This window comes from Pseudomonas sp. NGC7, assembly GCF_047159675.1.
GTDB classification, from domain to species: Bacteria; Pseudomonadota; Gammaproteobacteria; order Pseudomonadales; family Pseudomonadaceae; genus Aquipseudomonas; species Aquipseudomonas kermanshahensis.
Window position 1 is genome coordinate 1,861,452 of sequence record NZ_BAAFZY010000001.1, and the last position, 55,976, is coordinate 1,917,427.

General features: G+C 63.6%; 51 protein-coding genes and 2 tRNA genes (2 of these 53 cut by a window edge). 22 read left to right on the top strand and 31 right to left on the bottom strand.

Translation table 11 applies throughout. From position 1 onward, the window contains the following. A protein-coding gene (locus ACMCNM_RS08560; RefSeq protein WP_027595887.1) for an MFS transporter crosses the window boundary here: on the top strand, positions 1 to 1,624 show its 3' portion. It extends 254 nt beyond the left edge of the window; only the last 1,624 of its 1,878 coding nucleotides appear in the window; its start codon lies off the left edge, out of view; it ends in the stop codon at positions 1,622 to 1,624. Between the two features lie 10 nt (positions 1,625 to 1,634). On the opposite strand, the gene sugE is transcribed toward ACMCNM_RS08560, so the two are convergent. The 3 genes from sugE to rdgC form a co-directional block, all read right to left on the bottom strand. Beyond that, positions 1,635 to 1,952, bottom strand: coding sequence for a quaternary ammonium compound efflux SMR transporter SugE (gene sugE / locus ACMCNM_RS08565; RefSeq protein WP_019470182.1), 318 nt, complete (start codon positions 1,950 to 1,952; stop codon positions 1,635 to 1,637). A 219-nt stretch (positions 1,953 to 2,171) separates the two neighbouring features. Next, a complete protein-coding gene (locus tag ACMCNM_RS08570; protein WP_027595888.1) occupies positions 2,172 to 3,137 on the bottom strand; it encodes a bile acid:sodium symporter family protein in 966 nt (321 codons plus the stop codon). A 165-nt stretch (positions 3,138 to 3,302) separates the two neighbouring features. Continuing rightward, the gene (gene rdgC, locus ACMCNM_RS08575; protein WP_085272776.1) at positions 3,303 to 4,223 is read right to left on the bottom strand and encodes a recombination-associated protein RdgC; all 921 of its coding nucleotides are present in this window, start codon (positions 4,221 to 4,223) and stop codon (positions 3,303 to 3,305) included. A 217-nt stretch (positions 4,224 to 4,440) separates the two neighbouring features. On the opposite strand from rdgC, the gene ACMCNM_RS08580 reads away from it, so the two are divergent. After that, positions 4,441 to 4,516: transfer RNA gene (locus ACMCNM_RS08580), tRNA-Val, on the top strand. A 13-nt stretch (positions 4,517 to 4,529) separates the two neighbouring features. Continuing rightward, positions 4,530 to 4,606 (top strand) — tRNA-Asp (locus ACMCNM_RS08585). 229 nt (positions 4,607 to 4,835) lie between these two features. Here ACMCNM_RS08585 and map read toward each other — a convergent pair. After that, entirely contained in the window at positions 4,836 to 5,612 is a 777-nt protein-coding gene (gene map / locus ACMCNM_RS08590; RefSeq protein ID WP_412764211.1) for a type I methionyl aminopeptidase, read from the bottom strand. Between the two features lie 292 nt (positions 5,613 to 5,904). Between map and ACMCNM_RS08595 the strand changes: the two genes are divergently transcribed. The 3 genes from ACMCNM_RS08595 to nirD all read left to right on the top strand — a co-directional run bounded on the left by ACMCNM_RS08595 (position 5,905) and on the right by nirD (position 13,137). Beyond that, on the top strand, positions 5,905 to 9,936 hold the full coding sequence (locus ACMCNM_RS08595; protein ID WP_412764212.1) for a molybdopterin-dependent oxidoreductase: 4,032 nt from the start codon (positions 5,905 to 5,907) through the stop codon (positions 9,934 to 9,936). 286 nt (positions 9,937 to 10,222) lie between these two features. Further along, positions 10,223 to 12,775, top strand: coding sequence for a nitrite reductase large subunit NirB (gene nirB, locus ACMCNM_RS08600; RefSeq protein ID WP_412764213.1), 2,553 nt, complete (start codon positions 10,223 to 10,225; stop codon positions 12,773 to 12,775). After that, positions 12,775 to 13,137, top strand: coding sequence for a nitrite reductase small subunit NirD (gene nirD, locus ACMCNM_RS08605; protein ID WP_099453195.1), 363 nt, complete (start codon positions 12,775 to 12,777; stop codon positions 13,135 to 13,137). Before nirB ends, nirD begins: the two co-directional genes overlap by 1 nt. 49 nt (positions 13,138 to 13,186) lie before the next feature. Here nirD and ACMCNM_RS08610 read toward each other — a convergent pair whose 3' ends face one another. From ACMCNM_RS08610 to ACMCNM_RS08625, 4 genes are all read right to left on the bottom strand, one after another. Next, positions 13,187 to 14,137: a 2-hydroxyacid dehydrogenase gene (locus ACMCNM_RS08610; RefSeq protein WP_186676169.1), complete on the bottom strand. Its 951-nt coding sequence runs from the start codon at positions 14,135 to 14,137 to the stop codon at positions 13,187 to 13,189. A gap of 25 nt (positions 14,138 to 14,162) precedes the next feature. Next, positions 14,163 to 14,927 (bottom strand): SDR family oxidoreductase, encoded by a 765-nt coding sequence (locus ACMCNM_RS08615; RefSeq protein WP_085272779.1) that lies wholly within the window; start codon positions 14,925 to 14,927, stop codon positions 14,163 to 14,165. A gap of 17 nt (positions 14,928 to 14,944) precedes the next feature. After that, positions 14,945 to 15,655, bottom strand: coding sequence for a fumarylacetoacetate hydrolase family protein (locus tag ACMCNM_RS08620; RefSeq protein ID WP_412764214.1), 711 nt, complete (start codon positions 15,653 to 15,655; stop codon positions 14,945 to 14,947). Between the two features lie 127 nt (positions 15,656 to 15,782). Next, a complete protein-coding gene (locus tag ACMCNM_RS08625) occupies positions 15,783 to 17,126 on the bottom strand; it encodes an MFS transporter (protein WP_027595897.1) in 1,344 nt (447 codons plus the stop codon). A gap of 348 nt (positions 17,127 to 17,474) precedes the next feature. On the opposite strand from ACMCNM_RS08625, the gene ACMCNM_RS08630 reads away from it, so the two are divergent. The 6 genes from ACMCNM_RS08630 (at position 17,475) to ACMCNM_RS08655 (ending at position 21,844) form a co-directional block, all read left to right on the top strand. Further along, positions 17,475 to 18,404, top strand: a complete 930-nt coding sequence (locus ACMCNM_RS08630; RefSeq protein ID WP_027595898.1) for a helix-turn-helix transcriptional regulator — start codon at positions 17,475 to 17,477, stop codon at positions 18,402 to 18,404. Positions 18,405 to 18,414: 10 nt separating this feature from the next. After that, the gene (pcaQ, locus tag ACMCNM_RS08635; protein ID WP_099428531.1) at positions 18,415 to 19,347 is read left to right on the top strand and encodes a pca operon transcription factor PcaQ; all 933 of its coding nucleotides are present in this window, start codon (positions 18,415 to 18,417) and stop codon (positions 19,345 to 19,347) included. Between the two features lie 222 nt (positions 19,348 to 19,569). Continuing rightward, on the top strand, positions 19,570 to 20,316 hold the full coding sequence (locus ACMCNM_RS08640; RefSeq protein WP_027595900.1) for an FKBP-type peptidyl-prolyl cis-trans isomerase: 747 nt from the start codon (positions 19,570 to 19,572) through the stop codon (positions 20,314 to 20,316). A 280-nt stretch (positions 20,317 to 20,596) separates the two neighbouring features. Continuing rightward, positions 20,597 to 21,037 (top strand): YkvA family protein, encoded by a 441-nt coding sequence (locus tag ACMCNM_RS08645; RefSeq protein ID WP_027595901.1) that lies wholly within the window; start codon positions 20,597 to 20,599, stop codon positions 21,035 to 21,037. 100 nt (positions 21,038 to 21,137) lie between these two features. Further along, on the top strand, positions 21,138 to 21,479 hold the full coding sequence (locus ACMCNM_RS08650) for a helix-turn-helix domain-containing protein (protein ID WP_186676171.1): 342 nt from the start codon (positions 21,138 to 21,140) through the stop codon (positions 21,477 to 21,479). Further along, on the top strand, positions 21,476 to 21,844 hold the full coding sequence (locus ACMCNM_RS08655; RefSeq protein WP_027595903.1) for a hypothetical protein: 369 nt from the start codon (positions 21,476 to 21,478) through the stop codon (positions 21,842 to 21,844). The genes ACMCNM_RS08650 and ACMCNM_RS08655 overlap by 4 nt, the downstream gene beginning before the upstream one ends. A 175-nt stretch (positions 21,845 to 22,019) precedes the next feature. On the opposite strand, the gene ACMCNM_RS08660 is transcribed toward ACMCNM_RS08655, so the two are convergent. Continuing rightward, a complete protein-coding gene (locus ACMCNM_RS08660; RefSeq protein ID WP_027595904.1) occupies positions 22,020 to 24,101 on the bottom strand; it encodes a carboxy terminal-processing peptidase in 2,082 nt (693 codons plus the stop codon). 140 nt (positions 24,102 to 24,241) lie between these two features. Between ACMCNM_RS08660 and ACMCNM_RS08665 the strand changes: the two genes are divergently transcribed. After that, on the top strand, positions 24,242 to 25,204 hold the full coding sequence (locus ACMCNM_RS08665) for an NAD(P)H-quinone oxidoreductase (RefSeq protein WP_412764215.1): 963 nt from the start codon (positions 24,242 to 24,244) through the stop codon (positions 25,202 to 25,204). A 110-nt stretch (positions 25,205 to 25,314) separates the two neighbouring features. On the opposite strand, the gene ACMCNM_RS08670 is transcribed toward ACMCNM_RS08665, so the two are convergent. From ACMCNM_RS08670 to ACMCNM_RS08695, 6 genes are all read right to left on the bottom strand, one after another. Continuing rightward, positions 25,315 to 25,968 (bottom strand): HAD family hydrolase, encoded by a 654-nt coding sequence (locus ACMCNM_RS08670; protein ID WP_186683349.1) that lies wholly within the window; start codon positions 25,966 to 25,968, stop codon positions 25,315 to 25,317. Positions 25,969 to 25,982: 14 nt separating this feature from the next. Next, complete coding sequence (locus ACMCNM_RS08675) at positions 25,983 to 26,972, bottom strand: ABC transporter ATP-binding protein (RefSeq protein WP_412764216.1); 990 nt, start codon at positions 26,970 to 26,972, stop codon at positions 25,983 to 25,985. Position 26,973: 1 nt separating this feature from the next. Then, positions 26,974 to 27,768, bottom strand: coding sequence for an ABC transporter permease (locus ACMCNM_RS08680; RefSeq protein WP_412764217.1), 795 nt, complete (start codon positions 27,766 to 27,768; stop codon positions 26,974 to 26,976). Then, a complete protein-coding gene (locus ACMCNM_RS08685) occupies positions 27,758 to 28,597 on the bottom strand; it encodes an ABC transporter permease (protein ID WP_275749621.1) in 840 nt (279 codons plus the stop codon). Before ACMCNM_RS08685 ends, ACMCNM_RS08680 begins: the two co-directional genes overlap by 11 nt. Beyond that, on the bottom strand, positions 28,594 to 29,400 hold the full coding sequence (locus tag ACMCNM_RS08690; protein ID WP_027595910.1) for an alkaline phosphatase family protein: 807 nt from the start codon (positions 29,398 to 29,400) through the stop codon (positions 28,594 to 28,596). The genes ACMCNM_RS08685 and ACMCNM_RS08690 overlap by 4 nt, the downstream gene beginning before the upstream one ends. Before the next feature lie 157 nt (positions 29,401 to 29,557). Then, the gene (locus ACMCNM_RS08695; protein WP_412764218.1) at positions 29,558 to 30,622 is read right to left on the bottom strand and encodes an ABC transporter substrate-binding protein; all 1,065 of its coding nucleotides are present in this window, start codon (positions 30,620 to 30,622) and stop codon (positions 29,558 to 29,560) included. Between the two features lie 328 nt (positions 30,623 to 30,950). Here ACMCNM_RS08695 and ACMCNM_RS08700 point away from each other — a divergent pair, with 328 nt between their 5' ends. Further along, a complete protein-coding gene (locus tag ACMCNM_RS08700) occupies positions 30,951 to 31,664 on the top strand; it encodes a UTRA domain-containing protein (RefSeq protein ID WP_412764219.1) in 714 nt (237 codons plus the stop codon). A 99-nt stretch (positions 31,665 to 31,763) separates the two neighbouring features. Here the strand turns inward: ACMCNM_RS08700 and ACMCNM_RS08705 are convergent, their stop codons facing one another. The 7 genes from ACMCNM_RS08705 to minC form a co-directional block, all read right to left on the bottom strand. Further along, a complete protein-coding gene (locus ACMCNM_RS08705; RefSeq protein ID WP_027595913.1) occupies positions 31,764 to 33,917 on the bottom strand; it encodes a mechanosensitive ion channel family protein in 2,154 nt (717 codons plus the stop codon). Positions 33,918 to 33,961: 44 nt separating this feature from the next. Next, positions 33,962 to 34,129, bottom strand: a complete 168-nt coding sequence (locus ACMCNM_RS08710; RefSeq protein ID WP_167334464.1) for a hypothetical protein — start codon at positions 34,127 to 34,129, stop codon at positions 33,962 to 33,964. Between the two features lie 194 nt (positions 34,130 to 34,323). After that, positions 34,324 to 35,613 (bottom strand): M18 family aminopeptidase, encoded by a 1,290-nt coding sequence (locus ACMCNM_RS08715; RefSeq protein ID WP_027595914.1) that lies wholly within the window; start codon positions 35,611 to 35,613, stop codon positions 34,324 to 34,326. 151 nt (positions 35,614 to 35,764) lie between these two features. Next, entirely contained in the window at positions 35,765 to 36,400 is a 636-nt protein-coding gene (locus tag ACMCNM_RS08720; protein WP_027595915.1) for an RluA family pseudouridine synthase, read from the bottom strand. A 156-nt stretch (positions 36,401 to 36,556) separates the two neighbouring features. After that, the gene (gene minE, locus ACMCNM_RS08725) at positions 36,557 to 36,811 is read right to left on the bottom strand and encodes a cell division topological specificity factor MinE (protein WP_003252572.1); all 255 of its coding nucleotides are present in this window, start codon (positions 36,809 to 36,811) and stop codon (positions 36,557 to 36,559) included. A gap of 3 nt (positions 36,812 to 36,814) precedes the next feature. Continuing rightward, positions 36,815 to 37,627, bottom strand: a complete 813-nt coding sequence (minD, locus tag ACMCNM_RS08730; protein ID WP_027595916.1) for a septum site-determining protein MinD — start codon at positions 37,625 to 37,627, stop codon at positions 36,815 to 36,817. 99 nt (positions 37,628 to 37,726) lie between these two features. Beyond that, on the bottom strand, positions 37,727 to 38,479 hold the full coding sequence (gene minC / locus ACMCNM_RS08735; protein ID WP_027595917.1) for a septum site-determining protein MinC: 753 nt from the start codon (positions 38,477 to 38,479) through the stop codon (positions 37,727 to 37,729). A 111-nt stretch (positions 38,480 to 38,590) separates the two neighbouring features. Between minC and ACMCNM_RS08740 the strand changes: the two genes are divergently transcribed. Beyond that, positions 38,591 to 39,526, top strand: a complete 936-nt coding sequence (locus ACMCNM_RS08740; protein ID WP_027595918.1) for a lipid A biosynthesis lauroyl acyltransferase — start codon at positions 38,591 to 38,593, stop codon at positions 39,524 to 39,526. Positions 39,527 to 39,674: 148 nt separating this feature from the next. After that, positions 39,675 to 40,823, top strand: a complete 1,149-nt coding sequence (locus tag ACMCNM_RS08745) for a patatin-like phospholipase family protein (protein WP_186682262.1) — start codon at positions 39,675 to 39,677, stop codon at positions 40,821 to 40,823. 115 nt (positions 40,824 to 40,938) lie between these two features. Here the strand turns inward: ACMCNM_RS08745 and ACMCNM_RS08750 are convergent, their stop codons facing one another. Both ACMCNM_RS08750 and ACMCNM_RS08755 read right to left on the bottom strand, forming a co-directional pair. Next, entirely contained in the window at positions 40,939 to 41,682 is a 744-nt protein-coding gene (locus ACMCNM_RS08750) for a VacJ family lipoprotein (protein WP_374707410.1), read from the bottom strand. 73 nt (positions 41,683 to 41,755) lie between these two features. Next, positions 41,756 to 43,054, bottom strand: a complete 1,299-nt coding sequence (locus ACMCNM_RS08755; protein WP_099453207.1) for a serine/threonine protein kinase — start codon at positions 43,052 to 43,054, stop codon at positions 41,756 to 41,758. 191 nt (positions 43,055 to 43,245) lie between these two features. Here ACMCNM_RS08755 and ACMCNM_RS08760 point away from each other — a divergent pair, with 191 nt between their 5' ends. Beyond that, complete coding sequence (locus tag ACMCNM_RS08760; RefSeq protein ID WP_412764220.1) at positions 43,246 to 43,614, top strand: hypothetical protein; 369 nt, start codon at positions 43,246 to 43,248, stop codon at positions 43,612 to 43,614. A 127-nt stretch (positions 43,615 to 43,741) separates the two neighbouring features. Here ACMCNM_RS08760 and ACMCNM_RS08765 read toward each other — a convergent pair whose 3' ends face one another. Next, positions 43,742 to 45,307, bottom strand: coding sequence for a beta (1-6) glucans synthase (locus ACMCNM_RS08765; RefSeq protein WP_412764221.1), 1,566 nt, complete (start codon positions 45,305 to 45,307; stop codon positions 43,742 to 43,744). Between the two features lie 196 nt (positions 45,308 to 45,503). On the opposite strand from ACMCNM_RS08765, the gene ACMCNM_RS08770 reads away from it, so the two are divergent. The 3 genes from ACMCNM_RS08770 to ACMCNM_RS08780 all read left to right on the top strand — a co-directional run bounded on the left by ACMCNM_RS08770 (position 45,504) and on the right by ACMCNM_RS08780 (position 48,588). Next, positions 45,504 to 46,364 (top strand): glycine betaine ABC transporter substrate-binding protein, encoded by an 861-nt coding sequence (locus ACMCNM_RS08770; protein WP_099428543.1) that lies wholly within the window; start codon positions 45,504 to 45,506, stop codon positions 46,362 to 46,364. Between the two features lie 251 nt (positions 46,365 to 46,615). Continuing rightward, positions 46,616 to 46,927 (top strand): DUF485 domain-containing protein, encoded by a 312-nt coding sequence (locus tag ACMCNM_RS08775; RefSeq protein ID WP_027595925.1) that lies wholly within the window; start codon positions 46,616 to 46,618, stop codon positions 46,925 to 46,927. Next, a complete protein-coding gene (locus tag ACMCNM_RS08780; protein WP_027595926.1) occupies positions 46,924 to 48,588 on the top strand; it encodes a cation acetate symporter in 1,665 nt (554 codons plus the stop codon). The genes ACMCNM_RS08775 and ACMCNM_RS08780 overlap by 4 nt, the downstream gene beginning before the upstream one ends. A gap of 68 nt (positions 48,589 to 48,656) precedes the next feature. Here ACMCNM_RS08780 and ACMCNM_RS08785 read toward each other — a convergent pair whose 3' ends face one another. After that, positions 48,657 to 48,809, bottom strand: coding sequence for a DUF3309 family protein (locus tag ACMCNM_RS08785; protein WP_003252624.1), 153 nt, complete (start codon positions 48,807 to 48,809; stop codon positions 48,657 to 48,659). Between the two features lie 206 nt (positions 48,810 to 49,015). Here ACMCNM_RS08785 and ACMCNM_RS08790 point away from each other — a divergent pair, with 206 nt between their 5' ends. Beyond that, positions 49,016 to 49,825 (top strand): SDR family oxidoreductase, encoded by an 810-nt coding sequence (locus ACMCNM_RS08790; protein ID WP_412764222.1) that lies wholly within the window; start codon positions 49,016 to 49,018, stop codon positions 49,823 to 49,825. A 120-nt stretch (positions 49,826 to 49,945) separates the two neighbouring features. Further along, positions 49,946 to 50,134 carry a carbon storage regulator CsrA gene (csrA, locus tag ACMCNM_RS08795; RefSeq protein WP_186682270.1) on the top strand — a complete coding sequence of 63 codons (189 nt, stop codon included), beginning with the start codon at positions 49,946 to 49,948 and terminating at the stop codon, positions 50,132 to 50,134. 5 nt (positions 50,135 to 50,139) lie between these two features. Here the strand turns inward: csrA and ACMCNM_RS08800 are convergent, their stop codons facing one another. The 5 genes from ACMCNM_RS08800 to mnmC all read right to left on the bottom strand — a co-directional run. Next, on the bottom strand, positions 50,140 to 50,367 hold the full coding sequence (locus tag ACMCNM_RS08800; protein ID WP_027595929.1) for a YheU family protein: 228 nt from the start codon (positions 50,365 to 50,367) through the stop codon (positions 50,140 to 50,142). 155 nt (positions 50,368 to 50,522) lie between these two features. Then, positions 50,523 to 51,707, bottom strand: coding sequence for an osmoprotectant NAGGN system M42 family peptidase (locus ACMCNM_RS08805; protein ID WP_085272792.1), 1,185 nt, complete (start codon positions 51,705 to 51,707; stop codon positions 50,523 to 50,525). Between the two features lie 117 nt (positions 51,708 to 51,824). Next, on the bottom strand, positions 51,825 to 53,570 hold the full coding sequence (gene ngg / locus ACMCNM_RS08810) for an N-acetylglutaminylglutamine synthetase (protein WP_027595931.1): 1,746 nt from the start codon (positions 53,568 to 53,570) through the stop codon (positions 51,825 to 51,827). Positions 53,571 to 53,573: 3 nt separating this feature from the next. Then, positions 53,574 to 55,361 (bottom strand): N-acetylglutaminylglutamine amidotransferase, encoded by a 1,788-nt coding sequence (locus ACMCNM_RS08815; RefSeq protein ID WP_186682276.1) that lies wholly within the window; start codon positions 55,359 to 55,361, stop codon positions 53,574 to 53,576. 414 nt (positions 55,362 to 55,775) lie between these two features. Then, positions 55,776 to 55,976 carry the end of a bifunctional tRNA (5-methylaminomethyl-2-thiouridine)(34)-methyltransferase MnmD/FAD-dependent 5-carboxymethylaminomethyl-2-thiouridine(34) oxidoreductase MnmC gene (gene mnmC, locus ACMCNM_RS08820; protein ID WP_412764223.1) on the bottom strand. Its footprint extends 1,767 nt past the window's final position, so the window shows 201 of its 1,968 coding nt (coding positions 1,768-1,968); its start codon lies beyond the right edge, outside the window; the stop codon is at positions 55,776 to 55,778.

The window sequence follows — 55,976 nt, forward strand, 5'->3', positions numbered from 1 at the left end:
GATCCGTGCGATCAAGCTGGCCGAGATCGGCATCATGGCCATCGGTGCCTTGGGCTTTATCACCAATCACCTTGCGTTGATGCTGGTGGCGTTGTTCGGCATGGGTACCCATTCGGCGCTGTTCGGGCCGGTGAAGTATTCGATCCTGCCCCAAGCCCTGCGTGAAGAAGAGCTGGTGGGCGGTAACGGGCTGGTCGAAATGGGCACCTTTTTGGCGATCCTCGCCGGCACCATCGGCGCCGGGGTGATGATGTCGTCGGCCAGCTATGCCACGGTGGTGGCCGGGGGCGTGGTGGGCACTGCGGTGCTGGGTTATTTGGCCAGTCGCTGGATCCCGCGCGCCGCCGCGGTGTCGCCGCAGATGCGCCTGGACTGGAACATCTTCAAGCAGTCCTGGGCGATCCTGCGCATGGGCCTGGGGCAGACGCCTGCGGTGTCGCGCTCGATCGTCGGCAACTCGTGGTTCTGGTTCGTCGGCGCCATCTACCTGACCCAGATCCCGGCGTACGCCAAGGACTGGCTGCATGGCGACGGCACTGTAGTGACCCTGGTGCTGACCCTGTTCTCGGTGGGCATCGCCCTCGGCTCGCTGCTGTGCGAGCGGCTTAGCGGGCGCAAGGTGGAAATCGGCCTGGTGCCGTTCGGCTCGTTCGGCCTGACCCTGTTCGGCCTGCTCTGGTGGTGGCATTCCGGCGATGTGCCGGCGGCGGCGCTGCCGCACGACTGGCTGGCGCTGCTGGGCATGAGCCAGGCCTGGTGGATCCTGGTGTCGATTGTCGGGCTCGGGGTGTTCGGCGGCTTTTATATCGTGCCGCTGTATGCCTTGATCCAGGCGCGCACGGCCGAAGATCAGCGGGCCCGGGTGATCGCCGCCAACAACATCCTCAATGCGTTGTTCATGGTGGTTTCGGCAATCCTCACCATCGTCCTGCTGGGGTTGGCCGAACTGACCATCCCGCAGTTGTTCCTGGTGGTGTCGTTGCTCAACATTGCGGTCAACGCCTACATCTTCAGGATCGTGCCCGAGTTCACCATGCGCTTCCTGATCTGGCTGCTCAGCCACTCGATGTACCGCGTGGAGCACCGCGACCTGGAGCGCATCCCGGATGAAGGGGCGGCGCTGCTGGTGTGCAATCACGTTTCGTTCGTTGACGCGCTGCTGCTCGGCGGTGCGATTCGCCGGCCGATCCGCTTTGTCATGTACTACAAGATCTACAACCTGCCGGTGCTCAACTTCGTGTTCCGCACCGCAGGTGCCATCCCGATTGCCGGGCGCGGTGAGGACGAGGCCATTTACGAGCGTGCCTTCGCGCGTATCGCCGAGTACCTGGCGGCGGGTGAGTTGGTGTGTATCTTCCCGGAGGGTAAGTTGACCGGTGATGGCGAGATCGATGTGTTCAAAGGCGGGGTCAACCGCATTCTCAGCGAAACCCCGGTGCCGGTGATTCCCTTGGCGTTGCAGGGGCTGTGGGGCAGCTTCTTCAGCCGAGACCCGGGCAAGGGGTTTTTCAAGCGCTTGTGGTCGCGGGTGACCATCGTGGCTGGCACCGCCATCCCGGTGGAGGCGGCGCAGCCGGATGCGTTGCGTGAGCAGGTCAGCCGCTTGCGCGGCGACCTGCGTTAGCGCGCGGGCGTCAGCTGGCGCTGACTTTCAGGCCGATCAGGCCACAGACGATCAGCGCCACACTGACCAGCCGCACCAAGGCCATGGATTCGCCAAACAGGATGATCCCGGCGATTACCGTGCCCACAGCACCGACGCCCGTCCAGATGGCATAGGCGGTGCCCAGCGGCAGCTCCTTCATGGCCAGGCCCAGCAGGCCGAGACTGATGACCATGGCGCCGACGGTGAGTACGGTGGGGATTGGCTTGCTGAAACCGTCGGTGTATTTCAGGCCGACGGCCCAGCCGACCTCGAACAGGCCGGCGAAGAAAAGAATGATCCAGGACATGCTGTGTCTCCATCGTTGTAAAGGATGGGGCCGTCCCCGGAATGGTCACGCGGTGCGTCGTGAGGTCGTCCTCACAGTGGGCAATAGGGTGCACATTTTCTGAATACTGGGCAAGCCTGTGCCGGCCTCTTCAGGTCCCACAAGTACTCCACAGCTCTCAGGGAATGTGGGGTACCTGTGGGAGCGGGCTTGCCCGCGAAGAGGCCGGGCCAGGCAGCATCAATCCCTGGCTGGCTCGCCATTCTCAACGGCTGACGAAGGCGCTTCCAGGCGACGGAACCAGGTCGACAGCAACGCCCCGGAAATATTGTGCCAAACGCTGAACAACGCACTCGGCACCGCGGCCAATGGCGAGAAGTGCGCCGCCGCCAGTGCTGCCCCCAGCCCGGAGTTCTGCATGCCCACCTCCAGCGCCAGCGACTTGCGCTGGGCCAGCGGCAACTTGCACAGCTTGCCGGTCAGGTACCCCAGCAAATAGCCAAAGCTGTTGTGCAGCATCACCACCGCCATGATCAGCAGCCCCGACTCGGCGATCTTCGCCTGGCTGGCCGCCACCACCGCGCAGACGATCATGACGATGCTCACCACCGACACCAGCGGCAACACCTGCACGGCGGCCTGCACCCGAGCGCCCAACAGGCGCTGGGCCAGCACGCCGAGCACGATCGGCAGCATGACCAGCTGCAGGATCGACCAGAACATGTCCATGAACGAGACCGGCAGCCAGGCCGAGGCCAGGAACCAGATCAGCGCTGGGGTCAGCAGCGGGGCGAGCAGGGTGGTGACCGCGGCGATCGCCACCGCCAGCGCCAGGTCGCCCTTGGACAGCCAGACCATCACGTTCGAGGCGGTGCCGCTCGGGCAGCAGCCGACCAGAATCACCCCGACGGCGATCTCGGCGGGCAAGTGGAACAGCTGGCAGAGCAGCCAGGCCATGCCCGGCATGATCACGAAATGCGCCACCACCCCCAGCATCACGCGCCAGGGTTGGCGGGCGAGGGCAGCGAAGTCGTCGAGCTTGAGGGTCAGGCCCATGCCGAACATCACCAGCCCCAGCAGCGGCACGATGGCCACTTTCAAGGCGATGAACCACTGCGGTTGCAGGAAGGCCAGCACGGCGAACACCAACACCCAGAGGGCGAAGGTGTTGCCGACGAAGCGGCTGAGGGCGGCGAGGGCGCGCATGGGAAAGTCCTTGTACTTATATAAAGAGGTGAGTTTCCAGGGCCCTTACGCGGGCAAGCCCGCTGCCACTGGGTGAGCAAGCACCTGTGGCAGCGGGCTCGCCCGCGAAAGGGCCGGTACTGGTCAATGATTAACGATCAGGCCAGCACCGGCAAAGCATGAAGGTTAGACCCCTTGCGGAATCTCCTCCCCACCCAAGGCCTCGAACAGCACCGGGAGGAATTCGGTAAAGGTCATCATCATCAGCAGGAAGCTGGCATCGAACTGCTGTTGGGCCTCATCACCGCCATCCTGTTCGGCCTGCTCTTGCAGCAGCTCCTCGAACTTCAGGCGCTTGATGACCATCTTGTCGTCGAGCACGAACGACAGTTTGTCTTGCCAGGCCAGGGCCAGTTGGGTAACCACCTTGCCGGTGCTCAGGTGCAGCTGGATTTCTTCGCTGGTCAGGTCCTGGCGCTTGCAGCGCACGATGCCACCGTCTTCGGCGGTGTCGCGCAGCTCGCACTCGTCCAGTACATAGAAGCCTTCGGCCGCTTGCTGCGACTTGACCCAGTCGGTCATGGTGGCCGCTGGCGCGATCTTCACGGTAGCGGGGCGTACCGGCAGCGAGCCCATCACTTCACGCAGGGTCGACAGCAGGTCTTCGGCACGCTTGGCGCTGGCCGAGTTGACCAGGATCACGCCCAGGCGCGGGGCGATGGCGGCGAAGATCATCGAGCGACGAATGAAGGCGCGCGGCAGGAAGGCCTGGATGATCTCGTCCTTGATCTGGTCGCGTTCCTTTTTATAGACCTTGCGCATCTGCTCGGTCTCGATCTCTTCGACCTTCTCCTTGACGGCGTCATTCACCACGCTGCTTGGGAGGATACGTTCTTCCTTGCGCGCGGCGATCAGCAGGAACTCGCCGCTGACGTGCACCAGGGGAGCGTCTTCGCCCTTGCCGAATGGCGCGACGAAGCCATAGGTGGTCAGCTCCTGGCTGGCGCAGGGACGGGCCGGCTTGCTGGCCAGGGCGGTTTCCAGTGCTTCGGCTTCGAATGGAACATCCTGGGTCAGGCGGTAGGTCAGCAGGTTCTTGAACCACATGAGGGGCAATCTCTCCTTAATGCATAAGGCGGGCATTATTCTCCGAGCGGTGGTTCCCGTCCAACCCTGTCAGAGGGCCAGCACCCTTATATAAAGGAAGAAAAGCCCAGCGTTGCTAGGTCTTTGAAAGGCTTCGAAAAAATTTTTAAAAAAGTCGAAAAAAGTGCTTGCCAGGGTAGGGGCTCATCCGTAGAATGCGCGCCACACCGAGACGAAAGGGTGATTAGCTCAGCCGGGAGAGCATCTGCCTTACAAGCAGAGGGTCGGCGGTTCGATCCCGTCATCACCCACCACTCGATGTATAGCGCAGCGGTAGTTCAGTCGGTTAGAATACCGGCCTGTCACGCCGGGGGTCGCGGGTTCGAGTCCCGTCCGCTGCGCCATATTCAACTTCCAGGGCCCACTGAACACCCGGAAGTTACAGAAAAAGCGACCTTAGGGTCGCTTTTTTTGTTTGTGCTGAATTTTGCTGCGCCAAGCCTATCGTATTAAGTTAGCAGGGACCTGTGGGAGCGGGTTTACCCGCGAAGAAGGCGACGCGGTGTAGGGCACCGGCTTCGCCGGTGTTCGCGGGTGAACCCGCTCCCACAGGGTCTGTGCCGCGCTTCGGTATCAACGCTTGCGTTCTTCCTCCCGCAACGTCAGCACCTCAACCCCCGCCTCAGTCACCGCCACCGTATGTTCCCACTGCGCAGAAAGCGTATGGTCGCGGGTGATCACCGTCCACCCGTCCTTCAACGTCCGTGTCCCACGCCCGCCCTGGTTGATCATCGGCTCGATGGTAAACACCATGCCAGGCTTGAGCGCCATGCCCATGCCGCGCTGCCCGTAATGCAGCACCTCCGGCTTTTCATGCATCTGCTGGCCAATGCCATGGCCACAATATTCGCGCACCACGCTGTAGCCCGCAGCTTCGGCATGGGCCTGGATAGCATGGCCAATGTCACCCAGCGTCGCCCCCGGGCGCACCTGCTCGATGCCTTTCCATAGCGCGTCATAGGTGGTGTCGACCAACCGCCGGGCCTCATCGCTGATCACCCCAAGGCAATACATCTTCGACGAATCGGCGATATAGCCGCCTTGTTCGAGGGTGATGTCGACATTGATGATCGACCCTTCCTTCAGCACTTCATCAGCCTTCGGCATGCCGTGGCAGACCACATGGTCCACTGACGTATTGAGCGCGTAGGGGAACCCATACTGGCCCTTGCTCGCCGGGCGTGCCTTCAGGCTGTCGACGATGAACGCCTCGGCAAGGTCGTTGATCTGCATCGTGGTTACGCCAGGGCGTATGAAACGGTCGAGCTCTGCAAATACCTGGGCCAGTAGCTGGCCGGCGTTGCGCATCAGGTCGAGTTGGGCGGGGTTTTTGAGGATCACCTGGGACATGGGGGGAGGGCAGTAACTCTGGCTGAAATGTGCCCCAGCATAGCGCTGCGAGCCTGCGAGATGCCACCGCATGGTGCGCCAAACCGGCCCAGCAAGCGCAGACCGATTTGGGCGCGGGCTTGCCCGTGGATGAGGCGAGTACAGCTGGCCCGGTAATTGCTGACTTACCACTACCCAGGGCAATCAATGCCGATTGCCCGCACATTTTCACGACAAAGGCGCCGTGTTGCCCCGCTTGCCATGCAAGCCGGGGCAGCCGGCGCCTTTTGTGTTTTTACCAGGAGACCGGCCCATGAGCAGCAGCGAAGTACGCAGTGTCTGCCCGTATTGCGGCGTCGGCTGCGGCATTGTCATGAGCGTGGCCGATGGCAAAGTCAGCAAGATCAGCGGCGACAAGCAGCACCCCAGCAATTTTGGCCGTCTGTGCACCAAGGGCCTGACCGCGCACGTACCGCTGAGCGCGGCCGGGCGCATGGAAGACGCCTACCTGCGCCAGCAACGCAGCCAGCAACCGGCGCGCACAGGCCTGGACCAGGCCATCGCCCAGGCCGCCGAGCGCCTGCGCGGCATTATCGACCAGCACGGCCCCGATGCCGTGGCCTTGTATGTGTCGGGGCAGATGTCGCTGGAGGCGCAGTACCTGGCCAACAAACTGGCCAAGGGTTTTATCCGCACCCGCCATATCGAGTCCAACTCACGGCTGTGCATGGCCAGCGCTGGCAGCGGCTACAAGCTGTCATTGGGCGCCGATGGCCCGCCTGGCAGCTACCAGGACTTCGAGCACGCGGAGGTGTTTCTGGTGATCGGCGCCAACATGGCCGACTGTCACCCAATCCTGTTCCTGCGCCTGCTCGACCGCCTGAAAGCCGGCGCCAGGTTGATCGTCGTCGACCCCCGGCGCACGGCCACCGCAGACAAGGCCGACCTGTTCTTGCAGGTACGCCCGGGCACCGACATGGCCCTGCTCAATGGCTTGCTGCACCTGCTGCACCAGAACGGCCATACAAACGCTGACTTCATCTCCCGTCACACCGAGGGCTGGGAAGACCTGCCTGCATTCCTGGAGGACTACAGCCCCGCCCGCGTCGCCGCCATCACCGGCCTGAGCGAAGCCGACATCCGCACCGCCGCCGAGTGGCTCGGCGGTGCCAAGGACTGGATGAGCTGCTGGACCATGGGCCTTAACCAGAGCATCCATGGCACCTGGCACAGCAACGCGATCTGCAACCTGCACCTGGCCACCGGCGCCATTTGCCGCCCTGGCAGCGGGCCGTTCTCCCTCACCGGGCAACCGAATGCCATGGGCGGGCGCGAGATGGGCTACATGGGGCCGGGCCTGCCGGGGCAGCGATCGGCGTTGGTGGCGGCCGACCGCGCCTTTGTCGAAAACCAGTGGCAGCTGGCCCCAGGCAGCCTGCGCAGCGAAGGCGGCGAGGGCACCGTGGCGCTGTTCGAGCAGATGAAGCGCGGCGAGGTAAAGGCGTGCTGGATCATCTGCAGCAACCCCGTGGCCAGCGTCGCCAACCGCCAGCAGGTGATCGACGGCCTGCGCCAGGCTGAACTGGTGATCACCCAGGATGCGTTTCTCGACACCGAGACCAACCGCTACGCCGACATCCTGCTGCCGGCCGCGCTGTGGGCCGAAGGCGAGGGCGTGATGATCAACAGTGAACGCAACCTGACCTTGATGCCCCGCGCCGTGGCACCCCCAGGCCAAAGCCTGCCGGACTGGCAGATCATCGCCCGCATCGCCTGCGCCATGGGTTATGCCGAAGCCTTCGACTACCCCGATGCCGAAGCGGTGTACGAAGAAATCCGCCGTTTCCACAACCCGGCAACCGGCTACGACCTGCGCGGTATCGGCTACACCGACCTGCGCGCGCAGCCGCGCCAGTGGCCCTGCGCGCCAGGCCATGAGGCCCCGCGCAGCCCGCTGCGTTACCAGAACGACGGCAGCAGCCAGCCGCTGTTGCTCGACGCCCAGGGCAAGCGCCCGGCGCTGGCGTTTCCGACGGCCAGTGGCAAAGCGCGCTTCTTCGCCCGCCCTTGGCTGCCTGCGCCCGAGCTGCCCGACGCGGATTACCCGATGGTGCTCAACACCGGCCGTGTGCAGCACCAATGGCACACCCTGACCAAGACCGGCAAGGTGCCTGCGCTGAACAAACTCGAGCCCGGCCCCTTTGTCGAGCTGCACCCTGACGATGCCGCGCGCCTGGGTATTCGCGACAAGGACCAGGTGGCCGTCCGCTCGCGGCGGGGGCAGGCGCTGTTGCCGGCGCGGGTCAGTGATCGGGTCATGCCGGGCAACTGTTTCGCCCCTTTCCACTGGAACGATGTGATGGGCGAGCAGCTGGCGATCAATGCCGTGACCTGCGATGCCGTCGACCCGCTGTCGCTGCAGCCGGCCTTCAAACACTGCGCCGTGGCCCTGCAGCGGGTTGCCGGCGAACGTATCGACGCCGTTGACCTGAGCGCCGCCACTGCCATCCCGGAGCCTGCCCACATGCCGACCGCCACCCTGTCCCGTCTGCTTGGCCTGGACACCCTGCCAGCCCCGGTGCTGGCCGAGGAGGAGCGTCATTACTTGCAGGGTTTTTTGCTCGGCCTGGACCAGGCCCGCGCTGAGGGGGTGCCCAGCCTGCCGGCCAGTGCGCCGCTGGCCGCAAGCCGGCGGCTGTTCGTCGATGGGCTATTGGCGGGGTTGTTCGCCCAGCCTTCGGTACTGCCTAGCCCGGCGCTTGCGGCGCCCCAGCATCAGGTGCTGTGGGCCTCGCAAACCGGTAACGGTGAGGCACTGGCCGAACGCTGTGCCGAACGCCTGCGTGGCGCCGGCCTCGCCGTGCAGCTCAGTTGCATGGCAGCGGTCAGCCCGCAGCAGTTGCACGGCGCGGCCAGTGTCGTACTGATCGCCAGTACCTGCGGCGATGGCGATGCGCCCGACAGTGCGACGGCGTTCTGGCAAGCCCTGCAAGGCGAGGAGGGCGCCCATTGTGCCGACGTGCCTTACGCCGTGTTGGCCTTGGGTGACTCCAGCTACGACCAGTTTTGTGGGTTTGGCCGCAAGCTCGATCAGCGCCTGGCCGAGCTGGGCGGGCGAAGGTTGTTGCCACGGGTGGACTGCGAGCCGGACTTCGATGAGGCATTCGCCACCTGGCTCGACGCCTTGTCATCACAGTTGGGCAGAGCCGCCGCGCCCCAGGCGAGCAGCGCACCCGCGCCCGTGGAGGGCTACAGCAAGCAGCAACCTTGGTCGGCCACCTTGCTGGAAAACCGCGTGCTCAACGCCCCAGGTGCCAGCAAGGAGACCCGCCAACTGGTGTTCGACCTGTCGGGCAGCACGTTTACCTACCAGCCGGGCGATGCCTTGGGCGTATGGCCGCGCAATTGCCCGGCGTTGGTCGAGGAGTTGCTGGCACTGATGCGCCTCGATGGCCAGGCTCTGGTTGAGATCAAAGGCCAGCCTGCGCTGCCGTTGGCCGTTGCCATGCAAGCCCACCTGGAAATCGCCAAGGTCACCCCTGCGCAGTTACAGGTATTCAGCCAGACGGCGGCGGACCTGCGCCGGCTGCTTCAGCCTGAGCACAAGGCCGAGCTGCAGAGCTGGTTGTGGGGGCGGCAGTTGGCGGACGTACTGCGCGAGTTCCCGCAAGACCTGCCATTGGCCACCTGGCTTGACCTGCTCAAGCCGTTGCAGCCGCGCTTGTACTCGATCAGTTCCAGCCCGTTGGCGCACCCCGGGCAGGTTCACCTGACGGTCTCGACGGTGCGTTACGGGCAGCGCAAAGGGGCCTGCTCGACCTTTCTGGCCGACCGTGCGCAAGGCATCAAGGTGGCGATCTTCCCGCAGGCATCGAAGCATTTTCGCCTGCCTGAGGACGACAATGTGCCGGTGATCATGGTCGGCCCAGGCACGGGTATCGCGCCGTTTCGGGCGTTTCTGGAAGAACGCGAAGCGCGTGGGGCCCGTGGGCAGAACTGGCTGTTTTTCGGTGAGCAGTCTGCCGCCAGCGATTTCTATTACCAAGCGCAGTTGCAAGCGTGGCAGGCGACCGGCCATGTGCGCCTGGATACCGCTTTCTCGCGCGACCAGCCCGAGAAAATCTATGTGCAGCAGCGCATGCACGAGCAGGGCGCTGACCTCTGGCGGTGGCTGGAAGCGGGCGCGTTCTTTTATGTGTGCGGCGATGCCCAGCGCATGGCCAAGGATGTGGACAGCGCCTTGCGTGTCATCGTCGCGGAGCATGGCGGTATGAGCGAGGCTGCGGCGGATGCGTATGTAGAGGCATTGAGCAAGGCCAAGCGCTATCGGCGCGATGTGTATTGAGTGCACCGGGATGGGGAGGGGTGCACCTTGGCTGTGCGGTTTGGGGTGCCTGTACCGGCCTCTTCGCAGCACAAGGCTGCTCCTACCGGTTCTGCACACTCCCTGTAGGAGCAGCCTTGTGCTGCGAAGAGGCCCAACAGGCAGTCTTTGGCACACTCCCTGCTTTACCAGCTTCACAACACGCCCCACTGATCAACGGCGATCAACCAGGGGCACACCCTGATGAGTACAGGCAAAGGCGCCTGGAGCTTCGGCTCCAGGCGTTTTTTTTGATCGAGGATCGGCTATGAAGGCAACAGCGAACGGCGGACAGCGCGAGAAACTGGTCATTGTCGGCAACGGCATGGTCGGCCACCACTGCGTCGAGCAACTGATCGAGCGGGGCGCCTTGGAGCGGTTCGAGGTGCGGGTGTTCGGCGAAGAACGCCAACGTGCCTACGACCGTGTGCACCTGTCCGAGTACTTCGGCGGCAGCTGTGCCGAAACCCTGGCCCTGTGCGAGCAAGGCTTCTATACCCGCCAAGGCGTGCACCTGCACCTGGGCGAGCCTGTGCTGGAGATCGACCGCGCGCGCCGCGAAGTGGTCACCGCCGAAGGCCGCTATGGCTACGACCAGTTGATCCTGGCCACCGGCTCATACCCCTTCGTACCCCCGATCGAAGGCTCCAGCGGCAATGCCCGCCTGGTCTACCGCACCCTCGACGACCTCGACGCCATCCGCGCCGCCGCCCAGGGTGCCCGCCGAGGCGTGGTGGTCGGCGGGGGCTTGTTGGGCCTTGAAGCAGCCAATGCGCTGAAGTCGCTGGGCCTGGAAGCCCATGTGGTGGAGTTCGCCCCTCGGCTGATGCCGGTGCAGTTGGACGGCGAGGGCGGCGCGGCGCTCAAGGCGCAGATCGAGGCCTTGGGCGTAGGCGTGCACCTGTCCCGCGCCACCCAGTCGATCAGCGCCGGTGAGGCGTATCGCTACCGCATGAACTTCGACGGCGGCGAGCACCTGGAAACCGACCTGATCGTGTTCTCTGCCGGTATCCGCCCGCAGGATGCGCTGGGCCGCGGGTGCGGGCTGGAGATTGCCGCCCGCGGCGGGGTGGTGATCGACAATCACTGCCGCACCCATGACGCCCGCATCTTCGCCATCGGCGAGTGCGCTTCATGGAATGGCAGCGTGTTCGGCTTGGTCGCGCCGGGCTACAGCATGGCGCGCAACCTGGCGGCGCTGCTGGTGGGCGATGAAGCGGTGCCGTTCACCGGCGCCGACATGTCGACCAAGCTCAAGCTGCTGGGCGTGGATGTCGGCTCGATCGGCGATGCCCATGGCGCTACGCCGGGCTCGCGCAGCTACCGCTTCATCGACGAAGCCAATGCGGCCTATCGCCGGCTGGTGGTGGATGCCAGTGGCAAGCATGTGCTCGGCGCGGTGCTGGTCGGTGACAACAGCTACTACGATACCCTGCTGCAGTACGCGCAAAACGGCATCGCCCTGCCTGCCGACCCGGTCGCCCTGATTTTGCCGCAAACGGGCGGCGCGCCGGCCTTGGGCGCCGATGCGCTGCCCGACAGCGCGACCATCTGCTCGTGCCACAACGTCAGCAAGGGCGCAGTCTGCGCCGCTATCGACAGCGGCTGCAGCGACCTCGCTGCGGTCAAGGGCTGCACCAAAGCGGCCAGCGGTTGCGGCGGCTGTGCGGCCCTGCTCAAGCAGGTGTTCGAGCACGAACTGACCGCCCGCGGCGTGACCGTCGACAAAAGCCTGTGCGAACACTTTGCCTACACCCGCCAGGAGCTTTACGGGCTGGTGCGGGTTGGCGGCATCCGCACCTTCAATGACCTGCTCGCGCGCCATGGCAAAGGCCATGTCGGCTGCGATATCTGCAAGCCGGCGGTGGGCAATATCCTCGCCTCGTGCTGGAACCAGCCGATCATGGACCCGGCGCTGGTACCGCTGCAGGACACCAACGACACCTTCATGGCCAACATGCAGAAAAACGGTACCTACTCGGTGGTGCCGCGCATCCCTGGGGGCGAAATCACCCCGGACAAGCTGATCGTGATCGGCCAAGTGGCAAAAAAGTACGACCTCTACACCAAGATCACCGGTGGCCAACGCATCGACCTGTTCGGCGCCCAGCTGCACGAGTTGCCGCTGATCTGGGGCGAGTTGATCGAAGCCGGTTTCGAGACGGGCCATGCCTACGGCAAGTCGACCCGCACGGTGAAGTCGTGCGTGGGCAGCACCTGGTGCCGTTACGGTGTGCAGGACAGCGTCGCCATGGCCCTGCGCCTGGAAGACCGCTACAAGGGCCTGCGCAGTCCGCACAAGCTCAAGTTCGCGGTGTCTGGCTGCACCCGCGAATGCGCCGAGGCGCAGAGCAAGGACATCGGCGTGATCGCCACCGACAAGGGCTGGAACCTGTACGTGTGCGGCAACGGCGGCATGCGCCCGCGCCACGCCGAGCTGTTTGCCACCGACCTGGACGACGAGACCCTGGTGCGCCTGATCGACCGTGTGCTGATGTTCTACATCCGCACTGCCGACAAACTGCAGCGCACCTCGGTCTGGCGCGAAAGCCTGGAGGGCGGGCTGGACTACCTCAAGCAGGTAATTCTCGACGACAGCCTGGGGCTGGCCGCCGAGCTTGAGGCGCAGATGCAGCATGTGGTCGACCACTATGAATGCGAATGGGCCAATGCCCTCAACGACCCGGAGAAGCTCAAGCGCTTCCGCACCTTCGTCAACGACCACCGCGCCGACCCGGACGTGCACTTCGTCCGCGAGCGCGAGCAGCGCCGCCCAGCGGCACCGCTGCACCTGATCCCCACTGCCGAGGAGGCTGTCTGATGAACCTGACCAATACTGCTGTAGCCCACCAGACGAACTGGCAGACAGTCTGCCAAGCGCGCGACCTGGTAGCCGATTCCGGCGTGGTGGTGTGGCACGAGGGGGCCCAGGTGGCGCTGTTCTACTTGCCGGGTCAGGAACAGCCACTGTATGCGCTGGACAACCGCGACCCGCGCTCGGGTGCCAACATCATTGGCCGCGGGTTGGTGGGTAGCTTGCAGGGTGAGTTGGTGGTGGCGGCGCCGCTGTACAAACAGCATTTCAGCCTGCACAGCGGGGAATGCCTGGAAGATGCCGGGCAGCGGCTGCGGGTGTGGCCGGTGCGGCTGAACGGGGAGGCTGTGGAAGTGGCGGTGGCCTGATCCGCATCGTGCAACTGTACCGGCCCGCGAACAGGCCGGTACAGGCCGCTTAGATAACCAACCCCTGTGGTGTACGCCCGGCAAACACATCCACCAGGCTTGCCACCACCATTTCGCCCATGCGCGTGCGGGTCTGCACGGTGGCGCTGGCTCGGTGCGGCTGCAGCACCACATCCTCGCGCTCGAACAACGCCTCGGGCACCCGAGGTTCATCGGCAAACACATCCAGCGCCGCCCCGGCGATCTCACCCGCTTCAAGTGCCGCGATCAACGCGGGCTCGTCCACCAACTTGCCACGGGCGATATTGATCAGGTAGCCGTCTGGCCCAAGCGCCTGCAGCACCTTGCGCCCCACCAACGCCTCGCCTTGGTCGGCGGCCGCCGCCAGAATCAGCGCATCGCTGTCTTTGGCCAATTGCTGCAAGTTCGACTCGAAGCCATAAGGCACGTCCTGTGGCTGCAGGTCGGTGTAACGAATCGGGCAGCCAAACGCCGCCGCCCGCTGGGCCACCGCGCGGCCGACGCGGCCCATGCCGACGATACCCACACGCATGCCCGACACCTGCCGCGCCAACGGCAGTGGCGCCAGCGGTGTGGCGCTGGTGGCCCAGTGTCCGGCGCGGACGAACCGGTCGCCGCTGCACAGCCCTCGGCACACGCCAATCAGCAAGCCGATGGCGAGGTCGGCGACATCCTCGGTCAGCGCGCCGAGGGTTGCAGTCACCTGGATACCCCGATCACGCGCATAGGCCAGGTCGATGGCATCGGTGCCGACGCCATTCACCGCGATCACTTCCAGCTTGGGCAGGCGCGCCATCAGCGCTTGGCTGATACCGGTATGACCGCCGGTGACCACGGCGCGGATGGTGTTGCCATGCGCGCTGACATAGGCGTCCTTGTCGGCTTGCTCGTAGTACCGGTGCACGGTGAACAGCGCTTCCAGGCGCTCGCGGACTTCTGGGATGAGGATCGGGCTCAGTTGCAGGACTTCAGGTTTCATCGGTCACTCCTTAAAAGGCAAGGTGTCAGCCACGGCCGACGAAGGGCATGTTGCTGGCCATCACGGTCATGTTGAGCACGTTGGCGTCCAACGGCAGGGCGGCGATGTAGCGCACGGCATCCGCCACATGGCGCACGTCGAGCATCGGCTCGGCGGCAATCTCGCCATTGGCCTGGCGCACACCGCGGGTCATGCGTTCGGACAGTTCGGTCAGGGCGTTGCCGATGTCCACCTGGCTGCACACGATGTTGTAGGGGCGGCCGTCCAGGGCCAGGGCTTTGGTCAGGCCCAGCACCGCGTGCTTGCTGGCGGTGTAGGGCGCAGTGAAGGGGCGTGGGGTATGCGCCGAAATCGAACCGTTGTTGACGATTCGCCCGCCCTGCGGCTGCTGCCTGCGCATCAGGCCAAAGGCCGCACGGGCGCAGAGGAACACGCCGTCGACATTGGTGGCGATGACATTGCGCCAGTTCTCCAGCGGCAGTTCGTCGATGGGCACGGCAGGCGCATTGACCCCGGCATTATTGAAGATCAGGTCGAGGCGGCCATGCACCTCCTCGATGGTGGCGAACAGCTGGGCGACGCTCTGTTCATCGCGCACATCGGTGGGCACCGCGAGGGCCTCGCCACCGGCTGCACGGGCCTGTTCTGCCAACGCCTGCAAGGGTTCGGCACGCCGGCCGGCGAGGACCAGGCTGAAGCCATCAGCCAGCAGCCCCAAGGCGACGGCGCGGCCAATGCCGCTGCCGGCACCGGTGACCAAGGCGATTTTCTTGTTGTGTGTTTGGCTCATCTGTTTGCTCCAGAAATTCAGGCGGCATGGGCGGTGTGGCGTGCGGGACGAGGGCCAACGCGCAGTTGCAACTCGCCGATGCCGTCGATGCCGGCATGGATCACATCGCCAGGGTTGAGCGGGGCCACGCCAGGCGGGCTGCCGGTCATGATCAGGTCACCGGGGCGCAGCGGCAGTTGCCGGGACAGGCGGCTGATCACCTCGGCCAATGGCCAGGTCTGCTGGCTAAGCCGGGCGCGCTGGCGCTCCTCGCCGTTGACCTTCAGCCACAGCGCTGCGTCCAGTGGCCAGCCCAGTTCGCTGGCCGGCACCAGGGCAGTCATCGGCGCCGAGGCTTCGAATACCTTGGCACCCTCCCAGGGCAGCCCTTCGCTTTTGGCCTGGCGCTGGCGATCACGCAGGGTCAGGTCCAGGCCAGCGGCAAAGCCATAGACGTGCTCCAGAGCCTGCTCCGGGCTGATGTCGGCACCGCCTTTGCTGATCGCCACCACCCACTCGATTTCATGGCAAAACTCTTCAGTCTGCGGCGGGAAGGGCAGTTCGCCCTGTGCCTCGACCACGTTGCTGGCCGGCTTCATGAAAAAGACCGGCTCACGGGGCGCTGGGTCGGTGGCCTGTGGCCAGGGGTAGTTGCGGCCCAGGCAGAACACGCGGCCAACCGGGAAGCGCGCGTCGCTGCCTTGGATGGGCAGGCTGACGATGGCTGGCGGGTCGAACAGGTAAGTCATGGGTCAATCCTCTGTGCTGGAGTGGCCAGCCTAGCCAGCGGCTGGCGGGCAAAGTTGGACGATAAAAGGCACGGTTTGGATAAAAACGGGGATCTGCGGTGGCGCTTCCGGCACTCACCGCGCCTGCTTATGCCGCGGTCTTGAGCTCGATCCGGTACAGCTTGCCGAGCAACAGCGAGTAGGACAGGGTGCCCATCAACGCCACCCCGCCGATAAACCAGAACGCCAAGGCGAACGAGCCACTGGCCTGCACGATCGCGCCAATCACGATCGGGGTGACGATGCCGCCGATGTTCGCGGCCAGGCTGGTGACCCCGCCGGTCAGCCCGATCAGTTGCTTGGGTGCCACTTCCGAAACCGCTGCCCACGACGACGAGGCGATGCCCTGGGCAAAGAACGCCAGCGTCAGCACGGCGATACACAGCACGTTGGAGTCGGTGAAGTTGACCAGCACGATCGACATGCCCAGCATCGACCCCACCACCAGCGGCAGCTTGCGTGCAAAGGACAGCGAGTAGCCCCGGCGGATCAGCAAGTCGGAAACGATCCCCGCCAGCAAGATGCCGACCGTGGCGCCAATGAACGGCATCACCGCGAAGATGCCGACTTTGATCAGCGTCAGCTGGCGCTCTTCGATCAGGTAGGTGGGGAACCAGGTGAGGAAGAAGTACAGCGCTGAGGTGCTGGCGAACTTGCCCAGGCAGATGGCCCACACCTGGCGGTAGCGGAACAGTTCGGCGACCTGGCGCCAGTCGAAACGGGTGCGCTCCTGGCTGCTTCTGACCAGCCCGCCGCCGTCCTCGATATAGGCCAGTTCTTCCTTGCTGACCTTCTTGCAGTTGAGCGGGTCGCGGTACAGGAACAACCACACCACGCCAAACACGATACCAATCAGGCCGGTGCTGTAGAACACATGGCGCCAGTCATAGGTGGTCGCCAGCCACAGCAATGCCCCAGTGAACAAGGCCGTGCCCAGGTACTGGCCGCACACGTAGATGCTGCTGGCCATGCCCCGTTCGCGGGCAGGGAACCACACGGTGACAGCGCGGCTGTTGGCGGGGAAGGCCGGTGCCTCCATGGCACCCACGGCCAGGCGCAGGCCGAACAGCGAGGTGAAGCCGCTGGCCAGGCCCTGGGCGACAGTGACAGCCGACCAACTGATCAGCGAGACGCCGTAGGTCAGGCGCGAGCCGAAGCGGTCGGCAATGAAGCCGGCTGGCACCAACGCCAGGGCGTAAGTCCAGGCGAACGCGGAGAAGATCAAGCCCATCTCGACTTTGTCCAGGCCCAGGTCCTTGGCCATGAAAGGCGCCGCGATGGAGATGTTGACCCGGTCGACGTAGTTGATGATGGTCGCCAGCAGCAGCAGCGAGAGCATGAACCAGCGACGGCGGGTGGGTAGGCGTTGCGATGCGACCGCGTCCACTGCGAACGCAGGCGCCGCAGTGCGGGAAGTAGGCGTGCTCGACATGAGTCGACCTCGTTTGTTGTTGTTGGTAGAGGTTGGGCTGCAGTCCCTTTTTTAAGGTGGTCGTACAACATCGGAAAATCAACGGCGGTTTTAGACCGTTTTTTTCACTCGGAACGGGGTAGGGCTGCGCTGTCCAAAAAACTCAGCGGGCGGGGTTTTGGCAGCTTTTTTTGCTTTGGGTGGCGGTTTTAAAGGGCTGCGTCGATTTTTGCCGGATACGTTTTTTGCAGTGGGCTTCAAAATTATGAGTTTCGACGTCGTACAACTCATTGCCAGGCAAGCCGCTTGCCGTTCAGAATTCCCGCATGGCAGGCAACGTCAGCGCCAAGCCCCCGACCGGAGACCCCCATGCCCCCCAAGCGCGAAGTCCCGACCTACGTCATGCAACAGCGCAGCGAGCTGATGGATTTCTACATCCGCGACCAGCGCGGCCGGCCGGCCGAAACCGCGCCACACCGACACGAATATTTTCAGATCCAGGTCAATTTTGGCGGCGATACGGTGCAGCACATCGGCAGCGTGCAGCGCCCGTTCAAACGCAACACCCTGGCCTTCATCCTGCCGCACCGGGTGCATGTCATCCCGCACCCGGACGACAGCGATTTCGTGGTCATCAACTTTTCCCAGACATTCCTGCTGCCGCACCTGCCTTGCGACCCCATGGACCTGGAAGAAGTGTCGATACTGCAGGCCCCTGAACTGTCACCGTTCCGCTTCCAGGAGCACCTGGATTTTCACCTCGCCGAGGCCGATTTCAGCGAGGTGCGGCGTATTCTCGGGCAGATGCGTGAACTCGATGCCAACCGCCGCTTCGGCAGCCGTGAAATCCTCAAGGGCCTGTTGCTGCAACTGATCGGCCAGGTGTGCGGCTTGTACGCCGACCCCCTGCGCGAGCTGGCCGAGAGCAATGCTGCGCAACTCAGCCGGCGCGCCGCGTTGGGGCGCATGAGCGAGTACCTGCGCAGGCACATCGACGACCCCGACCTCAACCTGCAGAAGGTCGCCGCCGCCACGTACCTGTCGCCCACCTACCTGACCCATTGGCTGCGCAAGGAAATCGGCAAGACCTTCAGCGAATTGGTGCTGGAGCGGCGCATGCACGCCGCGCGCAATTACCTGCTTAACGGCAGCCGTCCGGTCGGTGAGGTGGCTCGGCTGTGCGGCTTTGCTGATGAAGCGTACTTTTCGCGGCGCTTCCGGCAGATCCATGGCTTGCCGCCGGGGCAGTTCCGCCGCCAGCAGCGCGACCCGGATACACCGCAGGTAGCCATGCGGTAAGCTTGAGGCCATGAACCTCGACACCCGCATCAAGTACCGCCACCTGCTGTGCTTCCTGGAGATTGCCCGGCAGGGCAGCCTGGCCAGGGCCGCAGACATCCTCGCCATCAGCCAGCCCGCGATTTCCAAGACGCTCAAGGAACTCGAAGCGCTGCTGGAAACACGCTTGTTCGAACGCAGCCGGCAGGGCGTCGAGCTGACCCCGGCCGGCACCCGCTTCATGCGGTATGCAGGGCCCAGCGTGCAGGCGCTGCGCGATGGCGTCAGCAGCCTGCGCGGCGAGGCGCGGGCACCGTCGCAGGTGCGCATTGGCGTGCTGTCCACGGTCGAGGGCTTGTTGATGCCCGAGGTGCTGTGCCGCCTGCATCAACGCCATGAGGCGTTGCTGATCAGCGTGGTGACCGGTGCCAGCGCGCAGTTGCTGGGCCAGCTACGCCTGGGTGAGCTGGAGCTGGTGGTGGGGCGCATGACCGACAGCCCACAAATTCAGGGCCTGTCGTTCGAGCACCTGTACAGCGAATCGATGAGCCTGGTCGTGCGGCCGGGGCACCCGTTGCTGGCCAACACGCCTGTCGAGCGGGCACAGGTGGGGCGTTACCCCTTGGTGTTGCCGCCCCCTGGCACCACCATTCGCCAGCACGCCGACAGCCTGTTCGTACAATGCGGTATCCAGATGCCCGCGCAACGCCTGGAAACCCTCTCGCTGGCCCTGAGCCGCCGCTACCTGCTGGGCAGTGATGCGGTGTGGGTGGCGCCACGGGATGCGGTGCTGATCGACCTGGGCCGTGGTGAGCTGGTCGAGCTCGACTTGGGCGTGCGCGAGCCGGGCGGGTCGGTGGGCCTGTGCCGCAATGCGGCGCTGGAGCAGAGCGTGCCAGGGCAGTGGGTGTGCGAGGTGCTGCGTGAGGTGGCGGGGCAGTACCGTGAGGGGCAATACCCCTGACAACTCAGAACGAAGTGAAATTTTTGGCGGGTAAACCCAGGCGAATTCGGCATAAAGGGTCAATACTGGCCAGTGGCTCTAATGTGTCAGATGAATAACCCTTTAAGTACTGAACTTCCTTAGCAAAACCCGCTCCTATGCCGGTAGCCATTGGTCATGGCCGCCTGCTAAGCTCGCGGCTTTACCCTGATTGCCCTTATGGCGCATGAACAAGGAAATAGCATGAAACAGCATCGTTTGGCGGCTGCGGTTGCCCTGGTAGGCCTGGTATTGGCTGGCTGCGACCAACAGGCCAGCAGCCCCGAGCTGAAGACTCCGGCACAGAAAGCCTCCTACGGTATCGGCCTGAACATGGGCAAGAGCCTGGCTCAGGAAGGCATGGAAGACCTTGATTCGAAAGCGGTCGCCCTCGGCATCGAAGACGCCGTCAGCAAGAAAGAGCAGCGCATCAAGGACGAAGAGCTGGTAGAAGCCTTCACCTCGCTGCAGAAGCGCGCCGAAGAGCGTCTGGCCAAGGCCAGCGAAGAAGCCGCCTCCGCCGGCAAGAAGTTCCTCGAAGAAAACGCCAAGAAGCCGGGGGTTGTCACCACCGCTTCGGGCCTGCAATACGAAGTGATCAAGAAGGCCGACGGCCCGCAGCCTAAGCCGACCGACGTAGTGACTGTTCACTACGAAGGCAAGCTGACCGATGGCAAGGTGTTCGACAGCTCCGTCGAGCGCGGCAGCCCGATCGACCTGCCTGTCAGCGGCGTGATCCCAGGTTGGGTCGAAGGCCTGCAACTGATGCACGTCGGCGAGAAGTACAAGCTGTTCATCCCGGCCGAACTGGCCTACGGTGCCCAGAGCCCGAGCCCGCTGATCCCTGCCAACTCGGTACTGGTGTTCGACCTTGAGCTGATCGCCATCAAAGACCCGGCCCAGCTGCAGGGGGCCGAGCCAGAAGCGCCAGCAGAAGAGCCTGCCAAGTAACACTGGCTGGTTTGCGTAAAACGCCCCGTCTTGACGGGGCGTTTTCGTTTGGGGCAATCGGCTGAGAAGAACCTCTGGCGGCTGATACTGTCCGAGCAATAGCAGCGTGATGAAGTAGGATGCTTCTGACGCAAATCGTTTGCGAATCTGAAACGACTGTGTAAAAAACGCCCGATCTGACCGGGACCCTTGCCTAGTGGGCACCTGACGTCAGAAACTTCGCCCTGTTCACAAGGTTATCCACAATAAATGTGGATAACCTGTCCCTCTCGGAGGCTCCATGAGCGCACCCTGGAATTTCGCCCGTTTTCTGCCGTTGGCCGAGCGCCTGCTCAGCCGCGGGCGGTTGCCGGCCTTGCTGTTCGCCGTGGCCCGCAAAGGCCCACGGATCGGCCAGCTGCGCGAGGATGTAAAGCTGCTGCAGTCGCTGTGCCTGGCCTGGTGGCGCGGCGAGTACCGCGCCATCAGCCCCAAGGCGCTGGTGACCATCGTTGCCGGCCTGCTGTACTTCGTCAGCCCTATCGACGCCATCCCCGACTGGCTGCTGGGCGTGGGCTTTCTTGACGACATCGCCGTGCTGGGTTGGGTGTTGAAGACCGTGGCCGATGAGCTGGCGCGTTTCAAAGCCTGGCGCGACAGCCAGGCCCCAGAGCGCTTGCGCGTGGTGGAACGCTTGCCGGATACCCCCGAAGCCCTGCGCCTGGAACGCAATACGCAGTGAAATCAGCCTGAGCTGCACAGACTCCCGTACTTGGTAATATAATTGGCATAAGGATTATGCCTACGGATTACATGCCGTAATCCTAAGTAAGGGGGTTGTAATGGGTATTCAGGTTATTAGCCGGGACGGTCAGCCCGAGTACGCCGTCGTTCCCTGGGAGCAATACCAGGCACTGCTGAAGGCAGCGGGGCAGCCGCCCGTCGAGGCGGGTGTCAGTGAAGTGCAAAGCGATGCTGCCAGTGCTGCACCTTTACCGGCGTTCAGCGAGGTGGCACACATTCGCCAAGCTAAGGGCATCGCCCCTGAGCTTTTGGCGCGCAATGTGGGTGTGAGCCCCGCGTACCTGGCCATGATCGAGTCAGGCGAGCGACAGCCGGACGCTGCCATCCGCCGCGCCCTGGCCTGGCACCTGGGTGTGGCGGGTTGGAGCGAACCCTCATGAGCCAGGTCAGGATCAGCCGCCAGCACTGGCAGAGCCTGCTGGACGAGCTTGACCTGGCCCGTCGTCAACGTCATCTGCTGACGTACCGTGCGCTTATCGAGCGCTTGCAATTGCCCAGCCCGGCCATGCAGACGCTGACCGCCGCGCTGGAGTACCTGGCGGTGCTCGACGCCCGTGCCGAGCAGCCTTTGCGCAGTTCGCTGGTGATCAGCCAGGGTGCCAGCCGCCTGCCGCGCACCGGTTTTTTCGAGTGTGTAGAGCGGCTCGGGCGTTTTGCCGGGCCGGTCGATGGCATGGAAGCGGCGTCCTGGCATGCCTCGGAAGTGGTTCGGGTGTTCGAGTACCGTTACCCCGAAGAAGCCTGATTCAGCCGAGCGCAGGACGTTGTAGGAGCAGCCGTGTGCTGCGAAGAGGCCAGTGAAAACACCAAAGATCTGCGGTGTTTTCACTGGCCTCTTCGCAGCACAAGGCTGCTCACATACAAAGAAAAGGGCCGGGTGCTTTCACACCCGGCCCTTTTTGGTTAACGCATGCCTAGCCTCAGTGCTTGGCCACCTGCGAGCTTGCGCTCAGGTAGTCGAGCAGAATGCGCCCTGTCTCGGACAGGTAGGCATCATCTTCCGGCTTGGTGTTTTCATCTTCAGCCGGCAATGCGTCTTCATCTTCCTTCTTCAGCTCTTTGAGCGGCTCTTCACCTTTGGCCTTGCGGCGGATGTTTTCCAGGGCCAACTGCTTGCCCTCGATCTCATCGTGGCGGGCACGGCGTTCTTGCTCGTTGAGGCTGACGGTCTTCTCGTTCATCAGCTTCTGGGCCAGGGCCAGGCGGTCGCGGATGTAGGTGAACTCGGCATCCTTGGCGCTGCGCGCTTCATGCTGTGCCTTGAGCTGGGTCAGGTACGGCTTGAACGGGTCGGCCGCTGGCTTGACCACCGGGCGGATGGTGTCCCACGGCATCGCCTCGGGCAGGGCGCTCTCGCCGATTTCCTTGGTGTCGATGATCGATGGGTAGTCGATGTCCGGCAGCACGCCCTGGTGCTGGGTGCTCTGCCCAGACACCCGGTAGAACTTGGCCAAGGTCAGTTTCAGCTCACCATGGTTGAGCGGTTGGATGGTCTGCACGGTGCCTTTGCCGAAGGTCTGGCCACCGACGATCAGTGCCCGGTGGTAGTCCTGCATGGCACCGGCGAAGATCTCCGAGGCCGAGGCCGACAGGCGGTTGACCAGCAGTGCCAGCGGGCCTTTGTAGAAGGCGCCCGGGTTTTCGTCCTCGAGCACGTCGACGCGGCCGTCGCTATTGCGCACCAGCACCGTCGGGCCCTTGTCGATGAACAGGCTGGTCAGCTCGGTGGCTTCCTGCAGCGAACCGCCGCCGTTGTTGCGCAGGTCGATGACTACGCCGTCGACTTTCTCTTTTTGCAGTTCGGTGAGCAGCTTCTTCACGTCGCGCGTGGTGCTCTTGTACTCCGGATCACCGGCACGGTAGGCCTTGAAGTCCAGGTAGAAGGCCGGGATCTCGATAATGCCCAGCTTGTAGTCACGGCCATCCTGCTTGAGCTTGAGCACCGACTTTTTCGCCGCCTGCTCTTCAAGCTTGACGGCTTCGCGGGTGATCGAAACGATCTTGCTGGTCTGGTCGCTCGGGGCATTGCTGGCCGGGATGACCTCCAGGCGCACCACCGAGCCTTTTGGGCCGCGGATCAGCTTGACCACTTCGTCCAGGCGCCAGCCGACCACGTCGACCATTTCCTTGTTGCCCTGGGCCACGCCGATGATCTTGTCGGCCGGAGCGACCTGCTTGGTCTTGGCGGCAGGGCCTGCCGGCACCAGGCGAACGATCTTGACCTGGTCGTTGTCGCTTTGCAGTACTGCGCCGATGCCTTCGAGCGACAAGCTCATGTTGATGTCGAAGTTTTCTGCGTTGTCCGGCGACAGGTAGTTGGTGTGCGGGTCGTAGGACTGGGCGAAGGTATTGATGTAGGCCTGGAAGATATCCTCGGCACGGGTCTGGTCCAGGCGCGCCAGCTGGTTCTTGTAGCGCTTGGTCAGGGTTTCCTGGATCTGCTTGGGCTCTTTGCCGGCGATCTTCTGGCGCAGCACTTCGTCTTTGACACGCTTGCGCCACAGGTCGTCGAGTTCGGCCTGGTTCTTCATCCACGGGGCGTCCTTGCGGTCGATCAGCAAGGTTTCCTTGGTGGTGAAGTCGATCTTGTCGACGCCTTTGTTCAGCTCGGCCAGGGCAAAGTCCAGGCGCTGTTTGACGCGGTCAAGGTAGCGTTTGTAGATGGTGAAGCCCGGGTCGAGGTTGCCGCTTTTGAGGAAGTCGTCGAACTGTGTCTTCCACTTGTCGAACTCGGCGATGTCGGCCGCGGTGAAGTAGCTGCGCGCAGGGTCCAGCAGCTTGATGTAGCTGTCGTAGATGATCACCGAGCGGGCGTCATCGAGCGGTGGCTTGCTGTAGTGGTGGCGCTTGAGCAGTTCCACCACATTAAGGCTGGCGACGATTTCGTCGCGGTCCGGCTGCAGGCTGTCCCACTTGTTGGCGGCCGCCGCATTGCCGCCGAGCGTAAGGCTGCCGAGGCCAATCATCAGGGCCAGGGCGGTGCTTGGGAGGAAATGCTTCATGCTGATTCGACGTGGAGGCAATTGATCACGCATAGTAGGCCGTCTTTTCCGTTGCCGGTTCCATGGAGCCGGACAAATACTGCAAAAAGCCCGGGGCGAGGGTTCCCCAGGCTCAGTCATGATTCAACTATGGAGGCACTGTGAAGGCATTGCAAGGCGAAGACGGACATGTGGAGTGGGTCGAGGCCGAGCGCCCGGCCCTTGACGCGGGCCAAGTACGCATTCGCGTGGCTGCTGCGGGGCTGAACCGCGCCGACCTGTTGCAAATGAAGGGGCTGTACCCGCCACCGCCTGGCGCCAGCCCTTATATGGGCCTGGAGTGCGCCGGCATTATCGAAGAAGTTGGGCCGGGCGCCGATTGGCGTGTGGGCGAGCGGGTGTGTGCGCTGCTGGCCAGTGGTGCGATGGCTGAAGAAGTGGTGGTCGATGCCCGCCATGTGCTGCCGGTACCTGAAGGTCTGAGCTTGCACCAAGCGGCGGCACTGCCTGAGGTGTACGCCACGGCGTGGTTGAACATCTTCCAGTTGGGTGCCGTCAAAGCCGGCGAGAAAGTGCTGGTACACGCAGGGGCCAGCGGCGTGGGGTCGGCGGCGATCCAGTTGTGCAAGGCGTTTGGCAACCCGGTGTATGTGAGTGTTGGCTCGCAGGATCGCCTGGCCTACTGCGAAGCGCTGGGCGCTGCCGGTGGCGTGGTGCGTAACGAGAACCTCGGTGCGCTGGAAGGCGTTGGGCCGTTCGACGTGATTCTCGACCCGGTGGGTGCCAGTTATGGGGAACTCAACCTCAAACTGCTGGCGCGTGACGGGCGTTGGGTGATCATCGGCCTGATGGGCGGACGAAAGTTCGAGCTGGACCTGGCACAGGTGCTGGGTAAGCGCCTGGAAATCACCGGCTCAACGCTGCGCAACCGTGACGATGGCTTCAAGGCCGAGTTGCTGCGTGAGTTGCTGCAGCAGGTGTGGCCGCTGTTCGCCGAAGGGCGGTTGTCGGCGCAGTTGGTGGATACCTACCCGGTGGAATTTGCCCAGGCGGCGTATGCCGAGCTTGAGACTAACCAAGTGTCGGGCAAGCTGGTGATGGTCATCGATCCGAGCCTGGTGTAAGCAGGCCCGGCCTCTTCGCGGGGCAAGCCCGCTCCTACAGGTAAATCACTGATCCTGAGCCTGTGATATTCCTGTGGGAGCGGGCTCGTCCCGCGAAGAGGCCAGTATGATCAGCGCCAAGTCAGAATCGGCCAGCCATTGATCTCGGCATGCTCGCGCAACACCGCATCTGGGTTCACCACAAACGGATGGTCCACCTTCAACAACAACGGCAGATCGTTCCGCGAATCGGAATAGAAACTCGCCCCTTCCAGGTTCTCCTGCTCCTGATCCAGCCACTCCAGCAACCGGGTGATCTTGCCTTCACGGTAGGTCAGCACCCCATGGGTCTTGCCGGTGTACACCCCATTCACCGCCTCCAACTCGATCGCTAAGTACTCGTCCACGCCCAACCGCGCCGCAATCGGCCCGACCAAGTGCGTACCCGAAGCGGAAATGATCAGGATACGGTCGCCACGCTTGCGATGCTCAGCGATGCAGCGGCAGGCGTCGCCGAAAATGATCGGCTCGATAACGTCCTCCACCCACGGCTCCACCAGGTGCTCGACCTCTTCCAGGGTGCGCCCGGCAATCGGCTCCAGGCTGAAGGCCATGTAGTCCTCCATCGCCAAGTGGCCCTTGCCATACGCCTCCATCAATTCATGGTCGCGACGCAGGAAGTCCTTGCCGTCGACCCAGCCCAGCCGGGCCATCTGCTCGCTCCACAGTGACGCGCAGTCGCCGTGGATCAGGGTTTCGTCCAGATCGAAAATTGCCAGTGCCATTGTGTTGAATCTCCTTAAGCCACTTCCCGCAGCGCCGTGGGGTCGATCGACAAGGATACCCGCTGGCCGTCCGGATGCAGGTCGGCAGACGAGCGGTTGAGCACGTCGACTACCAGCTCCACCTCACGCACCCGCACCCGGTAACGGATGACGTTGCCCAGCAGGCTGTGGCTGCGCACTTCACCGTCCAGCTCGCCATTCAGGCCCAGGGTGATGGATTCGGGGCGAATGGCCAGGCGGCTGGCCACCGGGCGTTGCAGCAGGCGGCTGGCGCTTTCCGGGTCGAGCAGGTTGTAGTTGCCGATGAAGCCCGCAGCAAACAGGTCCACGGGGGCGTTGTAGAGGGTTTCGGCATCGCCGCTCTGGACGATGCGGCCCTGGTTCATCAGGAAGATGCGGTCTGACATCGTCAGGGCCTCTTCCTGGTCGTGGGTGACGAAGATGGTGGTCAGCCCCAGTTCACGCTGGATCGCGCGGATCTGTTCGCGCAGGTGCTTGCGAATGCGCGCATCCAGCGCCGACAGCGGCTCGTCGAGCAGCAGCAGGCGCGGGCGGGTCACCAGTGAACGGGCCAGGGCCACGCGCTGGCACTGGCCACCCGACAGCTGGTGCGGATAGCGCCCGGCGAAGCTGCCCAGCTCCACCAGGTCGAGCACCTCACGCACCCGCGCCTGGCTCTCGTCGGCCTTGACCTTTTGCATGCGCAGGCCAAAGGCAACGTTCTGTTCCACGGTCATGTTGGGGAACAGCGCGTAGCTCTGGAACACCATGCCGATGCCGCGCTTCTGCGGGCTCAGTGGCACGATGTCCTGGCCATCGAGCAGGATGCGCCCCCCGTCCACCGGGGTTAGCCCGGCGATGCAGCGCAGCAGGGTGGACTTGCCGCAGCCGGAAGGGCCGAGCAGGGTGACGAACTCGCCGCGTTCGATCTGGCAGTCAATGTTTTCGAAAACCGGTGTGCCGGCATAGCGTTTGTGCAGTTGCTGTACGCTGACGAAGCTCATGTCAGGTCTTGTCCTTGTTCAGGCGGTTGGCGACCCAGGTGAGTACCAGCACGAAGGCGAAGTAGGAGATCACCAGCGCGCTGTTGAAGTGGCCGCTGCTGTTGCGCATGTTGTTCAGGTACACCTGCAGCGTCTCGTAGCGGGTGCCGACCAGCAGGTTGGCGAACACGAACTCGCCGAACAGGAACGAGAACGACAGCAGCAGGGCCACCATCAGGCCTTTGCGCAGGTTCGGCAGCACCACCAGGAATGCCGCTTGCCAGGTGCTGGCCCCGAGCAGTTGGGCGGCGTCCATCAGGTCACGCAGGTTGATCGCCTGCAGGTTGTTGGTGATTGCCCGGTACATGAACGGCAGGGCGATGGTGAAATAGCAGCCGATCAGAATCCACGGGGTGCCGACCATGGCCATGGGCCCGCTGCCATACAGCTGCAGCAACCCTACGGCGGACACCACCGGCGGCACCGCGAACGGCAGCAGGATGAGGATGTTCATCAGTGCGTCGAGCTTGGGGAAGTGGTAGTGCACCACGAACAGCAGCGGCAGGATCAGCACCACCGACAGTATCAGTGCGCCCACGCACACCAGCAGCGACTGGCCGAACGCCGCCAGAAAGCGCGGCTCGCTCCACAGCGCCACGTACCACTTCAGGGTCAGGCCGCTGGGCAGCAGGCTGGCCGACCAGCTCGTGGACACGGAGTAGAGCAGGGTGCCGGCCAGCGGCAACAGCAAAATCAGGAACAGCAGGTACACCACCAGGCGGTGGTAGAGGCTGCTGGCGTTGGTTTCAGCGCGCATGGTAGCTCCTTTTCAGCAGCCATTGATGGACCACCGTGACCAGCGTCATCAGCCCCACCAGCACCATGGCCAGGGCACTCGCAAGGTTAGGGTCGAGGCTGATGTCACCGGCCACCAGGCCAGCGATGCGGATCGGCAGCACGTTGAAGTTGCCGGTGGTCAACGCATACACCGTGGCATAGGCGCCCAGGGCATTGGCCAAGAGGATGACGAAGGTGCCGAGCAACGCCGGGGTCAGCACCGGCAGGCCGATATGGCGCCAGAACTGCCAGTGGTTGGCGCCGAGCAGGGCGGCCGACTCACGCCAGTCTTCACGCAAGGCATCGAACGCCGGGTACAGCAACAGCACGCCCAAGGGGATCTGGAAGTAGGTGTACACCAGGATCAGCCCGCTTTTGGAATAGATGCTGAAGTCTTCCAGCAGGCCGATCTGTTTAAGCAGCAGGGTCAGTGCGCCGTTGAAACCCAGCAGGATGATGAAGGCGAAGGCCAGTGGCACGCCGGCGAAGTTGCTGGTCATGTTGGCGAAGGCACTGACGAAGTCGCGCAGCCGCGAATCCACCTGGCGCAACGAGTAGGCCCCGAGGGTAGCGATGACGATACCGAACAGGCTCGACCAGAAGCTGATCTCCAGGCTGCGTTGCAAGGCCTGCAGGTAGAACTTCGAGGCGAACACCTTGCTGAAGTTTTCCACCCCCCAGCCCGCCTCGGATTGCACGCTGTTGATCGCCACCCAGGCCAGCGGGGCGATCTGGAAGATGATGAAGAACACGGCGAATGGCAGCAGGCAGAGCAGGGCAAGGTAACGGCCGCGATGGCTGGCATTCACTTGAGCAGCTCCCGGCACACGGTCTTGTCGTGGGCCACGCCAAGCAGCTCGCAGATGGTGCCGCACAACTCGGTTTGCAGCGGCTTGGCAGCAGGGTCGAGGCTGAAGCCATCACCAAAGACAAACAGCGGGACCTCGCGTTCCTCGGCCAGCAGGCCATTGTGCGAGCGGTCGTTGTTCATGCCGTGGTCGGCGGTGACCAGCACCTGATAACCCTCTTCGAGCCAGCGCGGCAGGTAGTCGGCCAAGAGGATGTCGGCGCTGCGTGCCGCGTTGCGGTACTGGCTGCTGTCCAGGCCATGGCGGTGGCCGACGTCGTCGATGCTCATCGGGTGCACCAGCAGGAAGTTCGGCGCATGCCGGCGGCGCAGGTATTCGGCGTCGGCCAGCAGGTGTGAATCGGGGTAGCGGTCGTCCCAGTAGAACAGGCCGTGCTGGATCGGCAGCTTCGGCGCATGGGTGTGGCGGTCGCGCTGCGCATCGAACGGCGAGCGGTTGTACAGCTCGCTCATCCAGTGATAGGCCGCCGCCGCAGTACCCAGCCCCGCTTCGCGGGCGTAGTGGAACACGCTGCGCTGGTTGGACAGGCGGTTGACATTGTTGTGCACGATGCCGCTGTCGATCGGCGTGACGCCGGTGAGGATGCATTCGTACAGCGGGCGTGACAGCGACGGTAGCTCGCATTCCACGCGGTACAGGGCGGCGCGATCGGCCTCGACGTAGGCGTGCAGGTGGCCCATGGCATGGTGGGCAACCTGGTGGTTGAGGCCGTCGAGCAGGACCAGGATGACGTTGTGTTGCATGGTGGCTCCGCTGGGGTATCAGTCATTACCGCGTCGTCCCATTCGCGGGGCAAGCCCGCTCCCACAGGTACAGCACAGCAACGACACCTGTGCTGTACCTGTGGGAGCGGGCTTGCCCCGCGAAGAGGCCGGATCAGGCACTAGAAAATCCAGGCCGTTATTCCATCTCGATGATCACTTGCTCCTGCCACTTCTGCGGCAGTGCCTTCGAGGTCGCTTCCCAAGCAGCGGCATCCTTGATCGGCTGGGCAGCACCATATTGCTCATTGGGCAGCAGCTTGGCCTGCACATCGGCCGGCAGCTTCAGGTGCTCGGCGCGGATCGGCCGGGCGTGACCGATGGCAAGGTTAGTCTGCCCGGCATCGCTGAAGATGTACTCACGCGCCAGCTTGGCTGCGTTCGGGTGCTTGGCGTACTTGTTGATGATGGTGGTATAGCCCGAGATCACCGAACCGTCCGAGGGGATCAGCACTTCGAAGCGCTTGGGGTCGATCTGCTCGCGGTAGCTCAGGCCATTGAAGTCCCACACCACACCCACTTCCACTTCACCTTTTTCCAGGGTCTGGATGGTGGGGTTGGCGAGCGACAGGCGCTTCTGCTGGGCCAGCTTGGTGAACAGTTGCAGGCCTGGCTCGATGTTGCTTTCGCTGCCTTTATAGGCGATGGCTGCGGCCAGTACACCGTTGGCGGCCTGGGCCGCGGTGCCGACATCGCCGATGGCAACCTTGTACTTGCCTTTCTCCAGGTCATGCCAGGTTTTCGGGCGTTCTTCTTCTTTCACCAGGTCCTTGTTGATGATGAAGGCGATGGTGCCGGTATAGGCCAGCGCCCAGTGCCCGTCATTGTCCTTGGCCCATGCGGGTACCTGGTCCCAGGTGCTCGGCTTGTACGGTTGGCTCACGCCCTTGGTCGCGGCAATCGGGCCAAAGGCGGCGCCGACGTCGCCGATGTCGGCACTGGCGTTGTCTTTCTCGGCCTCGAATTTGGCGATTTCCTGGGCCGAACTCATGTCGGTGTCGCTGTGCTTGAGGCCATATTTATTGGCCAGGTCCTCCCAGGTGCCTTTCCAGTTGGCCCAGGCATCGGGCATGCCCACGCTGTTGACGGTGCCTTCCTTGCGGGCGGCGTCTTCCAGGGCCTTGAGGTCGGTGCCGGCGGCCATGGCCGTGGTACACAGGGCGATGGCCGAACCGAGCAGTGACGCCATGAAGAACTTTTTCATCCGAAGCTCCTTGGGTGGGTGCCTGTTGCGATCGTTGTCGTGAATGAGGCAGTTGTCAGCGACCTTTGGTCTAGGTCAGCAAACCTTGAGCCAAGGTAGGCCGCTTGCGTGACAGTTTGATGTAGGGGGAGGCTTCAACCGGGGGTTCCGGCTGCCTGAAAATACAGCGTAGACCAGATCGCAGGCCCTGATTTAGCGGGCTTGGCCCGAAACTGGCAAAGCCCGTGTGGTGCCTTTGTCACAGGATGTTCATCAGCCCTGCCTAGGCTTGCACTACTCTCCAATTGCCCCGTCATGGGGCTGGCCTAGTCCAGATAGGTAACCTTTGATGCAACCGATGCCCCCGCGTGCGGTAACAGCCATCTGCCACGCCCTGCAGGAGCAGATCGAACACGGCCTGCTGGCGCCGGGTGGCAAGCTGCCGGCCGAGCGCAAGCTCAGCGAGGTGTTCGACACCACGCGCATCACCCTGCGCGAGGCCTTGGCACAGCTGGAGGCCCAGGGGCTGATCTACCGGGAAGAGCGGCGCGGCTGGTTCGTCGCGCCCCAGCGGCTGACCTATGACCTGATCGAGCGTAGTCACTTTCATGCGATGGTGCGTGACCAGGGGCGGGTGCCGAGTACCGAGCTGTTGTCGGCTCGGCTGCAGCCGGCTTCTGCCGTTGTCTGCGCGCGGCTGCAACTGCCGGCGTTGTCCAGTGTGGTGCGGATCTGCCGGCTGCGGCGTATCGATGGGCGGGCGGTGCTGTATGCCGAGCACTACCTGAACCCGCGGTATTTCCCGGGCATTCTCGAACAGGACCTGGCGCAGTCGCTGACCGAGATTTATGGGCGGGTCTACGGCATCGGCTATGGGCAGGTGTGCTTCGAGATTCTGCCGACGGCGTTGCCGATCGAGGCAGCGGCCGCGTTGAAGGTATCGGTCGGCAGCCCGGGGCTACACATCACCCGGATCAACAGTGACCAGCAGGGGCACCTGATCGACTGTGACCTGGAATATTGGCGGCATGATGCAATCCGCATCCGCGCCCAGGCGGGGTAATGGGGTGGCTTCTTCGCGGGCAAGCCCGCTCCCACAGGAGCCTCGCAGTATTCGACGCTGTGGTGATCCTGTGGGAGCGGGCTTGCCCGCGAAAAGGCCCTAACTGGAGGAACTGGTTTCGCTCATACCGCCCCCGCCCGCCGTCACCACCTGCACCGACAACCGCGGCGTCGCCAGGTCCAGCCCCGCTTCATCCAGCTGGCGTTTCAACGCCAGGTTGAACGCCCGCGACACTTCCCATTGCTTGATCGGCGCGGTCTTGAAGCGCGCCCGCAAAATCGCCGAGCCCGACTCGAAGCTCTCTACGCCCTGCAGTTCCAGCGGCGACCAGATATTACGGCGCATCAACGGGTCGTTACGCAGTTTCTGCCCCACCTCGCGGATCAGTGTGATGGCCTGGTCGATGTTCATGCTGTGCGGGATCGCCACGCGGAAAATCGCGTAACCGAACTCCCGCGAGTAGTTCTTGATGCTCTTGATCTCGCTGAACGGGATGGTGTGCACGATGCCGTCGATGTCGCGCAGGCGCACGGTGCGGATGGTCAGGCCCTCGACCGTCCCCAGGTGCCCACCGACATCCACGTAGTCGTCGATGGCCAGCGAATCCTCGATGATGATGAACAGCCCGGTGATCAGGTCGGCTACCAGGGACTGGGCGCCAAAACCGATGGCCAGGCCGATCACACCGGCACCGGCCAGCAGCGGGGTGACGTTCATGCCCATGTTGGCCAGGGCAACGATCACCGCGATGATGAAGATGGCCACGAACATGACGTTGCGGATCAGCGGCATCATGGTTTGCGCGCGGGCGTTGGCCAGCCCGCGGCGCGAGCGCACCAAGGCGTGGTGCACGGCCGTGTCGGCCAGGATCCACACCAGCCAGGCGGCGATCAGCGTGCCGGCCAGGCCCAGCAGGCGCAGGCTCACCTCGTGGCCGTCGCCTTCGGCGAAGGTGATCATCGACAAGCCCCACACGCGCAGGCCCAGCTCAATGAACAGCAGCCAGATGAACAGGTGCACCAAGGCATAGGCGAAGTTGCGCAAGCGCTCGGTGTACACCGCTTGGCGCTTGTTGGCGCGTTTGGGGTTGGCCGCGTGGCGGCGCACCAGGCCGTTGAGCACCATGCACACCACCACCAGCACTGTGCACATCAACGACTGGCGCAGGGCGGTACTGGTGTCGCCGGCCGAGACGAAGGTCGCGAACAGCGAAATACCCACCAGAATCAACGCGGGCGCGAACCAGAAGCTGCCGAGGATCTCGATGGTGTCGCTCAGGGTGCGCCGGGTCAGGCGCCGGTCCAAGGGTTGGTTGCGGATCAGGTGGGCGATCGGGCGGCGGAACCGCAGGATGAACAGCCCGGTGCAGATCGCCGCGATGACGTTGGCCAAGGTGGCCAGGGCATGGGCCAGGTGGGTGCCGAGGGCGACGGTCAGTCGAGGGTCGCTCATGGCCTCACCGAAGGCGGCAAAGCTGCCGATCAGCCACAGCGGGCGGAAGGCCTGGTGCCGTAGGATATGCAGGGCGCGGTGGCGGTGTGGGCCGTCGAGCAGCGAGAAGGCGATCACGCAGATGGCCGAGAAGCAGGTGCCGACCACCAACGCATACGCCAGCACCATGGCCATCGACTTGCCCAGCGACGAGGGCAGGGCGAAGCTCAGGTACACGGTGAACACCAAGGCCACTAGCCAGGGCCCGAGCTTGCGCAAGGCAAAGCGCACCAGGTCCCAGGTGCGCGGGTGCTGGGGCAGCTCTTCGGTGAGGCCGAAGCGTAGCCGTACCCGGTGGCCAATCCAGTTGAAGGCGTATGCCAGCAGGCTCCAGACCGCGATGATCGCGGCAAAGCCGAACAGGATCGCCGGCCACTGGTGCACCGGGACCACCAGTTCGGTCAGTTCTGCCTGGGCTTGCTCGATTTCTGCCGCCCAGCGGTGGAAGGGGCTGGCATCGCCGCTGAACTGCTGTTCGAAGTCATGCAAAGCACCACCGATCAGGCCTAGCACGCCCTGTTCGACGGTGGGTTGTGATTGCTTGGTGGCGTCGCGCAGTTTTTTCAGGTCGGCCAGCAACTTGGCGCGTTGCTGGTCGTTTTCGAGGTTTTTGATCACCTCGTCCAGCGACTTGCCCAACGGCTCGGTGGCCTCAGGCTGCGCAGGCGCGCTGGAGCCGAGCAGGCTCGGCAGGCCCGCGGCCTGAACCGGGGTGATGAACAATAACAGCAGCAGGGACAGGCAACGCAGAAGGGCAGGCACCGGGAAATCTACCTCAGGTCAAACGATGGACCGAGTGTAGAGGTTTATGTGGGCAGTTTCTCCAGGATCTTCCAGCAAGTAAGGCCGAAGATGCCCAGTGTGCCGATCCACATCATCAGCACACCGATGTTGCGCTCGCGCAGGCTGAAGCCGATGGTCAGCAGCAGCAGGAACAGAAACACCGGCACGAACAGGGACAGAAAGGGGGACATGGACAGCAATCCTTTTGCAGTGGGGCCATGTAACAAGCATAGCGGGTAGCAGGCGAAGCGGGTTGATCCGTGGCACTAGTAGTGCCTGTGCTGGCCCATCGCCGGCAAGCCGGCTCCCACAGGTACGCCACAGTTCTTGAGGCTTGTGCTGTTCGTGTGGGAGCCGGCTTGCCGGCGATGAGGCCAGTGCGGACTTACGGCAGGTCGCGGCTGCGGTAGAACGCCGTCAGCACTTTCACCAGGTGCGCCAGGTCATGGCTGCCGCACAATTCGCGGATCGAGTGCATGGCAAAGGTTGGCAAGCCGATATCGACCGTGCGCACACCCAGGTTGCTGGCGGTGATTGGGCCGATGGTCGAGCCGCAACCCATGTCGCTGCGCACCACGAAGCTCTGCACCGGTACTTCTTCGGCCATGCACAGGTGGCGGAAGAACCCGGCGGTTTCGCTGTTGGTGGCGTAGCGCTGGTTGTTGTTGACCTTGATCACCGGCCCGGCGTTGAGCTTGGGCCCGTGGTTGCCGTCATGCTTGTCGGCATAGTTGGGGTGCACACCATGGGCGTTGTCAGCCGACACCATCAGCGAGCGCTGAATGGTCCGCACATAGCTGTCACCCTCGGGCAGCAGGCGTTGCAAGGTCTGCTCGAGCATGGGGCCGTCGGCGCCACAGGCCGAGCATGAGCCGACTTCTTCGTGGTCGTTGCACACCAGCACGCAGGTTTCGTCGCTGTCGGCAGCCAGCAGCGCTTGCAGGCCGGCATAGCACGACAGCAGGTTGTCCAGGCGGGCACCGGCGATGAAGTCGCGGTTGATGCCGATCAGCGCGGCATCCTGGGTGTCGTAGAAGCTCAGCTCGTAATCCAGCACCACGTCGGCGTTGAGCTCGTGCTCACGGGCCAGCTGTTCGGTGAGCAGCGCGCGGAAGTCGATGCGCTCGTCGCCGGCGACCTGGGCCAGGATGGGCGGCAGTTCGTTCTGCGGGTTGATCTGCCAGCCTTCGTTGGCGGTGCGGTTGAGGTGGATCGCCAGGTTGGGGATCACCGCGATGGGCAGCTTGAAGTCGATCAGCTGGCTTTCGACCTTGCCGTCACGGCGGAAGGTGACTCGGCCGGCCAGGGACAGGTCGCGGTCGAACCAGGGCGCCAGCAGCGCACCGCCGTAAACCTCGACGCCCAACTGCAGGAAGCCTTGGCGCTGCAGTTCGGGTTGCGGCTTGACGCGCAGGCACGGGCTGTCGGTGTGGGCACCGACCATGCGGATACCGCCAAGCAGGGGCGCTTGCTTGCCCAGTTTGATAGCGATGATCGAGGAGTCGTTGCGGGTGACGTAATACCGACCACCCGGCACCGTTGACCAGCTGTCGCGCTCGTCCAGGCGCTGGTAGCCGGCGGCCTCGAGGCGCTGGGCCAGGCTGGCGGTGGCATGGAAGGGCGTGGGGGAGGCCTTGAGGAAATCGATCAGGCCAGTGTTCAGTGCTTCGCGCATAACTCACTCCAGACAGCAGTGGCGCGAGTTTAACGCAGATAGATCACAAATTGTGTCGGCCTCTTCGCGGGGCAACCCCGCGCCCCAGATACCTCGCAAACCCTGTAGGAGCGGGCTTGCCCGCGAAGAGGCCGGAACTGCCACCCATCAATCAGAACGGTGCCGGGCACTCGAACTTCAACCGCTCCCCGCTGACCGGGTGAGTGAAGCTGAGCATTGCCGCATGCAGGCACAGCCGGTCATAGGCCGCCAAGGCTTCAGGGTTGGCATACAAGCGGTCACCCAGCAGCGGGTGGCCGATCGACAGCATGTGCACGCGCAGCTGGTGCGAGCGCCCGGTAATCGGCGTCAACTCGACCCGGCAGTGGTCGCCGCAACGCTCCAGGACGCGCCAGAAAGTCAGGGCATGCTTGCCTTGCTCATGGTCCACCACATGCCGTGGCTTGGTCGGCGGGTCGTAGCGCAGGGGCAGGTCGATGCTGCCGCTGTCCAGCGCCGGCTGGCCCCAGCACAGGGCGGTATAGGCCTTTTCGGTCTCGCGGTCGTGGAACTGGCGCGACAGCTCGCGGTGGCTGTCGGCATCGCGGGCCAGCAGGATGATGCCGGAGGTCTCCCAGTCCAGACGGTGCACGATCAGCGCATCGGGGTAGCCGTTTTCCTGCAGGCGGGTGATCAAGCAGTCCTTGTTGTCATCGGCACGGCCGGGCACTGACAGCAGCAGGGTTGGCTTGTTGACCACCAGGATGGCGGCGTCTTCGTGGAGGATCTGGACGTTTGACAGCGGCATTGCGTGGTCTCGGTTAAATCGGGGAAAACCATTGGGGCCGCGTTGCGGCCCATCGCCGGCAAGCCAGCTCCTACAGGTACAGCGCGGACCCTGAAGGAGCTGGCTTGCCGGCGATGGGCTGCAACGCAGCCCCAATGATCACGCCAGAACGCTGAATCAGCGATCAGGCAAGGTAATGTTCAGCTCCAGAATCGAGCAGCTGCCCTGGTTTTCCAGCTCGATGTGCACATCATCGTTGCCGATGTTCACATACTTGCGGATCACTTCGAGCAGTTCTTTCTGCAGTGCCGGCAGGTAGTCCGGTTCGCTGCGCTGGCCGCGCTCATGCGCCACGATGATCTGTAGACGCTCTTTCGCCACCGACGCGCTGGTCTGTTTCTGTCTGCCACGAAAGAAGTCAAAAAGGTTCATGGTTTACTTGCCTCCAAACAGGCGCGCGAAGAATCCTTGCTTCGGCACTTCGATGAACCGCAGGGGCTTTTCTTTGCCCAGCAGACGGTCGACGGTATCGCTATAGGCCTGGCCGGCATCGCTCTGGTCGTCGAGGATGACCGGGATGCCCTGGTTGGAAGCCTTGAGCACTGCCTGGGACTCGGGGATCACGCCCTTGAGCTTGATCGCGAGGATGTCGGTAACGTCGTCGATGCTCAGCATCTCGCCTTTCTCGACGCGCTCAGGGTGGTAGCGGGTGATCAGCAGGTGTTCCTTGATCGGCTCTTCGCCGTTCTCGGAGCGGCGCGACTTGCTCGACAGGATGCCCAGCATGCGGTCCGAGTCACGTACCGAGGAAACCTCAGGGTTGGTCACGACGATGGCTTCGTCGGCGAAGTACATCGCCAGGTGCGCGCCTTTTTCGATACCGGCCGGGGAGTCGCAGATGACGTACTCGAAGTCATTCTTGAGTTCCATCAGCACTTTCTCGACGCCTTCCTGGGTCAGCGCGTCCTTGTCACGGGTCTGGCTGGCGGCCAGGACGTACAGATTCTCGAGGCGCTTGTCCTTGATCAAGGCTTGCTGCAGGTTGGCTTCGCCGTTGACAACGTTGACGAAGTCGTACACCACGCGGCGCTCGCAGCCCATGATCAGGTCGAGGTTACGCAGGCCCACGTCGAAGTCGACGATGACTGTCTTGTGGCCGCGCAGTGCGAGGCCGGTGCCGATGGCGGCGCTGGTGGTGGTCTTGCCCACACCCCCCTTGCCGGAAGTAACGACGAGAATCTTGGCCAAGGTGTTTCACCCCTAAATAAGTCGGGACAGGTGTCCCAGCAATATGCAAAAAACGGCAACAGGTAAAAAAGTTGCTCTAAAAATGACGGCAAGTATCCGTTAAAGACGGGTGATGTTCAACACGTCACCAGACAGGCTGACTTGCACGCCGAAGCCCCACAGCGGGTCGCGGCGCAGATCTTCGCAGACCTTGTACTGGCCTGCGATCGAGACCATTTCCGCCGTCATCTGCTGGCAGAAAATGCGTGCTTTGGTGTTGCCTTTGATACCCGCCAGGGCGCGGCCGCGCATGGCGCCGTACACATGGATGTTGCCATCGGCCAGAAGTTCCGCACCTGGGCTGACCGACGCGGTCACCACCAGGTCGCCGCCTTGGGCGTAGATCTGCTGGCCGCCACGCACCGGCGAGGTGATGATGCGGGTCGGGCGGATTTCCGGTTCGGCTGCAGGCGCAGGCGCCGGCTCGGGCTTTTTCACCTCGGGCTCGGGTTCCAGCGGCCGTTCGCGCGCGCCGGACGGCGGCAGCACCGGCAGGTCGATGGCGATCGCCGCGGCGATGTCCTCGATGCGGTTGGCGCGGATCGCCAGGGTACGCAGGCCATGGTGGCGGCAGATACGCATCAAGCCGGGCAGGTCGATGGCGCCTTCGCTGGCCGGCAGCTTGTCCAGCGCCAGCACCAACGGCGTGTTGCTGAAAAAGTTGGGTGCCTGCGCGACTTTGGCCGCCAATTGGCGGTCGAGGGCTTCAAGGTCATTGCGCGCCAGTTCCAGCACAGTGATGGCGAGCATGCTGCCCTTGAGCTGGAACACGGAGGCGGTGTCGGGGGTCTGGTTTAGGCTCATGGTCTGCATAGACGGCTTGTTGCGAAAAAAGTGCCCTGACTTATAACGAGAACACCCGTTGCCCGCAACATGCGCTGATCCGTTGTAGAATGCGCGGCCTTTGTCTTTCCGGAAGCTTCAATGGAACGCCCGCGTTTTCGCCCCTATTTCCTTCACCCCAGATTCTGGGGCCTGTGGCTGGGCCTGGGCCTGCTGTGGCTGATCGTCCAGCTGCCTTACCGGGCCCTGCTGTGGGTCGGCACTGCCCTGGGCGCAGTGATGTACCGGGTTGCCGGCGAGCGTCGACGCATCGCCGCGCGCAACCTTGAACTGTGTTTCCCTGAAATGTCCGACGACGAACGGCAGCGTTTGTTGAAGGCCAACTTCGCCTCCACCGGCATCGCCTTCTTCGAAATGGCCATGAGCTGGTGGTGGCCCAAGGCCAGGTTGGCACGCCTGGCACATATCGAAGGCCTCGAGCACCTGCAGGCTGCCCAGCAGGCAGGGCAGGGCGCGATTCTGATGGCCGTGCACTTCACCACCCTGGAAATCGGCGCCGCGCTGCTGGGCCAGCAGCACACCATCGATGGTATGTACCGCGAGCACGGCAACCCGCTGTTCGACTTCATCCAGCGCAGCGGCCGTGAGCGGCACAACCTCGACTCGTTGGCGGTGGAGCGTGAAGACGTACGCGGCATGCTCAAGCTGCTGCGTTCGGGCCGGGCAATCTGGTATGCGCCCGACCAGGATTACGGCGCCAAGCAGAGCCTGTTCGTGCCGTTGTTCGGCATCCCGGCGGCGACCGTGACCGCCACCACCAAGTTCGCCCGCCTGGGCAAGGCGCAGGTCATCCCCTTTACCCAGAAACGCCTGGAAGATGGCAGCGGCTATCGTTTGGTGATCCATCCGCCGCTTGCGGACTTCCCCGGGGAGAGTGAAGAAGCGGACTGCCTGCGCATCAACCAGTGGATCGAGGGTGTGTTACGTGAGTGCCCCGAGCAGTACCTGTGGGCGCACCGGCGCTTCAAGTCGCGGCCCGAGGGTGCGCCTAGGCTGTATGACAAGAAGAAACGCTGATTTTTGTAATGCCAGTGCTGGCCTCTTCGCGGGGCAAGCCCGCTTCCACAGGACCTCTAAAGTGCCAGAAGCCAGTGGAGTACCTGTGGGAGCGGGCTTGCCCCGCGAAGAGGCCAGGCCTGACAGCCGATAACCCAGGGAGCAATACATGGCACCCGCCCCAGTAACTGGTCTGATCCTCTCTGGCGGCGGCGCCCGTGCCGCTTATCAGGTCGGCGTATTGGCCGGCATCGCTGAACTGCTGCCCCCGGGCGCGCCCAACCCCTTCCCGGTCATTGTCGGCACGTCGGCTGGCGCTATCAATGCGGTCACCCTCGCCAGCGGTGCCACCCGCTTCACCGAAACCGTGCGCAACCTCACCGCTTTCTGGCAAAACTTTCGCAGCCACCTGGTGCTGCGCAGCGACTGGCCGGGGGTAATCCGCCAGGCCAGCCGCTTCGTCAGCCACAGCCTGCTGGGCCTGGGTGGCCATGCACCGGTGGCGCTGCTCGACAGCAGCCCCTTGCGCGGCCTGCTGCAAGCGCACCTGGACCTGGACGGCATCGACCACGCCCTGGCCACCGAACAACTGCGCGCCGTGGCGGTGACCGCATTCGGCTACGAGTCGGGGCAGGCGGTGACCTTCTACCAGGGCCGCGGCACCATCGAGGCGTGGTTGCGCCACCGCCGCATCGGCGTACCCACGCCGTTGACCCTCGACCACTTGCTGGCCAGTGCGGCGATCCCGCTGTTGTTCGCGCCGGTCAGGCTGGGCGACGAGTACTACGGTGACGGCGCGGTGCGCCAGTCGGCACCGATCAGCCCGGCGTTGCACCTGGGGGCCAGCCGGGTGCTGGTGGTCGGGGTCAGCGGCAACCCGCAGCGGCCATCGCCGCCGCGGCCCACCCAGCGAGTGTTCAGTGGCCAGCAGCCGAGCCTGGCGCAGATTGGCGGGCACATGCTCAACAGCACCTTCATCGACAGCTTGGAAGACGACATCGAACTGCTGCAGCGGCTCAATCACCTTAGCCACTTGCTGCCTGCCCACCTGGATGCACGGCGCCTGGGGCTGGCGCCGGTGGAAGTATTGGTGGTGGCGCCCAGCCAGCCGCTGGACGAAATCGCTGCGCGGCACCGGCGTGAATTGCCGGCGGCGTTGCGGCTGTTCTTGCGTGGGCCGGGGGCGACGCGGACCAGTGGGGCGGGGGTGTTGAGTTATTTGCTGTTCGAGGCGAGTTATTGCAGTGAGCTGATCGAGCTGGGGCGCAGGGATGCTTTGGTCAAGCGGCGGGAGCTGGAGCAGTTTCTGGGAATTTGATGCAAGCAGTACTGGCCTCTTCGCGGGCAAGCCCGCTCCCACAGGGGTATCACTGGCCTGAGCGCAGTGGGGTACCTGTAGGAGCGGGCTTGCCCGCGAAGAGGCCAGTAGCTATTTACTCAGCAATCTGCAGCTTGCGCGCCTGGGTATACACATACCGAACCTTCTCATACTCGAACGGCGAGTTGAGCTGGCCATAGCGGAATTTGGTGGTATAGCGCTTGTCCACCACCTGCAGGGCAAAGATTTCCGGGTGATCGGTACTGGTTTCCGGCACATTGAGGAAGTTGACCGCCTGCTCGCCCGCATAGTCCACCACCAGCCCGGTGGTATCGCGCAGGTTCGAGGGGCCCAGCACCGGCAGCATCAGGTACGGCCCGTCCGGCACACCATAAAAGCCCAGGGTCTGGCCGAAGTCTTCACTCTGGCGCGGCAGGCCCATCTTGGTCGCCGGGTCCCACAGCCCACCGACCCCGATCAGCGTGTTGAACATCAACCGTGCGGTGATTTCCGCCGAGCGCTTGGCTTTCAGTTGCAACACGCTGTTGAACAGGTTCGGCACATCGCCGAGGTTGTTGAAGAAGTTGCTCACCCCGGTGCGCACAAAACGCGGTGTTACATACTGATAGCCGCTCACCACGGGCAGCAGCACCCATTGGTCGAGGCGGTAGTTGAAGTGGTAGATGCGCCGGTTGATTGATTCCAGTGGGTCGTAGACGTTCAGCGCCTCCAGGGTGGAGCGTTCGAACTCGCGCTGGTCCAGGCCTGGGTTGAATTTCAATGCCCGCAACGGGTCGATGAAACCATCGGCCTCCGGTGGCAGCGGTGCGGCGGTAACCTGCGGGTCGGCCTCGACCACGCTGGCGCGCGGTGCGACCTCCGCGGCCAGGGCGTTGCCAGCGACGAGCAGGGCAGTGGCGAAGAGGAGTTTGTTAACCACGGAAGAACTCCAGCATGGCGTCGCTGTTGACGCGGTAGTTGAGGTTGCCGCAATGGCCGCCATGGGGGTAAAGGGTCAGGCGGTCACCGAACACCTTGCGCAAGAAGCCGATATCGCCTGGGCCGAGGATGACGTCGTCGGCGTTGTGCATCACGGCAATTTTCGGGCTGTCGCGCAGGTAGTCTTCCAGCGCATACAGGCTGACCTGGTTAACCAGCTGCAGGATGCTGTTGCCATCGGTGCGGGCGCGCCACATCGGGATCACCTGCTCGGTCATGTAGCAGTCGAAGTCGCACTGCAGGGCACGCTTGAAGAACGGCGTGAGGCTGCTGCCCTCGGTGATCGGGAACTTCGGCGGAATGATCAGCCCGCGGCGGTTGATCAGGTCGGAGGTAAAGGCGATATCGGCTGCCGAGAAGCGGAACGAGGTGCCGATCAGCATGGCCATCTGCTCGTTGGACAAGTGCTGGCGCGACTGCTGGAAGTCGTACAGCAGGGCTTCGTTGAGGTCGATGTAGCCCTTGTCCTGGAAGTAACGGGTCAACTTGGTGAGCATCAGCTCGTAGAACGTGGTGCTGCGGTCGATGCCTTTGACCTGGGTTTGCACCAGTTTGTCGAGGTTGTTGATCGAGGTGTACAGGTTGACCGGCGGGTTGAGCAGCAGCACACGCTTGAAGTTGAAGCTGCGCCGGGTCTCGTCCAGGTGGCTGACGAACGCCGCGTCCAGCGCGCCGAGGCTGTAGCCGGTGAGGTAGAACTCGCTGATCGGCAAGCGCGGGTGCTGGGCGCGCACGGCCTGCATTACCCGGTACATGTCTTCAGCGTCTTCCTGGCTGATACCCGGGGTGGCGAAGCGCGAGGCCGCACTCATGAAGTCGTAGCTGGTGGGCGAGGACAGTTGCACCACGTGGTAGCCGGCTTGGTAGTACAGCTTTTTCAGGTATTCGTTGATGCTGCTGGAATAAGGGGCACCGGTGCCAGCGATCAGGAAGATCAGCGGCGCCTTGTGGTCCTGACGGGCCAGGCGGTACTTGAGCTTTTTTACCGACCAGAAGTTGTCGGGCAGGGTGAACTCACGCTCGGGTCGCAGGTTGAGGCTGTAGTCGTCCTGGTCGATGTCCTCATCGCTGGGCAAGGTTGGGCGTTGCTCCGGCGGCGTGGTGGCGATGGTCGCCTCGAACGGGTTGGTCAAGGGGTAGCCATAGCTCGCGGCGTCGATATCCCGCGCCGAAGCGGCCACAGCCATGAGCAGGCCGCCGAGCAGGGCAGCGAGGCGCAAAGATCGATGCATGTAACCCCCAAAAAGAAATACAAGGTGTTGCGGTGTGCAGGCTAGGACCACGGCAGTATGGGCAAAGTTGCCAAGTGCGGTGGTCTTTGGTGTGCTTGTTATCTGCAACATAGCTGCAGGAAGGTTATTTTGCCTTACAACCGGCCTTGGGCGATCATGCACGATTTCGATTTCCGCTATTGGAGAACTGGATGTCTCGTTCGCTGCCGGTCATTGCCTTGCTGTTATTTCTGCCTGCGTGGCTGGCCGCCAGCTATGGCGTGCGTTATGGGTTGATGGAAGACGCGCAGTGGGTGGGGCTGTGTGCGGCGCCCGAGGCGTTCTGGCAGTGCCAGGTGCGCTCGCTGCTGGGGCTGGGTATTCATTTTCAGGTCATCGCCTGGAGTGGGCTTGGCCTGGCGCTGGTGGCGCAGGTGGTTGCGGGTCGGGTTGGGTGGTGGCTGGCAGGTCTGGCGTTGGTGTTCGCGATACCGGCGCTGGTGCTGTATACCGCCAGTATTGCGGTGTTTGCCGTGGTGCTGGCCGGGTTGCGGCTGGTGCGGCAAACGCGTCGCGGCTGATAGGGGCTGCTTTGCAGCCCATCGCCGGCAAGCCAGCTCCTACAGGTATAGCGCAGACCCTGACACCAGCGCGGTACCTGTGGGAGCTGGCTTGCCGGCGATGGGCCGCGCAGCGGACCCGGCAATATCAACCCGCACGCAGCCTCAAGCTCCGCCACAACGCCGCGGTCATCAACACGCTCACCACCGCCCACCCCCAGGCCTGCTGATTCTCCAGCCCTTCCAGAAACAACTGCGGCGCCACCCCCGCTCCCACGATAAACGCCAGCAATGCCACCTCGGCCCGCCGCGCCAGCACCGGCCGCACCAGGTAAACCACTGCCGGCAACGCTAGTGCAGCCGTGGGGAAACTGCGATAACGCGGGTCGAACACCAGCGCCAGCATGCTCACTGCCGCCGCAAAGCCCGCTGCAAGCAACAGCCAGCCAGCACGGGCCTCAAGCCAGGCATAAACACGCTCACGCCAGCCCTCGCGGCGGGCCAAGGCCAGGGCGGCGTGGGCCAGTACCAGCAGGTTGAGCGCCGCCAGCAGCCCGGCCCACAGCCACTCCCCAGCAAAGCGTGCGTGGCTGCGCATCAGCTCGCCCCACAGCCCCAGGCAACCCGCGCCAAACGCGGCCAGCAACGGCAACAGCAGGGCCGCCATGGGGGTAGCGGGCTGCCCGGCCACCAACATCATGACCAGCATCAACACCGCGCTGGCCAGCAGCCACTGCGACCAGTAGTGCAGGTTGCTGACGGGCCCTTCGAGCACGCCTTTGTCCTGCCGGTCGGCGTCGTAAAGCCCCCAGTAACCGCCCACGGCGCCTTCGCTGGCGCGCTTCCACGGCTGGTCGAAGGCCTCGATCAGGTTGTACCGCCAGCCATTGCTTTCGGCCATCGCCACAAAGCCACGGATAAACCGCGCCTCGTTGGCCCTGCTGGGCACGGCGGTTTCCCGTTGGCGGCCTTCGCTGGGCCAGCCGGTCTCGCCGATCAGGATGTCCTTGGGCGCAAAGCGCGTACCGAACTCACGGCGCACATCGGCGACATGGGCCAAGGCATCGTCAATGCCGCGCGGGTCATCCTCCCAGTAAGGCAGCAGGTGGATGGTCAAAAAGTCCACCTCCGGGGCCACCTGAGGGTGCTGTAGCCAGAATTCCCAGACGTCGGCATAGGTGACCGGCACCTTGACCTGGCGCTTGACCTTGGCGATCAGCTCGGCAAGGCGTGTGCCGGTGACTTCCTTGCGCAGCAGCGCCTCGTTGCCGACGATCACCGCGCTGACGACATCGGGGTTGGCGTTGGCGGCGGCGATCAGCAGGTCCACTTCCTTTTCGGTGTCCACCGGGTTGGCGTTGACCCAGGCACCGAGCATCACCTTCAGGCCATGTTTGCGTGCCAGCTGCGGAATCGCCTCAAGGCCGGTCATCGAATAGGTGCGGATGCACTGAAAACGCTCCGCCAGCAAGGCCAGGTCGGCATCCATGCGCGCCGGGCGCAGGCGAAACGGCTGGTCGAACGGCGACTGGTCCTTGTCGAAGGGGGTGTAAGAAGCGCACTGCAGTTTGTGCGTGGGGCTGGCCGCATCGGGCAGGTGCACTGGCTTGCCGAGCCCGTACCAGAGCGTTGCCAGCCCGATCAGGGCAAGCAGGCAGGCTAGCAGGTACAACGGCAGGTGCAGGCGGGTGGGGCTGGGCATCGGGCGGTCCATCGTCAGGCGCAAAAGGGTAGATAGTAGCCCGGCGCCAAACCTTTGGCATGCAAGGATCGCGCAGACTGGCGTGAGCCCATGGCGCTAATGGCACAGTGCTGTCGTATATGAGTGGTTACATGTCGTACAGGGAGCAGGTCACAAGTTGTTGCAGGAAGATGATGCAATCTCCGAGACCTGACGAGGGGATGCTTTGATGGCAACTTTGAACAAGATGCGACGTTTCCTGGGTGTGGGCACCGCCCTGGTAATGGCCATGAGCGCTGCACAGGCAATGGCCAAAGAAGTAAGCATTGGTTACGTGGATGGTTGGGCCGACAGCGTGGCGACCACCAACGTGGCCGCCGAAGTGATCAAGCAGAAGCTCGGCTACGACGTGAAGTTGCAGGCCGTGGCCACGGGCATCATGTGGCAGGGCGTGGCGACCGGCAAGCTCGATGCGATGTTGTCGGCCTGGTTACCCGTGACCCACGGCGAGTACTGGACCAAGAACAAAGACAACGTGGTCGACTACGGTGCCAACTTCAAGGATGCGAAAATCGGCCTGATCGTCCCTGAATACGTGAAGGCGGTAAGCATCGCCGACCTCAAGACCGACAGCAGCTTCAAGCAGAAGATCGTCGGCATCGACGCCGGCTCCGGGGTCATGCTCAAGACCGACCAGGCCATCAAAGACTACGACCTGACAGGTTACAAACTGCAGGCCAGTTCCGGCGCTGCGATGACCGCCGAACTGGGCCGTGCCTATGCCAAGCAGCAGTCGATTGCCGTGACCGGTTGGGTGCCGCACTGGATGTTCGCCAAGTGGAAGCTCAAGTTCCTCGAGGACCCGAAAGGCGTGTATGGCGCTGCCGAAACCGTCAACAGCATCGGCAGCAAGGAACTGGCGACCAAGGCGCCGGAAGTGGCGGAGTTCCTCAAGAAGTTCAGCTGGCAGTCCAAGGACGAGATCGGCGAAGTGATGCTGGCGATCCAGGAAGGCGCCAAGCCTGAAGCGGCGGCCAAGGACTGGGTGGCCAAACACCCGGACCGGGTCAAAGAGTGGACCGGTAAGTAACTGATTTATTCGTTCTAAAGCGGGGCTGCTGCGCAGCCCTTTCGCGACACAAGGTCGCTCCTACAGGTATTACGCGATTCCCTGTAGGAGCGGCCTTGTGTCGCGAAAGGGCCGCAAAGCGGCCCCGCTTTGTTACTTGATCGGTAAAACACTGTTGCATCTAAGACTAAGGTCGTCTGGTTGGCGTCCAACGGCAGCATAAAGTGAGGGTGTGGGTTTCATCCCCTATCTGTGCTGCTAGGACAAAAACAATGAACGACAGCATTTACCTCTCGATACAAAACAGCCCGCGCTTCAAGGAGCTGGTTACAAAACGCGAACGGTTCGCCTGGATTCTCTCGGCGATCATGCTCGGTCTCTACTGCGCCTTCATCCTCCTGATCGCCTACGGTCCTCATGTACTGGGCGCCAAGCTCAGCCCAGAGTCGTCGATTACCTGGGGCATCCCCCTGGGCGTCGGCCTGATCGTTTCGGCATTTGTCCTGACCGCCATCTACGTGCGCCGTGCCAACGGTGAGTTCGATGAGCTGAACAAGGCCATCCTGAAGGAGGCGCAACAATGATTCGCCACGCCAAAGCCCTGGCCGTTCTGGCCTGCGGCGTTTTCGCACCCGCCGTGTGGGCCGCCGATGCCCTGACCGGCGAGGTGCAGAAACAGCCGCTGAACGTGTCGGCGATCGCCATGTTCGTGGCCTTCGTCGCTTTCACCCTCGGGATCACCTACTGGGCCTCCAAACGCAACAAATCGGCGGCGGACTACTACGCAGCCGGCGGCAAGATCACGGGCTTCCAGAACGGCTTGGCAATTGCCGGTGACTACATGTCGGCGGCCTCGTTCCTGGGGATTTCCGCCCTGGTGTTCACCTCGGGTTACGACGGCCTGATCTACTCCATCGGCTTTTTGGTCGGCTGGCCGATCATCCTCTTCCTGATCGCCGAACGCCTGCGCAACTTGGGCAAGTACACCTTCGCCGACGTGGCCTCGTACCGCCTTGGGCAGAAAGAAATCCGTACGCTGTCGGCCTCCGGTTCGCTGGTGGTGGTGGCGTTCTACCTGATCGCGCAGATGGTCGGCGCCGGTAAGTTGATCGAGCTGCTGTTTGGCCTCGACTACCACGTGGCGGTGATCCTGGTCGGTATCCTGATGTGCCTGTACGTGCTGTTCGGCGGCATGTTGGCCACCACCTGGGTACAGATCATCAAGGCCGTGCTGCTGCTGTCCGGTGCCAGCTTCATGGCACTGATGGTGATGAAACACGTCAACTTCGACTTCAACACCCTGTTCTCCGAAGCCATCAAGGTGCACGCCAAAGGCGAGGCGATCATGAGCCCTGGCGGCCTGGTCAAGGACCCGATCTCGGCGTTCTCCCTGGGCCTGGCGCTGATGTTCGGTACCGCTGGCCTGCCGCACATCCTGATGCGCTTCTTCACCGTCAGTGACGCCAAGGAAGCGCGCAAGAGCGTGCTCTACGCCACCGGCTTCATCGGTTACTTCTACATCCTCACCTTCATCATCGGCTTTGGCGCGATCCTGCTGGTCAGCACCAACCCGGACTTCAAGGACGCCGCAGGCGCCTTGCTGGGCGGTAACAACATGGCTGCGGTGCATCTGGCCAATGCCGTGGGTGGCAGCGTGTTCCTGGGCTTTATCTCGGCGGTGGCCTTCGCCACCATCCTGGCGGTGGTTGCTGGCCTGACCCTGGCCGGTGCCTCGGCGGTGTCCCACGACCTGTACGCCAGCGTATGGCGCAAGGGCAAGGCCAACGACAAGGACGAGATCCGCGTGTCGAAGATCACCACCATCGCCCTGGGCGTGCTGGCGATCGGCCTGGGCATCCTGTTCGAGAAGCAGAACATCGCCTTCATGGTGGGCCTGGCGTTCTCGATTGCTGCCAGCTGCAACTTCCCGGTACTGCTGCTTTCGATGTACTGGAAGAAACTGACCACCCGCGGCGCCATGATCGGCGGCTGGCTGGGCCTGGTGAGTGCAGTGGGCCTGATGATCCTTGGCCCAACCATCTGGGTACAGATCCTCGGCCACGAGAAGGCGATCTACCCGTACGAGTACCCGGCGCTGTTCTCGATGCTGATTGCCTTCGTCGGTATCTGGTTCTTCTCGGTCACCGACAAGTCCAAGGCGGCTGAGAACGAACGTGCACTGTTCTTCCCGCAGTTTGTACGTTCGCAAACCGGCCTGGGCGCTTCCGGTGCGGTTTCGCACTGACCGCTGAGGCCTAAAAAAAACCGCGATACGGGTGATGCCCGTATCGCGGTTTTTTCATGCTTGGCCGGCTAGATCATGCCTAGCAGCAACAGCACCAGCAGAATCACCAACACCACGCCGATAATGCCGGAAGGGCCATAGCCCCAGCTGCGCGAGTGTGGGAAGACGGGTAAGCCACCAATCAGCAGCAGGATCAGGATGATGATGAGGATCGTGGTCATGGCGGAGTCCTTGCGTGGTTAGGGGTCAAGGGCCTCGGACTGCTGGCCTCTTGTTAAATCGGACCGGTGCGCTTGGCTAAAGATTCCATTTGTTTGGTACTGACCGCTTGGTCATGCCCTTTCATTCACTACCCTGATGAACCCTCCCTCACGGCAATGCCTTGATTAGACTCGCCTGACAACCCATCAGCACAAGGCCTGCCACCATGCAAAACCGCATCATGATCACCGGCGCCGGGTCCGGCCTCGGCCGCGAGATCGCCCTGCGCTGGGCACGCGAGGGCTGGCGCCTGGCGTTGGCCGATGTCAACGAGGCCGGCCTGCGCGAAACGCTGGAACTGGCCCGGCAAGCCGGTGGCGACGGGTTTATCCAGCGCTGTGATGTGCGCGACTACAGCCAGCTCACGGCGTTGGCCCAGGCCTGCGAAGAGCGCTTTGGCGGCATCGATGTGATCGTCAACAACGCCGGCGTCGCCTCGGGCGGCTTCTTCGCCGAGTTGTCGCTTGAGGACTGGGACTGGCAAATCGCGGTCAACCTCATGGGCGTGGTCAAGGGCTGCAAGGCCTTCCTCCCGCTGCTGGAGCGCAGCCAAGGGCGGATCATCAACATCGCCTCGATGGCCGCGCTGATGCAGGGCCCGGGCATGAGCAACTACAACGTCGCCAAGGCCGGTGTGCTGGCCCTGTCGGAAAGCCTGCTGGTGGAATTGCGCCAAGTGCAGGTGGCGGTGCATGTGGTGTGCCCGTCGTTCTTTCAGACCAACCTGCTGGATTCGTTCCGTGGCCCCAACCCGGCCATGAAGGCCCAGGTGGGCAAGCTGCTGGAGGGCTCGCCGATCAGCGCGGTCGATATCGCCGAGTACATCCACCGGCAAGTGGCTGCCGGCGAGTTCCTGATCTTGCCCCACGAGGCCGGGCGCCAGGCGTGGCAGCTCAAGCGCGAGGCACCTGAGCGGCTGTATGCCGAGATGGCGGACATGGCGGTGAAAATGCGTGCCAAGGCGCCTGCGCGATGATCTGTCTGTAGGGGAAATTACCCATGGATGTAGGTTGCTTCTGAATTGCCCTGGAACTATTGAGTAGCCTTAAGTACCCGAGGCAGTCTCCGGTTTTCCCTTACGCTGGAGGATCGGATCATGCTGGTAATAGGGCGCGAAGTAGGCGAAGTCATCACCATTGGCGATGACATCCGCATCATGGTGGTCGAGACGCGGGACGGGATGGTGCGTTTTGGGGTAAGTGCCCCCCGCGAGGTGCCGGTGCACCGCGCCGAGGTGTACAGGCGCATCAAGGAGGGGGAGGTGCGCAAGGGGCGTGGCGCGTGAGGGCGTCAGTCGAGCAGCTCGCGTGGCACATCATGTTTGGCCAGGAGCTGGCATTGCTGGCTTTCCGGGTCGAACAGGATGAACGCCTGGCCCTTGGCCAACGCCTGGCGCACCCGCAATACGCGGGTTTCGAGGGGGGTGTCGTCGCCGTTGTCGGTGCCGTCGCGGGTGACGAAGTCCTCGATCAGCAGGGTCAGGGTGTCAGCTTGCAGTTGGTCGTAGGGGATTAGCATGGCGGGCGATTCTGGGGGTTGAGAGTGGGCATGCTACGCGAAACGTTCGCGCATTTGGGGCCGCTGTGCGGCCCATCGCGACGCAAGGCCGCTCCCACAAGGACCGTGTAGGAGCGGCCTTGCGTCGCGATGGGCTGCGCAGCAGCCCCCAACTATCAGCCTTTATTCCCAACCAGGCTATCCACCGCCGGCACCCGCGTATCGCTCTCCATCTGCGCATCGTGCTCCAGCTGATGGCTGAAGCGCTCGAGCGAGGCATTGGCCGGCTGCGAATCACTGGCAAACACCGGCGGGCTCAACAAGTACGCTGACAGCAACCGGCTCAGCGCCGCCAGGCTGTCGATATGCGTGCGTTCGTAACCGTGCGTGGCATCGCAGCCAAACGCCACCAGCGCGGTCCGGATGTCATGCCCCGCCGTCACCGCCGAGTGGGCATCGCTGAAGTAGTAACGGAACAGGTCGCGCCTGACCGGCAAATCGTGGTCGCCGGCCAGCTTCAGCAGGTGACGCGACAGGTGGTAATCGTAAGGCCCCGAAGAGTCCTGCATGGCCACGCTCACCGCATGCTCGCTGGAGGCCTGGCCTGGTGCCACCGGGGCAATGTCGATGCCAACGAATTCGCTGACGTCCCAGGGCAGGGCACCTGCCGCGCCGGAGCCGGTTTCTTCGGTGATGGTGAACAGCGGGTGGCAGTCGATCAGCGGCTGTCGGCCACTTTCCACCACCGCCTTGAGCGCTGCCAGCAATGCGGCTACACCCGCTTTGTCGTCCAGGTGGCGGCCGCTGATGTGGCCGCTTTCAGTGAACTCTGGCAACGGGTCGAAGGCGACGAAATCGCCGATCGAGACCCCCAGGGCTTCGCAATCGGCGCGGGTCGCGCAGTAGGCATCCAGGCGCACTTCGACGTGGTCCCAACTGATAGGCATCTGGTCGATGGCGGTGTTGAACGCATGCCCGCTGGCCATCAGCGGCAACACGCTGCCGCGGAACACGCCGGTGTCGGTGAACACACTGACCCGGCTGCCCTCGGCAAAGCGGCTCGACCAGCAGCCCACCGGCGCAAGCGCCAGGCGGCCGTTGTCCTGCAACTGACGCACGCTGGCGCCGATGGTGTCCAGGTGCGCCGAAACGGCGCGGTCGGGTGAGCTTTGCCGGCCTTTGAGGGTGGCGCGGATGGTGCCACGGCGGGTCAGCTCGAAGGGGATGCCCAACTCATCCAGGCGTTCGGCCACGTAGCGCACGATGGTGTCGGTGAAGCCGGTGGGGCTTGGGATGGCGAGCATCTCCAGCAGGACGCGTTTGAGGTAGTCGAGATCGGGTTCGGGGTATTTTTCGGACATAGGTACTCCTCACTGGCCTCTTCGCGGGCAAGCCCGCTCCTACAGGTTTACCGCCGCTTTCAGGTTAAGCGGCCAACCTGTGGGAGCGGGCTTGCCCGCGAAGAGGCCGTCATGGTTTCACGCTAATCCCCGGCTATGCGGGAACAACAAGTCGATGAACCGCTCAGCCGTCGGCTGCGGTTCATGATTGGCCAGGCCGGCGCGTTCGTTGGCCTCGATGATCACGTACTCCGCCTGTTCGGCATCACGCACCATGAAGTCCAACCCCACCACCGGAATTTCCAGCGCCCGTGCCGCGCGCACCGCCGCATCGGCCAGCACGGGGTGCAGGCGCTCGGTCACGTCCTCAAGGGTGCCGCCGGTGTGCAGGTTGGCAGTACGCCGCACCGCCAGGCGTTGGCCGGCAGGTAGCACGTCGTCATAGCCCAGCCCCGCCGCACGCAGGGTGCGCTCGGTTTCATCGTCAAGCGGGATGCGGCTTTCACCGCCGGTCGCGGCCTGGCGCCTGCGGCTCTGGGCTTCGATCAGCGCGCGGATGTCGTGCTTGCCATCACCCACCACCTGGGCCGGGTGGCGTATGGCAGCTGCCACCACTTCAAAGCCGATCACCACGATGCGCAGGTCAAGGCCGGCATGGAAGCTCTCCAGCAGCACACGGCTGTCGAACTGCTTGGCGTGGGCCACTGCGTGGGTGAGCTCTTCGAGGGTGGTGAGGTTCACCGCCACCCCTTGGCCTTGTTCGCCATCCACCGGCTTGACCACCACTGCGCCATGCTCGTCGAGAAACGCCAGGTTGTCGTCGGCGTTGCCCGCCAATTGCTGCGCCGGTACACGCAGGCCGGCGTTGCTGAGTGCTCGCTGGGTCAGGCACTTGTCTTGGCACAGGGTCATGGTCACGGCGCTGGTCAGGTCGCTTAGCGACTCACGGCAGCGAATGCGACGCCCGCCCAGGCTCAAGGTGAACAGCCCGCCTGCGGCATCTTCCACCTGCACTTCGATACCACGGCGCAGTGCCTCGTCGACGATGATCCGTGCATAAGGGTTAAGCCCTGCTTCAGGGCCAGGGCCGAGGAACAGGCGTTCGTTGATGCCGTTCTTGCGCTTGACGGCGAAGGTCGGCAGGTTGCGAAACCCGAGTTTCTCGTACAGGCGCTTGGCCTGGCGGTTGTCATGCAGCACCGACAGGTCCAGGTAGGCCAGGCCGCGGCTCATGAAGTGCTCGATCAGGTGGCGCACCAGCACTTCACCCACACCTGGGCGGGTGCAGTGCGGGTCCACGGCCAGGCACCACAGGCTGCTGCCGTGCTCGGGGTCATCAAACGCCTTGGCATGGTTAAGGCCCATGACGCTACCGATCACCGCGCCGCTGTCTTCATCCTCGGCCAGCCAGTAAACCGGGCCGCCGAGGTGACGTGGCGTGAGCCGGTCAGGGTCGACCGGCAACATGCCGCGCGCTTGGTAAAGGGTATTGATCGCCTGCCAGTCCCCCAGGTTTTGCGCCCGCCGCACGCGAAAACCGCGAAACACCCGCTGCGCCGGGCGGTAGTCGGTAAACCACAGGCGCAGGGTGTCGGAGGGGTCGAGAAACAACTGCTGCGGCGCCTGCGCCAGTACCTGCTGCGGCGCGGCCACGTACAGGGCAATGTCGCGCTCGCCGTGGCGCTCGTCCAGCAATTGCTCTGCGAGTGAAACGGGGTCTGGGTAGGTATGGCCGATCAGCAGCCGGCCCCAACCACAGTGCACGGCACGTGGCTGGTCGTGGGGCTCGCTGCCATCGCCGGCCAGGCGCGCCTGCAAACGCTCGTAGGACGGTGCCTGGCCGCGCAGCAGGCGCTGGCCGTAGGCGATTTCGTGGGCTTTCATCGGTCAGATTCCTTGTTCGCTCAGCCACAGGTTGAGCGCCGCCAGCTGCCACAGCTTGGAGCCTCGCAGCGGCGTCAACTGGCCATGCGGGTTGCTCAGCAAGCGGTCGAGCATGGCCGGGTTGAACAGCCCTCGGTCTTGGCTGGGGTCGGTCAGCAGTTCGCGCACCCAACCCAGCGTCGCGCCTTCCAGGTGCTTCAGGCCTGGGACCGGGAAGTAGCCCTTCTTGCGGTCGATCACCTCATGCGGGATGACCCGTCGGGCGGCCTGCTTGAGCACCTGTTTGCCGCCATCGGGCAGCTTGAAGCGTGCTGGGATGCGTGCCGACAGTTCCACCAGGCGGTAATCGAGGAACGGCGTACGCGCTTCCAGGCCCCAGGCCATGGTCATGTTGTCGACCCGCTTGACCGGGTCGTCGACCAGCATCACTGTGCTGTCCAGGCGCAGGGCCTTGTCGACCGGGTCGCTGGCGCCAGGGCGGGCGAAGTGTTCGCGGACAAAGTCGCCGGCGGCATCGCTTTCCAGCAGCCAAGGGGCTTGCACGGTGTCACGGTACTCGGCGTGGGTGCGGTCGAAGAACGCGTCGCGGTAGGCGCCAAAGGCATCCTCGGCGCCATCCACCTGTGGGTACCAGTGGTAGCCAGCGAACAGTTCGTCGGCACCTTGGCCGCTTTGCACGCCTTTGCAGTGCTTGGCCACTTCCCGCGACAGCAGGTAGAAGGCAATGCAGTCATGGCTGACCATCGGTTCGCTCATGGCGCGGAAGGCGGCCGGCAGCTGGTCGATGATTTCATGTTCGGCGATGCGCAACTGGTGGTGGCGGGTGCCGTAGTGGCGGGCGATCAGGTCGGAGTACTCGAACTCGTTGCCGCGTTCGCCGCCGGCATCTTCGAAGCCGATGGAGAAGGTCGACAGGTCGTCCACACCGGCTTCACGCAGCAGGCCGACCAGCAAGCTGGAATCGACCCCGCCAGACAACAGCACGCCAACGTCCACCGCAGCACGCTGGCGGATCGCCACGGCATCACGGGTGGCGTCGAGCACGCGGGTGGTCCAGCCTTCGAGGTCCAGTTCACGCTCGTCGGGGTGGGCGCCGTACTGCAACTGCCACCACGTCTGGCGTTCGATTTCGCCGTGGCGGTCGACGCGCATCCAGGTGCCCGGCTCAAGCTTTTGCACATTGGCCAGCAGCGTGCGCGGCGCGGGTACCACGGCGTGGAAGTTCAGGTAGTGGTTGAGCGCTACCGGGTCGATCATCGGGTCGATGTCGCCGCCCTTGAGCAGGGCAGGCAGGGTCGAGGCAAAGCGCAGGCGCTCGCCGTTGCGCGACAGGTACAGCGGTTTGACGCCAAGGCGGTCGCGGGCCAGGAACAGGCGCTGGTTGTCGCGCTCCCAGATGGCCAGGGCGAACATGCCATTGAGCTTGGGCAGCAAGGCCGCGCCCCAGGCGTGGTAGCCCTTGAGCAGCACTTCGGTGTCGCCATCCGACCAGAACGTGTAGCCCAGGTCTTGCAGCTCCTGGCGCAGTTCGGGGAAGTTGTAGATGGCGCCGTTGAAGGCCAGCGACAGGCCGAGGGTGTTGTCGACCATCGGCTGAGCCGAACCGTCGGACAAGTCCATGATTTTCAGCCGGCGGTGGCCGAGGGCGATCGGGCCCTGGCTATGGAAGCCCCAGGCGTCCGGGCCACGAGGCGCCAGATGGTGGGTGATGCGCTCCACCGCGGCCAGGTCGGCCGGGCGAGGGGCTTGGTCGAGGGGGGTGAAACGTAACTCTCCTGCTAATCCGCACATAAGTCCTTACCGGTTTTTCCGTTGGGGAGGCGGTGCCCAGAATCAGGGCGCCGTAAGGAACTGACCGGTGAGGTTTGCAGGAGTTTTAGAACGATCTGTTATATGGGGGAGGGTGCTGGGTGTTTGGTTTGGCATTTGTTGCGCCGGTGAGATCGAGCGCCGCCCGCGCGGCGCATCGCGAGCAACGCTCGCTCCTACGTTTGTTTCGGGCCAATTATTCCTGGGGCAAACGCGCGCGACCGCCTTGACGCATGACTCGATATCGCGTCGAACAAACAAGGCGGTCGCGCGCGCCTGTCACAGGCGTTATTGGCCAAAAACAAACGTAGGAGCGAGCGTTGCTCGCGATGCGCCGCGCGGGCGGCGCTCGATCTCAAAGGCGCAACCTATCCCCAGCCATGCACCCCAGCCCTATCACTTACCCCGAACCAACCTGCGCAAGGCAAACCGGTTCGGATGGCACGCCTCAGCCACCGCCCGTGGTACCGGCAGCGGCTCCCCGCACACCCAGGCCGCAATCAATTCGCCCGACAGCGGGGCCGTGATCAACCCCCGCGACCCATGCCCGCTGTTCACATACAGCCCATCGAGCCAAGGGCACTCCACCTCCGGCAC

Excerpts from the sequence above, each read along its gene's own strand:
- sugE (WP_019470182.1), bottom strand. The coding sequence starts at position 1,952 with ATGTCCTGGATCATTCTTTTCTTCGCCGGCCTGTTCGAGGTCGGCTGG.
- ACMCNM_RS08570 (WP_027595888.1), bottom strand. The coding sequence starts at position 3,137 with ATGCGCGCCCTCGCCGCCCTCAGCCGCTTCGTCGGCAACACCTTCGCC.
- rdgC (WP_085272776.1), bottom strand. The coding sequence starts at position 4,223 with ATGTGGTTCAAGAACCTGCTGACCTACCGCCTGACCCAGGATGTTCCA.
- map (WP_412764211.1), bottom strand. The coding sequence starts at position 5,612 with ATGTCCCAGGTGATCCTCAAAAACCCCGCCCAACTCGACCTGATGCGC.
- ACMCNM_RS08595 (WP_412764212.1), top strand. The coding sequence starts at position 5,905 with ATGAGCAGCAGCGAAGTACGCAGTGTCTGCCCGTATTGCGGCGTCGGC.
- nirB (WP_412764213.1), top strand. The coding sequence starts at position 10,223 with ATGAAGGCAACAGCGAACGGCGGACAGCGCGAGAAACTGGTCATTGTC.
- nirD (WP_099453195.1), top strand. The coding sequence starts at position 12,775 with ATGAACCTGACCAATACTGCTGTAGCCCACCAGACGAACTGGCAGACA.
- ACMCNM_RS08610 (WP_186676169.1), bottom strand. The coding sequence starts at position 14,137 with ATGAAACCTGAAGTCCTGCAACTGAGCCCGATCCTCATCCCAGAAGTC.
- ACMCNM_RS08615 (WP_085272779.1), bottom strand. The coding sequence starts at position 14,927 with ATGAGCCAAACACACAACAAGAAAATCGCCTTGGTCACCGGTGCCGGC.
- ACMCNM_RS08620 (WP_412764214.1), bottom strand. The coding sequence starts at position 15,655 with ATGACTTACCTGTTCGACCCGCCAGCCATCGTCAGCCTGCCCATCCAA.
- ACMCNM_RS08625 (WP_027595897.1), bottom strand. The coding sequence starts at position 17,126 with ATGTCGAGCACGCCTACTTCCCGCACTGCGGCGCCTGCGTTCGCAGTG.
- ACMCNM_RS08630 (WP_027595898.1), top strand. The coding sequence starts at position 17,475 with ATGCCCCCCAAGCGCGAAGTCCCGACCTACGTCATGCAACAGCGCAGC.
- pcaQ (WP_099428531.1), top strand. The coding sequence starts at position 18,415 with ATGAACCTCGACACCCGCATCAAGTACCGCCACCTGCTGTGCTTCCTG.
- ACMCNM_RS08640 (WP_027595900.1), top strand. The coding sequence starts at position 19,570 with ATGAAACAGCATCGTTTGGCGGCTGCGGTTGCCCTGGTAGGCCTGGTA.
- ACMCNM_RS08645 (WP_027595901.1), top strand. The coding sequence starts at position 20,597 with ATGAGCGCACCCTGGAATTTCGCCCGTTTTCTGCCGTTGGCCGAGCGC.
- ACMCNM_RS08650 (WP_186676171.1), top strand. The coding sequence starts at position 21,138 with ATGGGTATTCAGGTTATTAGCCGGGACGGTCAGCCCGAGTACGCCGTC.
- ACMCNM_RS08655 (WP_027595903.1), top strand. The coding sequence starts at position 21,476 with ATGAGCCAGGTCAGGATCAGCCGCCAGCACTGGCAGAGCCTGCTGGAC.
- ACMCNM_RS08660 (WP_027595904.1), bottom strand. The coding sequence starts at position 24,101 with ATGAAGCATTTCCTCCCAAGCACCGCCCTGGCCCTGATGATTGGCCTC.
- ACMCNM_RS08670 (WP_186683349.1), bottom strand. The coding sequence starts at position 25,968 with ATGGCACTGGCAATTTTCGATCTGGACGAAACCCTGATCCACGGCGAC.
- ACMCNM_RS08675 (WP_412764216.1), bottom strand. The coding sequence starts at position 26,972 with ATGAGCTTCGTCAGCGTACAGCAACTGCACAAACGCTATGCCGGCACA.
- ACMCNM_RS08680 (WP_412764217.1), bottom strand. The coding sequence starts at position 27,768 with ATGCGCGCTGAAACCAACGCCAGCAGCCTCTACCACCGCCTGGTGGTG.
- ACMCNM_RS08690 (WP_027595910.1), bottom strand. The coding sequence starts at position 29,400 with ATGCAACACAACGTCATCCTGGTCCTGCTCGACGGCCTCAACCACCAG.
- ACMCNM_RS08695 (WP_412764218.1), bottom strand. The coding sequence starts at position 30,622 with ATGAAAAAGTTCTTCATGGCGTCACTGCTCGGTTCGGCCATCGCCCTG.
- ACMCNM_RS08700 (WP_412764219.1), top strand. The coding sequence starts at position 30,951 with ATGCAACCGATGCCCCCGCGTGCGGTAACAGCCATCTGCCACGCCCTG.
- ACMCNM_RS08710 (WP_167334464.1), bottom strand. The coding sequence starts at position 34,129 with ATGTCCCCCTTTCTGTCCCTGTTCGTGCCGGTGTTTCTGTTCCTGCTG.
- ACMCNM_RS08715 (WP_027595914.1), bottom strand. The coding sequence starts at position 35,613 with ATGCGCGAAGCACTGAACACTGGCCTGATCGATTTCCTCAAGGCCTCC.
- ACMCNM_RS08720 (WP_027595915.1), bottom strand. The coding sequence starts at position 36,400 with ATGCCGCTGTCAAACGTCCAGATCCTCCACGAAGACGCCGCCATCCTG.
- minE (WP_003252572.1), bottom strand. The coding sequence starts at position 36,811 with ATGAACCTTTTTGACTTCTTTCGTGGCAGACAGAAACAGACCAGCGCG.
- minC (WP_027595917.1), bottom strand. The coding sequence starts at position 38,479 with ATGCAGACCATGAGCCTAAACCAGACCCCCGACACCGCCTCCGTGTTC.
- ACMCNM_RS08740 (WP_027595918.1), top strand. The coding sequence starts at position 38,591 with ATGGAACGCCCGCGTTTTCGCCCCTATTTCCTTCACCCCAGATTCTGG.
- ACMCNM_RS08745 (WP_186682262.1), top strand. The coding sequence starts at position 39,675 with ATGGCACCCGCCCCAGTAACTGGTCTGATCCTCTCTGGCGGCGGCGCC.
- ACMCNM_RS08755 (WP_099453207.1), bottom strand. The coding sequence starts at position 43,054 with ATGCATCGATCTTTGCGCCTCGCTGCCCTGCTCGGCGGCCTGCTCATG.
- ACMCNM_RS08760 (WP_412764220.1), top strand. The coding sequence starts at position 43,246 with ATGTCTCGTTCGCTGCCGGTCATTGCCTTGCTGTTATTTCTGCCTGCG.
- ACMCNM_RS08765 (WP_412764221.1), bottom strand. The coding sequence starts at position 45,307 with ATGGACCGCCCGATGCCCAGCCCCACCCGCCTGCACCTGCCGTTGTAC.
- ACMCNM_RS08770 (WP_099428543.1), top strand. The coding sequence starts at position 45,504 with ATGGCAACTTTGAACAAGATGCGACGTTTCCTGGGTGTGGGCACCGCC.
- ACMCNM_RS08775 (WP_027595925.1), top strand. The coding sequence starts at position 46,616 with ATGAACGACAGCATTTACCTCTCGATACAAAACAGCCCGCGCTTCAAG.
- ACMCNM_RS08780 (WP_027595926.1), top strand. The coding sequence starts at position 46,924 with ATGATTCGCCACGCCAAAGCCCTGGCCGTTCTGGCCTGCGGCGTTTTC.
- ACMCNM_RS08785 (WP_003252624.1), bottom strand. The coding sequence starts at position 48,809 with ATGACCACGATCCTCATCATCATCCTGATCCTGCTGCTGATTGGTGGC.
- ACMCNM_RS08790 (WP_412764222.1), top strand. The coding sequence starts at position 49,016 with ATGCAAAACCGCATCATGATCACCGGCGCCGGGTCCGGCCTCGGCCGC.
- csrA (WP_186682270.1), top strand. The coding sequence starts at position 49,946 with ATGCTGGTAATAGGGCGCGAAGTAGGCGAAGTCATCACCATTGGCGAT.
- ACMCNM_RS08800 (WP_027595929.1), bottom strand. The coding sequence starts at position 50,367 with ATGCTAATCCCCTACGACCAACTGCAAGCTGACACCCTGACCCTGCTG.
- ACMCNM_RS08805 (WP_085272792.1), bottom strand. The coding sequence starts at position 51,707 with ATGTCCGAAAAATACCCCGAACCCGATCTCGACTACCTCAAACGCGTC.
- ngg (WP_027595931.1), bottom strand. The coding sequence starts at position 53,570 with ATGAAAGCCCACGAAATCGCCTACGGCCAGCGCCTGCTGCGCGGCCAG.
- ACMCNM_RS08815 (WP_186682276.1), bottom strand. The coding sequence starts at position 55,361 with ATGTGCGGATTAGCAGGAGAGTTACGTTTCACCCCCCTCGACCAAGCC.